This is a genomic window from Macrococcus bovicus, assembly GCF_030376725.1.
Taxonomy (GTDB): Bacteria; Bacillota; Bacilli; order Staphylococcales; family Staphylococcaceae; genus Macrococcus; species Macrococcus bovicus.
Map to the genome: position 1 here is coordinate 633,186 of NZ_CP128470.1, position 57,671 is coordinate 690,856.

Sequence of the window (57,671 nt, forward strand, 5' to 3'; positions counted from 1 at the left end):
TTTCAGCCTGACGTTAAATATGACGACTTTGCGAAAAATTCTTGAAAAATGAAAATTAATTCATTTTTCTCATTTAATTCTCATTTTCTTTCATTATAATAAAGTCATAAGGTTAGCAGATGGAATTTCTGGTATCAGGTTTAATGACTTGACACGAGGGAATAGAGAATTAAATGATTCATCACTAATCTCAATTAAAACTATTAGGAGTGTGAGATGTATGGTAACATTATTTACTTCACCTAGTTGCACATCTTGCCGTAAAGCGAAAGCATGGTTACAAGAACATGATATTCCGTATACGGAGCGCAATATTTTCTCAGAAAATTTATCAATTGACGAAATAAAAGCAATTTTACGCATGACAGAAGACGGAACAGACGAGATTATCTCAACACGTTCTAAAACGTTCCAGAAATTAAATGTCGATATCGATGCGATGCCGCTGCAGGAACTTTATCAGATTATCCAGGACAACCCGGGACTCCTTCGTCGTCCGATCATCCTGGACGAAAAACGTCTGCAAGTCGGCTATAACGAAGATGAGATCCGTCGTTTCCTACCACGTAAAGTCCGTACATTCCAGCTTCTTGAAGCTCAACGTATGGTTGACTAAGCTGCCTCCTTGGAGGTAGCTTTTTTTAATCAAATTGTTAGGTTTTTACCGGTGAGTATAATACAATAATGATACTACTCATCGGTAAGGAGGTATTGGGATGAGAATAGAACGCATTAATGAGTCAACGATTAAATTTTATCTGACTTATCGTGATATTGAAGAACGAGGTTTCAGGCAGGATGACCTGTGGATGAACCGTCGTAAAGGGGAAGAATTCTTCTGGTCCATGATGGAAGAAATCAATGAAGAAGAGGAGTTTACGGTCGAAGGTCCTCTATGGATTCAGGTACATGCTTTCGACAAAGGGATCGAATTCGTTGTGACGAAGTCAAAGCATGATGATTTCCTGCACCTTCCTGAAGAAGAGACAGCTGATCAGCTTGAATATCAGGTCAATGAATATTTAAATAAAGCGCTGGAACATAACCACGGCGTAGCGGAATTACTGGATAGAGCATCAGAGACAAATACACGTAAGGAAAGCCGTGAATTAGTCGCAGAGTTCCGCAGCCTGGAAGAAGTCATTCAGTTCAGTCATGCGGACAGCATGGAAGTGGATATGGAAGACTTGCTCTATATGTATGACAACAAATATTATTATTATGTTCATTTTGACAACCGGGCTACAGAAGACGCGATGGACAACTATGTGGCGCATCTGTTTGAGTACGCGAATCCTTCTAAGATGAATCATCCGATGCTTGAGGAATACGGTAAAGTCATTATGAGTCATAATGTGCGTCGTCAAGTGAGACATTATTTCTCAGTATAATTTACACAAACTACAGAAACTTTAAAAATAAAAATGTCCACTCTCTACGATTATTAAGTAGGGGGTGTTTTTATGTTGATCGCTGTCACAGAAGCGGGCATCTATACGCATGCACATCAGGCTGATCTAAAGGTTCGCTATCGCTGTCCGGTATGTCTGAAACCCGTGACCTTGAAGCAGGGTCGCTATAAGATTGCACATTTCTCGCATCAGCGTGTGATTGACTGTCATAAATCAAGCTATAAGACAGAATCACCCGCACACCTGCAGGGGAAGCATCATCTCTATGATATGGCGAGAGAGCATCAGGTCAGTATGGAATATTTTCTGAGTGAGATCGAACAGATACCGGATATCCTGGTAGATAGGATGCTTGCCGTCGAGCTGCAGCTGTCTGTCATCCCGGTCGATGCCATATTACGCAGGAGCGCGGGGTACAGACAATTGAATATGGCTGTCATCTGGATAACAGATGATGAGGCTTTATCGCGGACAGGCGGGGCACTGAAGCTGACGGCATTTCAGCGCTCGCTCGTCACGACTGAGCGTATGCAGCTCTTCAGCTACCATAAGAGTGAGGATCAGTTCTATTGCTATCAGCTGCGTGATGTCACGCCGACACTTGCTGTGACATATGAGAGATATAAGGTGACAGGTTTTGAGTCGTTCACGCGTGAAAGAGCCGTTGTCAGACAATCTTATCGTATAACAAGAGCGCTGCAGAACAGTTTCATCAGACGCTGTCTACAGATGAAGGATGTAAGGGAACCGACACTGAGCGCCCTCTATCAGCTGGGCATCAATCACCGGACTTTGCCGTTATCTATCGGTATTGTGGTGCCGCTTCAGTTCTATATAAGGACGCATCCCATCACCTGGCAGAGTGCCCTGCTTCTGATGCTGAAGAAGAAGACTTATTCAGTGGAGCGATTTGCGGAGCAGCTGGATTATTACGGTGTGCATACGCATTTTACTGAGCATGAGCTGGCAGCTGACCTCGTCGCACAGTATTTAGCCGCTTATAAGAATTTATGCGTGCATTAATGACTGAAAAGTGAGAAAATTAAAATAATCTATTTTTTGGAGGAAAGTATATGGCTGAACTAATCACTAGAGCAGAACAGAAATTAGAAAACACATGGGATTTAACCACTATCTTTAAAGACGATGCCGCTTTTGAAGCCGCATTGAAAGAGACGGAAAGTTACATCGGGCGCGAGGAAGAAGTCAAGGGCCACCTCGGAGACAGTGCGGAGACTTTATATCAGGCGCTCCTACTGGATAGTGAGATTGATGAGCAATTAGGCAAGGTCTATACATATGCACACTTAAAGCATGATCAGGATACATCTGATGCCCATTATGCAGGGATGGAACAGCGTGCGGCCTCACTTGCTGCCAAGTTATCCAGCGCCTGGAGTTTTATGCTGCCGGAGCTGATGACGATCGACGAAAAGACAATCGCCAGCTTTATAGAGGAGAAGCCGGAGCTTGAGCGCTACAAGTTTGATCTGGAGCGTATCATGAAAAAGAAAGCGCACGTCCTGTCTGATAAGGAAGAAAAGATTTTAGCTGAGGCGAGTGAGGCGCTGTCTACTCCGAGTAATGTATTCGGTATGTTCAACAATGCTGACCTGAAATTTGAAGATGTCGCGGATAAAGACGGTCAGATGCATCCTTTATCACAAGGGACGTACAGCAAATATTTGGAGTCAGAAGACCGCGTTCTCCGCGAAAATGCATATAATGAAGTGTACCGTGCCTATGGTCAGTTCAATAATACCTTGTCGCAGACATTGAGCGGTAAAGTGAAAGCCGCGGTATTCTCTAGTAAAGTGAGACACTATGATTCGCCGCGGCAGCAGGCGCTGAGCAACAATGATATTCCTGAGGCGGTCTACGATAATCTGATCAAGACGATTCATGAACATCTGCCGCTCTTACATCGCTATACGAAGCTGCGTAAGGAACTGCTCGGCTTGGAAGAGATGAAGATGTACGATATGTACACACCGCTCGTACAGGATGAGAAATTTGAAGTGACTTATGAAGAAGCGAAGAAATGGGTACTTGAATCACTTGAACCGATGGGTGAGGAGTATACAGCTGTTATCGAGGAGGGCCTGAACAATCGCTGGGTCGATGTCTATGAGAATAAAGGAAAACGAAGCGGTGCGTATTCATCTGGTTCATATGGCACGAATCCATTCATTCTGATGAACTGGACAGATACGGTGAACAATACCTTTACACTAACCCATGAGTTCGGTCATTCAGCTCACAGTTATTTCTCAAGAAAAAATCAGCCGTCCAATATGTCGGGCTACTCGATCTTTGTCGCTGAAGTGGCCTCAACTTGTAATGAAGCGCTGCTCGCCCATCATATGTATCAGAAGCTGACAGATGAGAAGAAAAAATTATATTTACTTAACTATCAGCTGGAAGGCTTTAAAGGGACCGTCTTCAGACAGACCATGTTCGCTGAATTCGAGCACTTGATCCATACACTTGCCCAGAATAATGAGCCGTTGACCGGAGAACGTCTGAATGCGGAATATGGCAAGCTGAATCAGAAGTATTACGGCGATGCGGTGGAAACAGACGACAATATCTCTAAAGAGTGGAGTCGTATCCCGCACTTCTACTACAACTACTATGTGTATCAGTATGCGACAGGCTACAGTGCGGCATTAGCCTTAAGCAATCAGATTCTCTCTGAAGGGAAGCCGGCAGTCGAGCGTTATATAAATGAGTTCCTGAAAGCCGGCAGCTCAGATTATCCGATCGAGGTATTGAAGAAGGCGGGTGTTGATATGACAACAAGCGAACCTATAGAACAGGCCTGCAAAGTCTTTGAAACACGCTTAGATGAGTTTGAAAAATTAATCAAAAAAATGTATAACAGGTAATAAAACGCTTTCATTATGACAATAATGTGAAGTTGGATATATATTATTGCGATGATATGAAAATCATGATATATTACCAATATGAAATTTATCACATACCAAACATACCCCTTTGTTTGAGTGAAAATTTCTCCCATCCCCTTTGTTTAAAATACCGTGTATACAGACACGGTATTTTTTTTTGTCTTTTTTTAAGGAAGAGAAGGATAGAGAGAGCGATAGCCTGAGCAACGTCCCGCAAACAGGATTTGCGGGACGATACACAAGGAACCCGCAGCGCATCCTGTAAGCAACGTCCCGCAAACGGGATCTGCGGGACGATACCCGGTGAATCCGCAGCGCATCCTATAAAGCAACGTCCCGCAAACGGGATCTGCGGGACGATACCCGGTGAATCCGCAGCGCATCCTATAAAGCAACGTCCCGCAAACGGGATCTGCGGGACGATACATCATATAAAGCACCACTCATATTCAAACAATTCCATAAAGAAGAAAAGAGTGACCATCACACGGGATGATCACTCTTTTTTACGCCAGTATTTATTGTCATTATAATTGACTTCTTCGATCAAATTCATTAACTTCAGCTTCTTCAGTTCACGGTCCAGTATCTTCTTCGGCCATTCATAAATGATATCAAGCTCTGTCTCACTGACGAGTTCATTTTGCGCGATATAATCATAGATGGCAGGTGGCAGCTCTTTCTCGATGTCCATTTCAATGAGTTCATTGATGATATACGTATAGATGGCATACGGCTGGACGCCTTCTACTTTCAGTCCGTCGTCCTCATAATTCTCATTGAAGAAAACAAGCGTCGGAGACATCGTCACTTCCATCTCACGGGCGATATGCTGGTCGACTTTCAGCGAGTTCGTGACATGAATACTTCTGATGTCCTCAGCAAAAGTATCAAGATCCAGCTGTGCCTTCGCTGCTGACTGCATCAAAAGCTCGCGCGTGATAATATCATTTTTCGTCATGGTCTCATTCTGCAGGTAGCGCAGAAACATAGCAGCTTTCTTACGTCCCTGGAGTTCAGCGGCCTTATAGGCGAGTGCGATATTATCATCTTCCGTCGTGCTCTGTGCCTGGCATTTTGTCAGGATGCGCAATGTCGGCAGTAAGATATGCTTGATCTCTATATACGGGTTATATTCAATTTGCAGTTTACGAAGGATAGACTTCAGTTCCCAGCTGTCCTTGCAGAAGGGATCGAAAAAAGAATAGATCTCAATCTTCTTTAACGGCTGCAGTGGAATATTCGTCTGGCATTCAATAAGCTGTAAAGGTTTCATGCAATCACCTGCGTTTATTCTTCAGAATTCACCATATGTGTGGCAGTCATTTTGAGACGCTCCAATATAAATGTTCTGAGTTCACTGTCCATATCGAAATCATGCAGTGCACGGGTCATATCGTCGATCCAGGCATCACGTTCGAATGTTGTGATTTTAAAAGGAAGATGGCGCATTCTGAGCATAGGATGACCGTGCTCTGCTGTATAAAGAGAAGGTCCTCCTAAAAACTGTGTTAAAAACTGCTTCTGTTTGCGGGCGGTCTCGGCAAAGTCACCTGAGAAAAGATGATTGATTCTTGCATCGGCTTCTACATAAGAGTAGAAGCGATCGATGATGGCTTCAAGAGTATCCTGCCCGATTGCTTCATAAGGTGTAACCATATTTTTCGTCCTTTACTCTAATATATCACTTATATGGAATTATGAAAGTGATTTGCTTGTAAGCGCTTTATGTCTGGCGTAGAAGCGCTGAATTTTGTTGAGGGGTTTCTTGGACTGGATGCCTTGCTGAGAGAGAAAAGTCTCAAACTTCTCTAAGCCGCTCTCGTAGTCAGACACCTCATATTCCAGCTCGAAATCCTCTGTATCCAGGTAATGGCTGGCATCGAGCACAAGCAGACCGCCGTCATAAGGAATCTCGCGTCGTTCTGTCGACAATGCACCGACGATAGAGAGAGAGTCCAGCGCAATACCATGTGATTCCAGCTGCTGTCTGATATTCTCAGGCAGCTGATTTTCATCGATATGCTCTTCATCGAGAATCGCAGGATGAATCTCGCCGTGATATTCCATGATACCGATTTCCTGCGGGATTTTCAGTGTCATCATCAGACTGTCACCTGTATCGCGAATACGAAGTGCAATGCGTGCTGCCGCAATCTCTTCATGGGCGTTATCTATATAAAAGTTCGTCTGAGTGATCACTGCCGCTTCTTTAAAATAAGTATTGCGTAGCCGGTCGTATACAGGGTAGTCGATTAAATTCTTGAATTCAATTTCTAATTCTTCCACGTTATCCCCTCCAACACTTATTATGGCGGACAATCTATTTGAAGTAAAGTCAGAGGGATTCTCTATATTGAAGCGCTTTTTTGTGATAAAATATGTTTGTCAAAGGAGAGATTATAATGAATTTACATGTTAATGAAATCAAGTTAGTGGATGATCAGGTCCATGTCTTTACTGCAGAGGAGCCACTTGAGCTGACAGCGACCGGTCAGATGATTACAGACAGCGATCATTTTCAGTTCGTCTATCAGCTGGATGATGGCGCACGTTACCAGCATCTCCGTTTCGTAGAAGAGACGTGGGAGATGATGAGCCAGTATAAGGACAAAGACTGGTATTTATACGGAACGATTGAACTGATCCGTTTCGCTGAGGAATTTGAATTATTACTCGACAATATTAAAGATAACCATAACTACGGCAAAGCATTTACCGAGAAAGTAGAAGAGGTATTCGCGTTATAAAGGGGTGAGTCCGTATGAATCAATGGGACATATTTTTAGCGCCTTATAAACAGGCGATAGATGAACTTAAAATGAAGTTAAAAGGGATCCGCAAGCAGTATCAGTCAGCGGGGCTTTCTTCACCGATAGAATTTGTGACAGGTCGGGTGAAGCCGATTCCGAGTATCATCGAAAAGGCCAACCAAAGGGGAATTCCATTCGATAAACTGTCTGAGGAAATGTATGATATCGCGGGTCTCAGAATGATGTGTCAGTTCGTTGATGACATTGACACAGTCGTTCAGCTGCTGCGTGACCGCAAAGATTTTGAAGTGGTTGAGGAGCGGGATTACATCAAGGAGACAAAGGAAAGCGGCTATCGTTCCTATCATGTCATCATCCGTTATCCGATCGAGACGCTTGAAGGCCAGAAATTTATTCTGGCGGAGATACAGATACGCACACTTGCCATGAATTTCTGGGCGACGATTGAACACACGCTCCGTTACAAATACGACGGTGATTATCCGCCGCAGATTCAGACGCGTCTTGAAAACGCGGCAGAGGCGGCCTATCTGCTCGACCAGGAGATGTCTGAGATCCGGGAAGAGATTATTGAAGCGCAGAAGTTCTATACCGAACAACGAAGTGAACGATAAGGAGAACGCATATGAAATTTGCGATATTATCTAAAGGCGATTCAAAAAGTGATGCCCTTAAACAGAAGATGATGAGTTATATGAAGGACTTCGATATGATTCAGGATACTGAGGAGCCGGACATCGTCATTTCTGTCGGAGGCGACGGGACGCTTCTCCAGGCTTTCCATACATACAGTCATCGGCTGGATGACTGCAGCTTCGTCGGTATTCACACAGGTCATCTGGGTTTCTATGCAGACTGGCTGCCGCATGAAGTCGAAAAGCTGATCATCGCCATCAAGAATGAACCGATGCTGCGCATAGAGTATCCGCTGATTGAAACAATCGTGCGTTACGAACAGGGGCGCGAAACACGATTTCTCGCTCTGAATGAAGCGACTATCAAAACCCATAACGGTGCGACACTGGTCGTTGATGTGGATATTCGCGGCCAGCACTTTGAACGTTTCAGAGGAGACGGACTCTGTCTGTCTACGCCTAGCGGGTCTACAGCGTATAATAAAGCGCTGGGCGGTGCGCTGATGCATCCGTCACTGGAAGCGATGCAGATGACGGAGATCGCTTCCATCAACAACCGTGTGTTCCGGACAGTCGGCAGTCCGCTGATCCTGCCGAAGCATCATACACTTCAAGTCACCCCGGTGAATAAGGGGAAATTTATGCTGACGATTGATCACATCACAAGTGAACATCAAGGTATTAAGTCCATCCAGTACCGGGTAGCAGACGAGAAAATAAGATTTGCCCGTTTCCGTCCATTTCCTTTCTGGAAACGCGTGCATGATTCCTTTATTGCGAGTGAATAATAATTAAAATTCAAAGAATCCTTTAACGACAAGCGTTAGAGGATTCTTTTTGGTTATTTGAGGTATTAAAAAGGGCAGAAAAAGGGCAAACTTGTTTAATTACTGGATACGCTCAGAGATAGAAATATGATTTTTAAGAGGTGTGCAGTCCTAAATTTGGATAGCATCTACCTGGAAGCGGGCAGATCAGGGTAAACAATACTTACACATAACCTGGGCGATTGGTAGAGGAATGGAGCCAGCCCAAATTTGGGCTGGTTAATGGAAGTGGGAGTAAGCAGTTATTAGGCTCTTACCTTTGGGATAGGAATATTGTTCCACACCTTTAGGAGCATAACTTATAAATAAAATTACGAGCTTTTCAATTAAGATGGCAACTTAGCTCAACTTCTATGTAAATGCTGTAACTAATTATAAGTGTTCTGAAAAAAGGGGAGGGGGGTCATGCGTGTGAGCCTCGTAGTTTTTGTAGCCCCACCTGTCCGGTCTCCCAGGGTCGTCCGGCTTATTTTTACCCGGGGGGCGTATATCAATTTTTTTCATATTATTAAGATGGGATTATGAGAGATAGTATTTCTAATTGACTACAGTGATTAACAAGGTACATTAATCAAGTCATATAATGAAAACAATAAAAGAAGCGGTTCAACCTTATCAACTTATAGAGCATCATTATGCCCTGGTCAGTAGAGTGTTAACCGCTTCTTATTTCATAAATAAATCGATTCTAAACTAGATATCTACTAAAAATATAATAGAAAACCATTACTACAATGCCGTTTATAACAGCAAATTTTAAATCAAATGGGTGTTTTACCTTTGAGAAATGATTTAATGCCCGGTCTGTAATGGCAAACAATACAACAAACACAGTAAGCATGATGATACTAGTCAATATGAATGTAATTGGATCTGTCATGTCTTCATCTCCTTAACTATAGATACTTCCGATTATGGACGTAGGGTATTTTCTAATTGCTGACCGCTTCCAGCTTAGTCATCATATCCTTATCCATCTGCTCAGTCACATGGCTGTATATCTGTAATGTTGTCTTATGGTCAGTGTGGCCGACCCTATCCATTATGGCCCGTAGTGATATACCCAGCTGACTTAATAATGAAATGTGGCTATGTCGTAACGTGTGAGTGGTTACATGTTTGGTGATCAGTCGTTTGCCCTGGTCATCCTTAATATCTTCAATAGCCAGCTTGATGTTACGGTTTATAGAAGAAAGACCCATAGGATTGCCAAAGTGATTAGTAAAGATAAACCCTCTATCTGTATATTCATTCTCCCACTGTAAAGCTTTCTTGTTCTCTAGCATGACCTTACGCAATATGTCACAGCTTCTACTTGTCAGCGAGATAGTTCTGTAGGATGCCTCTGTCTTTGTCGTGTCCTTGATGCCGTGGCCGTCTTCATCTTGAATCCAGTGAATCGTTCCATCAATCTCCAGTGTCTGAGCTTCAAAGTCGATATTTTCCGGCTGTATAGCTAATAGTTCCCCTATACGCATGCCATTTAAAGCCATGAACTCCACTATATAAGCACTCATCATATTAGAGCGGATATAGCTCCCAGCTTTCTTCTTGCTGGCCATATCGTTCAGCTTATCAACTATCATCATGATCTCGTTCATTTCGAGATAGTTCTCTCTTTTAGCTTTTACTTCTTCTCGAGTCTTTGCCTGTTTAGGTATCTGTACATCATCAAGATAAGATATATCAGCCAGCTTATATTTTTTCTGTAGATACTTCATTATGTTTTTAATGATGCTCATAGAGTCCTTGACGCCTTTATAGCATATATTATCATTTATCAGGCTATCTATTAGATGCTGAAAGGTAGAAGCGTTCATGCTCTTAACTAATATGTCGCTGTCTATGCTTCGCTTGATATGATCTACTCGATGATATTTCGTTCTAATGGTGGACTGCTTAGACCCCGATATTATTTTGTAGCGTTCAAACCACTCATCACATGCCTGGTGAAACGTCAATGACTTCAATGAGATAGGTGTCTTGTCATCTAACTTATTCTTTATCTTCTCTTCTAACCGCTTCTTAGCCTCTCTCTGAGCTGGCTTAGTGTCCTTGTTCATTACAACACTGACACGCTTCCACTTATCCGTTAACGGGTCCTTGTACTTCTCATAGAAGCGGTACTGCTCTTGATCGTCCTTATTAGTAAACTTCTCATTCCACATGTATTCCACCACCTTATATAGTATGCCTGGCCACGATAGAAGCAGTCAGATCGTTAATAGTTCGACTGATTGAATAACAGTACTGATACAGCTGATTACATGATTATGATGCAATGTTTTTTATTAATGGTTACTCAATTTTGAGTAAGCAATGTATTTAATTAGAAAAGGATGAAAGGTAAACGCAAAATTGTGTTGGCTGTAATCAAATCTTTGAACGAGCTCAAAAATGAGCGGGTTGAGAATTATTCAATAGTCCTCAAAATGTGAGGGCATTATAACTATTGGTTATACAGCTGTTAGCCTAAAATGACTGACAGTATAGAAGATGATAAGACTTAAATTTGTTGACTGTATATAGGTGCAGAAAATAGCTATCGCTCAAAAAAGAGCAACAGGTAAACACAAAATTGCGTTAGCTGTAATTATATATTTGAAGCGGCTCACTTTTGAGCGGGTTGAGAATTATTCAACAGTCCTCAAATGTGAGAGCATTATAACTATTGGTTATAGAGCTATTAGACTAAAATGACTGACAGTATATAAGATGGCAAGTCTCAAATTTGAGCCTTGTAGATCGGTACAGTTTTGCACTCATTGTACCCGCTCAAAAATGAGCGGATAGTTAATAAATGATGAGGGCTGTGTAATAGGTCCAAATGTGGACGCTTGTTTTACTTTTATACCAAGGTCCTAATTGAAGGCATAATAATCACTTAGGACTACCCAAAATTGGGCTAACCTCTAACCAATGATTCTTAGAGTGATGGTTTAAGGTATTACTCAATTTTGAGTAATACATAAAGTTACAGCTTATTTTGCTATTAGTGAAAGGGGGTAAGTAGTCGTTACAACCTAGCCTGGAGAACATTGAGCAGATCTATCTGTAGAAGCAGTTAATTTTTCAGGGATGCGGTGAAATGCCGACCCCTTTCAACAAGTGTAGTTATAAATACGCTTGTAGTCGGTGTTTTATATGCACATCCTCAGAAGCGGTTAAAAAAGTCCATAACAAAAAGACTTAGCTTAACAGGAAATTCAGAACGGACGTTATTAAATTGTGATGATTGATTAAGTGTTTCAATGCCAGGGCGATTTAACTGCTGTAATGTCCGCTTCATGTTGAGCCTCCTTATCTTAGTGGTTTATTTACAGATCCTCATAATGAATATCGCTAACAAATTCATGTATATCGAAATTTATTTTTTTAACATTTTCTTCATTAGTGACTTCTTCAAAAAATCTTTCAGAATCGTTAATCTTACTATATTTATTTTCCAAGAATACTTGAATAATTTTGTAAATAGTTTCTAAATCCTCTGAATTTAACGTGTTATAAAAAAACATTTCTTCCGGAGAAAGATGGTCAGGGTCATAAATATTGGGTTCAAATATAAAATCTCGGCCAAAGAAGACTTTATATTCCTTTTGTGTTAAGAGCCAAGCTAAATCATAGTACGGTTTATTGAGAGTTTCTATTTTTGTCCCGTTAGAATTTACTTCAACTTTATTTTGAAAAATATCGTTTGAAATAGTTTTGTTATAACTCAATCTTTTATTTAATAGCTCTTCATAGAAACTATCAAATAGATCATAAGCAGATTCTTTTTGCTCTTCATCAAGGTTGCTATCATCTGCGTTCAAGAAAGTATCTAATAGATACGCAGTATCAGTCTCTACAAAATCGCTCCAATTCGAGAGATTATCATTTTTTTCTTTGTAATGTCTTTTGAAGCCGGCGACAATATTGAAAATATAAGGTAGAGATGGGAAATTTCTTTTTCCATTTTCTAATTTACTGATATATGCGTTTGAAACATTTGAATAATCAGCCAGCTTATTAACTGATAAATCCTCTTCTAACCTATTTTTACGAAGGATTTCTCCAAAATTCATAAGTTTTCACCTCGTCGTAATAATACAATAACTTAATCATTTTGTACACTGTTAACAACATATTAATTATTGACAAATAAATATGTCGAATAGTACAATCATAATGTACTTGTTAACAAATAATAGTTAACAATAACAAAAAGGGGGTGATTATTTGAAAAATAAACTGAGTCTTATATTAGGAGCAAAAAGAATTAATATGAGTGAACTGTGTAAAGCAACTGGGATTAGTAGAACTACTATTAACGGTTTATATCATGAAAAGACTTCTAACCCTGACATGAGAACTATTCAAGTTTTATGTGACTACTTGAACATCACACCTAATCAATTTCTTGGTATAGACCCGCTCGATTATTAAAAGGAGGTGAAACAATGAGTAACTTAGCAATAGTAGCGACTCCACAAAATACCGTGATGGATGAAAAAGAAGTCAAAGAGATAGAACCCCGCTTTGCTAAAGTCGTTACCCTGGCGAAAATTTATAATGTCTCTAAGCCTACTGTTTATAGGTGGCTGAAAGAAGCGGAACGATCTAACGAATGGCCCCAGCTCTTTATAGAAGTAACTTCTTCTCTCACTCTGGTAAATCTGAAAGAGTTTGAACGCTTCTTATACAGCAAACACCGCAAATATTTGTAATGTTACTGCTAGCAACTGAGTATATTTGGGCCGCTTCAAGTTTAAGTTAGTGAGTCTTAAATAACTAGTTGATTAGTGTAAATCAGCATCAACACAAATTAAATAAAGGAGATCATAACCATGAAAACACAAGTTGTTATTAAGAAGAGTGTCATCGGCTGGTTCAATCTATACAAGAAAGGCAAGCTAATCGCTAATCTTCCGCCTGAGACTATGAAAGAGCTTCTACCAGGCTTTACAGGTAGCTATCTTGCTTGTTGTGAAATGGATTTAAGCTTGATCAATAAGCTTACGGAGGTTGAATAGATGGAACAATCGCTATTTTTCAAACTTGATAATGAAGTCACTAAACTGAGCATCATTCAAGAGCGTTTAGCAGGGCTAGGACAGTTGAATCATTGGTTTATGGGTGAATATTACTCATTTACATCAATGGATGCTGAATATAGAGATATGCACGCCCACAGTTATTCAGAGCAACGTATAAAACTTGATCAGCAGTTTTATTTGATGGAGAAGTACCAGGAAGAGTTAAAAGCTGTGTGTGAAAATTTATATAAGTTGCTTACAGAGACACATGACAAAGGAGAGATTAAGCATGATTGAACTACCGGGTTTAATTGATGATATGGAGCTTAGAATTTCAGAGGTTAACGAGCATGTCATAGCACTACAGCAATATATAAGTGAAGAGCTGGATAAGCTAGAGCGATCTATAGAGAACTATGGAAAAGTTGACCCATGGAGACATGAAATGCTTAAAGAGTCACGAAGATCACGCTTAGTCACTTTGTCAATTCTACACACAGTTAAAAGCCATGTGAATGATCTCATCAAAGAAAATCAGCAAGTAAGCCAGGCAATAAAAAAAGACCCTACTCAGAGCGACCAAACTGCTGAATAGAGTCGAGTTATTCCGTAAATAACTACTATCATTTTAACAGATTTTCACTTGTATAAAAAGTTGTCTATAGCTGATACGTGTCTAAAACGTGTCAGCTCATTATTAAATGAATTTGAAAGTGAGGGAGTGATAGATGACTGGATGGATAAGCATTCACCGATCAATAGAACAACATTGGTTATATGAAGAAGCTAGAAAATTTTCTAGATTTGAAGCTTGGATTGACATGCTATTAATGGTCAATCATTCAGATAATAAAACCGTGCATGACGGCAAACTTGTTACTGTAAAACGTGGCCAAAGAATAACATCATTACGACAACTGAGCGAACGCTGGTCATGGTCTACTACTAAAGTAGATGCATTCTTAAAACTTCTAGAGTCAGATGGAATGATAGAGGTAAAAAAAGACACTAAAAAAACGCTTCTAACCATTGTCAATTATGACTTTTACCAATCTGATGAAGGAAGAAAAAAACACATAAATGACACTGAAAAGATACAGAACAAAAACAAAAATGATTCAAATCAAAATCAGAAAAAAACAAACAATAATGATAATAATGTCAATAATGAAAATAATGTAGTTGTAAGCGACAGCGACAACACATTTAAAACTATCTTGAATCTCTACCAGGAAAATATAGAGATGACCCCTTCACAGATCACATTACAGAAGATTGGTCAGGACTTTGATGATTACGGCCATGAACTGATGAAGCATGCTATAGAGAAGTCAGCCCTGGCAAACAATCATGATTACCGCTTCATCGCCTATCTGCTGAAAGACTGGAATAAGAACCAGTTAAGGACTGTAGAAGCGGTTAAGCAGTATGAAGCACAGCGAGAAGCTAAGAAAAACTATTCAAATAACAGAGGACAGACGGCCGCTGTATCACCATACGCAAATATGGAGTTCATAGAGCCGGATGAAAACAATCTGCCATTTTAATAAAGAATAAGAAGCGGAGGGATAAGGATGTTAGGAAAGGAAAAAGAAGAGTTCAAGCCGTTAAAAGAAGAGTTACCGCCATTAAGACTTGTATATGATGGCAAGACGTCACCGGTCATATCTGAGAGTGAGCCTTATACATGCCCTGGATGCTTTCAGAGAGTCCAGGATATAACGCACGAGAACGGTTATTCGTGGAAGTTCGGATGCAACTGTAAAGCAAACAAGGAAGCTAAGAAGTCTCAGGAACGCTATGAAGCTATCAAGCATGAACGCTATTACAGAAAGTCGCTACCATTTATACCGCCCAAGTTTCAAAATGTGAGCTTTGATGACTATGTACCTACTAACCAGGAAAACAGCAAGGTAAAGCGGATATGTGAGCGTTATGCTTCAAATTACGACCCCTACAATCCACAATCACTTTTTCTATACGGAGATACCGGACTGGGTAAATCGATGCTGTCAGCGTGTATTATGAATGCTCTCAAAGCTAAATATAAAATCATGTATATCGATGTTAACCAGGTACTGAATAACATTTCAATGAGCTGGAACAGTAATAGTGATCTCTCTAAGCAGAATTATGAAGAAGTAATAACTCAATATATTCGTACTGCTGACCTAGTTATATTTGACGATGTGGGGGCCTCAGCGAGACATAGCACCATGATGGCCCGATTACTTGTATTTATTCAGTCCAGGATGGGTAAGCATAGCATTTTCACGACTAACCTCACACATCAGGAGCTGACCAGTGATAAGGACTGGAAACGGATATTTTCCCGGATGATGGAGAACGGCACCGCCTTAATGCTCCAGGGTGAAGATAATCGCACAAAAGGTAAGTTTAGGGAAGCTGGGACAGTTAAGACACAAAAAGCCCAGGAAGTGAAGAAAGATATTGGACAACCTTATGACCTGGATGATCCACCGTTTTAATTACCTGGTCTAAGTAATTATGAGACCAGATGGATGAACACAAAGTAACAACAAATAAAGGGAGTCAATTTCTGTTACTCCCTTTCATCATTAACAGCATTGATTGCTTATAAGCTGACGCAAGCAATTCTTGCACCAGGTATATGAACGGTGTCCTATATTAGGACTTCATAAAATGATGACATCGTGAATCATGAGGTCATAACGCAAATTTTCGTTATGACTGCTATCAAAATAAATGCCAGGAGGACAAAGACATGAAGAGCAAGAAGAGACGGCTACCGCTTCATAAGTTACTTAAGCTTAGGGAACTACTCAATTTAAACCCTAAGACCATATCTGCACATTTAAAGCTATCTGAGAAGACATACAAGCGTAAAGAAGAGGGAGTCTTGTTTATTTACTGATGTAGAGATTATGGCCGTCATGGACCTGTTAAGAATGACAGGAAGACGCCATTACAGCATTGATGATATTTTCTTTTCATAAATGACCAGTGAATCAATTCAATTTCTAACTTGTATAAGGGATCGGAACAATGTTCCGACTCTTAAGAAGAGCGAACCGTCATCATGGCTGGCCAAAATTAACCAATGCAAATTTGTGTTCGTTGAAAAACAGAATTAATGAAGCGGTAAATAGCTGACTCATAGATTATGTAAGTCAGATGCTTCTATCATTATCATCAGGCTATCAGAGCTTAAACACACGGCTACAAGATGATAAAGCTGGTAACAAACATCATCAGAACTAAAACGCCTCTTAAAATGGCTCTGAGAGGCTTGTAAATAGATTAAGTCCACTGGGAGGTGGTTTAAAGTGTCTGTGACAGATTTAAAGAAGCCCAAGCAGAAATTTAACCGGACAGAATACAACAGGAAGTATAGAGAGGCTAATAAAGAAAGATTGCGTAAACAACAGCGGGAGCGATATCAAAGGAAAAAAGAAAAAATGAAAAATCAAAGTGGGCCGGATATTGAACTTCTGAATGCACTCCAGCAACGCAAGAAGCGGAGAATAGAAACAATGTCTCCATTAAGAATACAAAGAAGAAAAGCACTTCAACAAAAAATATACAGTGAGCTAGAAGAAGGGGATGATCTTAAAGCCATGTAATTGATTGTAGAAGTGCTCATGATTGGAAGTGATAAAACAATCATAACATATCCAGTATGTTGCTTGAAAAGCTATCCTCTTTAGAGTCCAGGGGGTGTAAAACATTGAAGGAACGTAGGCCGATTTATCATAAATCAGATAAAACAACTCATAAGATAGCAAAGCAATTACTGAATAAAGTTAAGACTAGTGGAGGTAACATTAAAGTGAAAAAGAAGTAGATCCAGTGCAGTAAGCTTTAAAAGTCATATTGGAATAAAGGGAGTAGTTATGACTGATAATAAAACAGATCACATGGAAGCGGAAGCTAGAGAATCGACTAGATTTATTAAAGAAAATAAAGAGTGGATCAATCGTATATTGAATGATACTCAGATTAATGCAAGGGTCAGGAAAGTCAGACAAGTATCACAAGAAACAGTTCATTTAGAACAACAAAAAACATCTATTGAAGGAGATATTGTAATGAATAAATATTATGAAGATTATCAGTTAAAAGAACAAGAGAGAGAAATAGAAAGAAGTAATCAGCGTATTCTGTTTGCTGATACAAACGGAGTGGGAAGACTGGCCAAGTCTATGGTAGATGATATCAGAAGACTGGGAGGTAACGAAAAGCTTCTTACAGCAAAAAATAATGAATATCTATTCCCATCGTTTGATAGACCGCTTCTAACAATAAAGGATGCACCTCAGACACTGAGACCAGCTATGACAGTTACAGCCCTACAAGGTCTTAGAAGTGCTCCTATTCTTGACTATACGACAGAAGAAGTTGCAGAGTATGAGGGCCTATCCTATGCTAACTTAACAGCTGGCGAGTTAGACTTCAGCCACATCAGTGACAGGAATATAGCCGAGGTATCAGATACGATTGTATACTGTAATGATGTAGGGTACCTGGATGAGACCATCAAGAACATCTTAAGTAACCAGGTACTTGATCGAGAGATGAGATACCTTACGGGAGAGTATCAACCATCAACACCTGGAGAGTCAGATAGAACTCATATGAATCTGTATAGAACAGATAATCCGATAAAGAAAGTGACAGGGGCTACGCTGTTAGAGAGTATCATGACAGCAGTAAATGATCTTCATATATCACTAAGACCATATGCCACCATAGCTATGAATAATAAAGACTATGTAGAATTAGTAACTGAGCTAGCTAAGATAGGATTAGGCTCTATTGATTTAAGGGCATACTTCGGGGTAGCAAACATCCTGATTAATCCATATATGAAAGCTCCGGTAGTGGGACACTTCAAAGGACTACACGCCAACTACTATACAGAACAATTCGAGTTCTATCCTGAGCATAAGAGAGGAGTAGGATTGTTTGTCTTGGCTTACTCATTCGATATCAGGTTTGTACCTCAACTGTTTAGAATTGCTGAGGTAGTATAGACTGTAAGGGTCTAGGTAATCTACTAAAGTAAGGTGAGAGATAACTGAATATATGAAGCGGTTATACTGCTTGTGTTGTCCTGGGTCATTGATGATCTAGGACTTTATTATTGTGACTGTTAGACTCTCTATGATTGCTACACTAGGACTTATAATGAAGTAGTGGAGTCTTATTAACTGTAGTAGAATAGCAGTAATAGACTAAGCTAGGAGGTTTAGAGATGATTAGAAATTTGTACGATCCTGATTACTTTAACTCTCTGACAAAGAAAGTGAATGAAATACAGCTAAGAAATATTGAAAAAATAAATAAAGAAAAACAAGAAGCTAGAGCAATTAGTTTAGAGAATAATGCTTTATTAAGGCAAATTGTTGAAAATACTGACTTAATAGTTAAACAAATGGCTGATACTCAAAAACTTTTAATAGCAATCAATAGTATTACTAAATCAAACAAAGATATTTTAAATGAAACACTTGACCATCTAATTGAGAATAAAAATATTAATGCTGAATTATATAGTGTACTTTATAAGAATAGCATTAATAGTGAAGAGGAAAGAATAGACGTATCAAGTCATTTAACGTACCTTCTAAAAGATGGAGTGGATATTACTAGCGGTTTAGTTACTATACTGACAGCATTAAGTGGAGTTAACTAACTTAAAAAATAATCAGCATAAAAAATAAATTGCTGATTTAAATTTATTAATTATCCCCCCCTGGGGTAACGGGAAAACTTTACCTCTCCGGGGTCGGCGACGGGCCCATCCTGTAGAAAAAAGCTGAAAATTTTATAAAAGGGGGGTAAAAAATGAAAAAAATAATGTTTGAAGGGGGATTTGTGGCCAAACTCATCTCTATAATATAATTAATTTTAGATAACGGGATCACGACCTTGTGAAAGGTAGTGATAAAACTTTAAGTAATTGCTGGATCTGCTTTAGTTCTAAATAAGGTTACTTAGATTTTCTCCTGGGTCCTTCTGCTAGTCAGGAGGACTTTTATTTTATTGCTAAAAATTGAGGTGTTTAAATGGTGAATGAAAGTACTGTTGAAATAGATATCTCTGCTACGAGAAAAGAAGTAATTAAATTATTAAAAAAATATAAGAGGATGCTACATCTTACAGCTGTAAGATGTATGCCCTCTATCACAAGTAATTTTGACTATCTTCCAGCTGATTCAAGTAAAACTCTCAATTCTTTGGAAAGTGCTGCTCATAGAAATATTCAAAAAGAAAAGTTATTAGAAGAAAGAGATAAGTTAACCGAAATGATTAATGAAGCAGTTAATCATTTACCACCCGATGAAAGATATATTGTGGTTAAGAAGTACCTAAGTGAAGAAAATGAAATTGACTATAATATATATACTGATCTAGGTGTAGGAAAAACAAAATATCACGAGATTAAAAACCAAGCTATGACAATGTTAGCTTTTTATTTAGGAATTGAAGTATATAAAACATAAGATTTTATCACCAAATTATCGAAAATATACTTTAATTTATATAAAAATGTGCGTTTTTCGATTATTTTTAGAAATAATCTTTAAATTTCAAAGAGTAAAAGACAAAAATGCCTTTTACTCTTTTTTGATGTTTGATATTAAATGTAAGTTATCTCAATTATATTAAAAAGTTGGTTAAGTTTAGATTGTGAAAAAGAAGTGGTAGTAAAATGTGATTGAATAAAAATATATAAATCATTGTGAATTTACTTGTTGTAACTTATATTTATAGAGATGGAAGGAGGAAAATAAATGAAAAAGATTTTTGTCGAATCATTCATTGCACCTTTAGGCACAGGCATTACAGTACCTTCTTTAATTTTAGGAGATGACAATCAACAATATATATTGAAAAAACAAAGAGAATCAGAAATGATATTTGATTCTATGTTTGTAAATGAAGTGGTGGCTCATAATATGGCAAAATATTTGGAGATTCCAATACCAGAGTGTGCTATTGCAGAAATTGAAAAAGAATTGGTAGACATGGATAGAGATATAATCTTTGTTCATCAGTTCCGAGAAGGACAATATTTCGCTTCTCAAAAAGTAGAGGATATAGAGAATAATATTTTAGATGATCACATGGATTTACTAAAAATGGGGAAACCATATCTTAGAAGAACTTGGAATGATTTTTTTAAAGGGATCACCAATAAGAAAGATATAGCCAAAATCATTGTTTTTGATATGCTAATTGCTAACTTTGATAGATTTGGAAATTCTGGAAACTTCTTAATATCAGACACAGGTACAGAACGAACTTTATATGTAATTGATCACGGGCACGCTTTCTTTGGAGCTAACTGGAACATGACTAAAATGAATTATTTAAGAGGTTATAATAGTGACGATTTTATTGTCGATTTTATAAAGATATATTTAAATCCTTCTCAGGCTACTTTAGGTCAGAAAGCTAATCTCGGGGAAGTATTTAAAGCGATGGAACAACACGTGGATTTAACAGATGTTGATAATCATGATTTTATGGAAATAGTCGAAAAAGTAGAAAATTTGGACAGACAACTCATTAGAGACTTTTTTAATGATATTCCAGATGAGTGGTTTCAAGATAAGAATACTCAGATTAATTACTTTGTAGATTTCCTCATGATACATAAAGAAAATATAAAAATTATATTGCAGTATTTCGCTGATCATGGGTATTTTACCAACTATAGAGGAGGGGCCTTGGTATGGAAACAAAACGTATTAAAGGATGCTACACAGTAGTCAGATATACGCCAGATATATATAACGGAGAGGTTATAAATGTTGGCCTAATAATCCATACTCAAGACGGAATGGTGATTGCTAACTTTATTTCTGACGAACATATGAAAATCAAAACTTTCGGAAGAAATTCACAGAGGAGATACAAATTTGCGAAAGATAAAATAGCTTATTATTTAAAAGAGACTAATGACTTAATTGGGAGTGTAGGCTCATTTGAAATTTCTTCTCCTTCAGATACAGCGTTTATAGAGCGGATATCTAAAGCCTTTACGGACAATCAAATTTCTTTTTCTAAACCTAGAGGTATTATATCAGCAGATATGAATAGAACTTTTAATAATCTATTCTTAAAATATATAGGTCATGAAAATGATAGGAAAAATGATATTAATACAAAAGTTTTAGTTACAAAATTATTTGAAGAACACAAATTACTTAATAATAAAATAAAAAAAGATTTTAAAATTAAACCTGTTGTCGATTTAAATAATATTACAATGAAAATTGATTTTGTTTATAAAAATGGTGTATGGAATTACATGCAAGTCATACCAAAAATCAAAGATAATAAGAGTAAATTAGACTTTATTGGTGAAATAAAAATGCTTTTTGATTCAGTTGATGAGGATACTTCAATTAAGCTAATTTACAATCATCAAGATGAAGAAATAGGAAGCATATTAAATTACCTAAAAAAAGTACGGCAAAATGTAGAAGATATAAATTTAAATGATGCTGCAGAAGTAGAAGGATTACTTAAAGATATAGAATTACATGCAAAAGATAATATAAATGAACTTTTGAAAAAAGCTATATAAATATCCATAGAGATGAGACTATTAATTAGTAATCTCATTTTAAAATTCGTTAACTCATTGATAATCTGTTTCTGCTTTCTAGGTGTTAACATGGTTGTTATTATAATTTTAGATAAATTAGTAGCTGATTATAATTCAACTTTTAAAAGGGCAAAAAAAGGGCAGAAATATTTTAAAAAGGGCAACACTCAGAAATAATAAATTATCAGGATTATCTATAAACCTTGATATGACAACCTTTTTTAACTGTCAGATTACAGCTGATATTTTACCCATGATTGCGAGTGAATAAGATGAAGATTGAACTGCAAGTGACTGACCATATGCTTCTGCGCACCTTCTTAGCAGAACAGGCCATATCTAAAAAAAGTCTGAGCGCCATTAAACGTAATGGTGCTCTTTTAGTCAATGGCATCCGGCAGACGGTGCGGGCGAATGTGGTGCCTGGTGATGTCGTCACTGTTGTCCTGCCGGATGAAACACCGAGTGCCAGTCTTGTGCCGAGTGAGGGGCCGCTTGAAATTCTCTACGAGGACGATGCGCTGTGCATTGTCAATAAGCCGGCAGGTGTCTCGACCATGCCGTCACAGCTCCATCCGCACGACAGTCTGGTGGAACGCGTGCTCGCTCATTTTCGCGAGCAGCAAACAGCCGGCATCCCTCATATTGTGACGAGACTCGACCGGCAGACCAGCGGGGTCGTCATTTTTGCGAAGCATCAGCTGATCCATCACTGGATGACCGGCATCATTGATAAGGTGTATCTCTGTGCAGTAACCGGCCAGCTGCCTGCAAGAGGCAGGATTGACCTGCCTATCAGACGGAAATCTGAGTCGATCATCGAGCGGATCACAGCACCAGACGGCAAACCGGCCTTGACGAGTTATCTGACGCTCCTTCGCAGTGAACATTCTGTCGCCCTCGTCAGACTGCACACGGGGAGGACCCATCAGATTCGTGTCCATTTCAAGGCGATCGGTCATCCGCTGTTAGGTGATACTTTGTATGGCACAGACCAGTCAACCGGACGTCAGGCGCTGCATGCCTTTCAAGTCACCTTCAGCCATCCGGTCACAGCGCGGCTGATCACTATTCAGGCTCCTGTCCCGCATGACTTAAGATTTGTCATACCAATATGATATAATGAAGTGATTTTTATAAATAGGAGGTATGTATGGAACATCATCATATGTTATCGCTCGTTATTATCGTGATGACGGCGCTTATTACACCTTTGCTGGTCAACCGTCTGCATCTGAACTTCCTGCCGGTTGTCGTAGCGGAGATTCTGATGGGGATTCTGATCGGTAAATCGGTCCTGAATCTCGTTGAACCGAATGAAGTGCTGAATATCCTGTCCACGCTCGGTGTCATCTTCCTGATGTTCCTCAGCGGGCTTGAAATTGATTTTTCAGCATTTAAAACGAACAAGGAGAGTAAATCCAGGGAACCGAACCGACTCGTTCTGACATCAACTATATTTGCCGGCATCTTTCTGTTGTCGATTCTTGCCGCCTATATCCTGAAATGGATCGGCCTGGTCGATGATGTGCTGCTGATGGTCATCATCATCTCCACTATATCGCTCGGCGTCGTCGTGCCGACACTGAAAGAGATGAATCTGCTGAGAACTTCCATCGGTCAGATTATTCTGCTGGTGGCAGTGATCGCAGACCTCGCTACCATGCTGCTGCTCACTGTCTACGGGACGCTGCATGCCAAAGGGGATTCGCCTATCTGGCTGATAGGGATATTAGTGGTCTTCACCGCCATCTTCTATTTCATGGGAGGCTACTTCAAGAAATCTGAACTGATCCATAAGCTGCTGGAAGGGACCACGCAGATTGGGATTCGTGCTATCTTCGCCATGATCATTTTACTGGTGACATTGGCAGAGGGGGTCGGTGCAGAGAATATTCTGGGCGCCTTTCTGGCGGGTGTCGTCGTCAGCTTGCTCGGTCCTGACAAGGATATGGTGCATAAGCTGGATTCATTTGGCTATGGCTTCTTCATCCCGATTTTCTTTATCATGGTCGGGGTCGACCTGAACATTCGTGAGCTGCTGAAAGACCCGTCCATCTTGCTCATGATTCCTATTCTTTTTGTCATCTTTTTCCTGACGAAAGTCATTCCGTTGAGCCTGCTTATCAAGTGGTACGACAAAAAGACGGTGCTGGCGTCCTCCTTCCTGCTGACATCGACTTTATCACTCGTCATCGTCAGCGCGAAACTGGCAGAGCAGCTCGGTACGATATCCAACACCTTATCCGGCACCCTGATATTGAGTGCCATCATCACCTGTGTCATTGTGCCGATCTTCTTCAAGAAGCTGTTCCCGGTTGAAATCAGCGAGGAAAGAATCATCAATATTGCCTTTATCGGGAAGAACCAGTTATCGGTGCCGGTTGCACAGACCTTTAAGACCGCTCTCTATAATCCTACCTTGTACTATCTGGAAAATAACAACTATAAGCAGGAAATCACAGACTTAAGGGTCATTGAAATAGAAGCTTATACACCTGAAGTACTGGAAGCGGCTGGCCTGTTTGACAATGATATCGTGGTCTGCTCCGCGAATGACACGCCGATCAATGTGAAGGTCGCTTTAATGGCGAAAGCGCATGGTGTCGAACGCGTCATCTGTCGTCAGCCGAACGCCGGCGACGATGCGGAACTGCAGGCGGCAGGCGTTGAGATATTCAATGAGTTTGACAGCACGAAGACATTGCTGAAGAGTATGATTGAATCACCTAATATGCTCAGCCTGTTATCGAATGTAGAATCTTCACTTTATGAGATTGAAATGCTGAATACACGTTATCATGAGATGACGCTGCGGGAATTCCCGTTTGGCGGCAATATCATCTTTGTCCGTATTCTCCGCAACAACAATTCCATCGTGCCGCATGGAGATACGGAGCTGCACTTCAAAGACCGTCTGATCGTGACGGGCAGCAGACAGTATGTCGACCAGCTGAAACGAGAACTGGAACTCTTTTAATAGAAACAAGAAAGTGCCGCGAAGAGATAAAAAATTCGCGGCACTTTCACTATTTCTTGCAATATGGTCGCATTATCGCTAAATTAGTAGTAGGTACTAATTTATGAATGAGAGGGATAGTATGTTAAATTTAGAAAATCAGCGCTTTGTCATTATGGGTGTGGCCAATAAGCGCAGTATCGGCTACGGCGTGGCACAAGTGCTGGACGCAGCAGGCGCAGAAGTCATCTTCACTTACCGTAAGGAGCGTTCGAAAGAGGCCATCCTTAAATTGCTTCCTGAATTAAAGAATAATAGTGACGCACTGGTCGTTCAGTGTGACGCGGAAGACGATGCATCGATTATCCGCGCATTCGAGGAGATCGGTCAGACAGGTCAGATCAACGGTGTATATCATTCGATTGCCTTTGCGGATCCGGAGGACTTACGTGGTCGCTTTTCAGAGACCTCTCGGGAAGGCTTCCTGAAAGCACACAGCATCAGCTCCTATTCACTGACGATTGCAGCACGTGAAGCCAGCAAGATTATGGCGGAGAACGGCAGCATTGTGACGACGACTTATCTCGGCGGCGAGATCGCCATCGAAAACTACAACGTCATGGGTGTGGCGAAAGCCTCCCTTGAATCCAATGTCAGATATCTTGCGCTTGACCTCGGGGCACAAGGCATCCGTGTCAATGCCATCTCAGCAGGTCCGATTCGTACCGTCAGCGCAAAAGGTGTCGGCGGACTCAGCACTATTCTCCATCAAGTCGAAGAACGTGCACCATTGAAACGTAACGTCGACATTATCGATGTCGGCCGTACAGCAGCTTACTTACTGAGTGACCTGTCGAGCGGTGTGACGGGCGAGAATATTCACGTGGATGCCGGCTATCATATCGTCCGCTAAAAAAAGACCTTGGACCTTCTATCAGAAGATCCAAGGTTATTTTTATGAGTTTAACTTGAACGTTTCATAGACATTCCAGTGACCGTTCTCCAGCTGGTAGCACAGGCTGATCTTATCGATGGTCTCACTGTAGTTGACGCTGGTCATCTGCAGCTGGCCGTAGACATCTTCAAATTCCTGGCTTGTCAGGTCCTGTGCAATCGTCAGGTGAGGCACATAGGGATGCGGGTCCTCGCCGAATAGTTCAGCAAACTGACGATGTAGATGCGTGAGTGTCTCATTCATTTCTACTTTGAAATAGATGACATATTTCACGGGTGCAAAGTTGGATACTTTATTGATCTGAATATCAAACGTTGACGTATGTTCCGCGACAGCCGCGACTTGCTGGGCAACTTCATCGATATCAGCAGCCTCAAAATGACTCTTCAGTGTCATATGCGGTGCGATGACCGAGTAATGTGAATCATAGCGCTTACGGTACGAATTGACTTTCTCCTGTAATTCGAGAGAGGGGAAGATGGCGATACCTAGTTTCATATGATAGCCTCCTTAATGTTAATACTACAAGTATAACAAATTACTCTCCTAAAAAATATAAAAGAATGGAAGCGATTTCTGGTTTCCATGTCCGCCATGTATGTCCGCCGGCCAGTTCACGGTATTCATGTTCAATGCCCCGGGCAGTGAGTGCAGCGTGAAAGGCGCGGTTAGGCGTCAGGAAGTCAGCGGTCGCACCGGACATAAGCTTGAATGCCTTTTCCTCTTTGCCGACCAGCTGGACGTACTTGACAGGGTGTTTCAAGGCGGCGAGTTCCTGAGTAATGGCTGCTGTGATCATCGGACTGAATAATGCAGCTTCATTAAAACGCTCGTCTTTTAACGTTATGGATAAGGCGATACTGGCAGCGAGGCTGTCACCCATTAATAGCCGTTTATCCGATACTCTGAAATGGGTCGCCACAAAATCCTCCAGTTCTGACGTCACAAACGCGATCATTTTCGTCTTATGCGGGCTATCCGGATGATACTCCTGTGAACGGGTCTCAATATCTGGATAGTGAACGAAGATGATGATGCTGGCAGTCAGCCGGTCCTTTAGTTGTTCGTATTGTCTGTGCAGCTGCCCCAGCTGGCTGAAATCCTGACCGTCAAAGGCGATGATGACGGCATGCTCTTTGAGTGCCGAATAGCTGTCCGGCAAATAGATGCCGAGCTTGACCGTGCGCGCCAGCGCTGTACTCTCTATTTCAAATGGGGTCACGAGTCCTCGTTTAAACATATCATCACTCATTTCTTTTTCTTAATTTTAGCATAAATGAATTTAAGGCAATAAATTAGGGGTAATAGAGTATAATGAAAATATCAATCATAAGGAGGACTCTATGTTCAATAAAGTCTGGTTCAGAGTAGCTGTCGGGCTGCTGCTTGCGTTTTTAATTGTTAAATATTTCCTTGAAATCAATCATATCTTCTATCCGTTGATCGTGATTGTCCAGTCCATTGCACTCCCGCTCATTCTAGGAGGATTCCTGTATTATATTACAGTACCGTTTCAGAATTACCTTGAGCAGAGACGCAATATGTCACGAGGCAAGAGTCTGCTTATCATCATCCTGCTGATGCTGATTTTAGTGGCTATCTTTGTCTTGATGATCGCACCGATACTCACTAGACAAGTGTCGTCATTTATCAATAATTTCCCGACGATTCAGAAAGAGTTCCAGTCTTATATCAGCTATGCACTTGACCAGCGTGACAAACTGCCGGCTGATATGAAACAGCGTATCAATGATGCCATCCAGAAGCTGAATAATATGACAGGCGCACTGCTGACGAACAGTGTGCAGTATGTCACGACGGTTGTCTCGACATTATTCCTGTTGATTCTTGTGCCGTTCTTCCTTATTTACATGCTGAAGGATCATGACCGCTTTATTCCGTTTGTCGCGATGCCTTTTACCGGGAAACGTAAAGAGTTTGTCGTCAATCTGCTGAAGGATATCGACAAGACGCTGCGTAGTTATATCCAGGGTCAGGTGACAGTCAGTATCATCCTGGGTACGTTGCTGTTGATCGGCTATCTCATCATCGGTCTTGATTACGCACTCGTGCTTGCCCTGTGGGGGATGGTCACCAACTTAATTCCTTTCCTCGGACCGTACTTAGCGATTATTCCGGCGCTCATCATCGCGCTGATTCAAAAACCTGTCATGGTGGTCTACGTCATTATCATCATGACAGTCGCACAGCAGCTGGAAGGGAATGTCATCACGCCTAACATCATGGGCAAGTCGCTGAACATTCATCCGCTGACCATTATCACTGTCATCCTGGCGGCGGGTAATCTGGGCGGCTTTGTCGCTATCCTGATAGCGGTGCCGACTTATGCTGTACTGAAGACCATCGTCACGAATATATACAGACAGCGTCAGAACATTACGATACAGGCCAGCAAGGTCGTCGAAGATAAGCAAGAAAAAAAGAATCCATTATAAGGATTCTTTTTTTTGCGTTCTATGCTGGTTAAGGAAGAAGGCGCTGTAAAATAAAGCGAGCAAGGCGAAGATACAGGCAGATACGTAGAGCGTTGTATTGACGTTTCTGGCTATTTCAGCGACGAAACCGCCGATGACCGGTCCGATCATCGTTCCGATGCCCTGCAGACTGTTGAAGACACCCCAGGACTCTTCTTTCTGCTCCTCATGGACATGCTCGGCGACGAACGTGTTCCAGCCGGGTAAAAGCATCCCGTAGAAAAGGCCGATGACCAGCCCGATCATGAGCGCCAGTATGAAGAGGTGCAGCTGACTCAGCACGAAAATACTGATGCCGAAGACCAGAAAGCCTGCGATGATAATGATATGGCTGACGACTCTCGGCATATGGTCCATGATTTTAGAGATGAAGAGCATGGCAATCGTACAGCCGGCACCGCCCGCGATAAGCAGATAGGTATATTCAAGTGTCGTCACATGCAGATGTCTGACGGCATAAGAAGGCAGTATAGGCACCAGCATGCCGATCGCTATCCCTTGAAAGACGATACCCGGAAAGAGGACGAGATGCCGTGTCATGACCTGCTTGATCAACTTAAGCTGAGCCTTCAAGGTTTTCTTCTCGATATAAGAGACTTCCGTCTCCACAAAGAAATAGAGTATCCATGAAATGAACGCCACAAGCGCCATCAGAAACGTATAACGTGTCGGATGAACCTTGAAGATAAGATTCATGCTGACCATGCCGGCCAGCATACCGACGAGCCAGGCGAAATAGACGTAGCCCATCTGCTTGGCGCGTGCGCACTCATTCACAGAGCTCAGCATCACAACCCATATCGGACAGACCGCTACACCTAGCAGAATCGCTGCCAGGAAATAGACGATGACCTGGTGGCTGACCACAATCAGGCTGAGAGAAGCGACAGCGAGCATGAAGCACAGATTCAATACTTTCTTCGTGCCGAAGCGTCGCAAAAGAAACCCTGTAGAAAAATTCATCAGTGCATCACTGATGAAATGAAGTGAGATACAGATCGATGTCACACCGACTGAAATGCCTAGAGCTGTAGTCGGCAGAATAGGCAGATAACTCAAGATGAACATCCCTCTGGCGAATTCCATCAGAAATAGAATGACCAGCATCTTCGAGAAATCTGACCCACGCATGTTACCGCGCAAAGATTCTCGCATACAGGGAGGCTTTAGACTGCAGCTGCTGGGTAAGAAGGGATGTATTCAGCATATCAATGAGATCCTGACAGATGGTTTCAGATGACCGCGCGTGATAACCCGCGCGCATCGCACGCTGCATCTGTGCCAGTTCCCGGGAATCGGTCAGCAGAGTCGTCAGCACGTGCAATGTTTCATCCACAGTGTGCGTGATACGTGCATAGCCCATCCGGCTGAAATAGACGGCATTTTCACCTTCCTGACCGGGAGCAGGATTAAAGAAGACCAGGGGAATCGCTTGACTCAGGCTTTCCGAGATGGTGATGCCGCCCGGTTTCGTCAGCATCAGATCACAGGCGTTCATCCATTCAGCCATGTCGTTCGTGAAGCCGAGGATCTTCATATTAGGTTCAGCATCAAATTGACTGAGTTCACGCCGCAGTTTCTTACTGCTGCCACAGACCACGACAAACTGGAGGTCTGCCCGCTTGTTCAGTTCGCTGAGCATAGCGCTGAATCCTTCAACAACCCCGAATGCACCGGCCACCATGAGCAATGTCTTTCTGTCCGGATCCAGGCCGTGCGACTTTAACCAGGCGGCGCGGTCACGTCTGACCTCAAATTCAGGATGGATCGGAATACCTGTCACCTGAACATCGTCCGCGTCGATGCCGATGGACAGCAGCTGTTCTTTCGTATGTTCAGCCGCGACATAATATTTCTTTGAGCCGGGTGTGATCCAGTTCTTATGCATATTATAGTCAGTGATAATAGTGGCGATCGGAATCTTCAGTTTTAACTGCTGTGTCAGCAGTGAGACGACCGGAGTCGGAAAGGTCAGCAGGATCAGATCGGGTGTTTCATTCGACAGAATATTGATCAGCCGGTTCAGGCCGTAGTATTTATAGAAACATGAGTTGATGTCGTCTGGATTTGAGTAGTAGAACATTTTGTATGTTGAGCGGAAATATTTGTAGCTGTTGATATACCATTTCTTCAGGGCGGACGTCACAACAGGATGCGCTTCAAGAAAGAGGTCATGCTGAATAAGCGTCAGGTTACTGAGGTTCATCTGATTGAACTGATTAACGATGCTGTTCGTAACCGACAGATGTCCATTACCGAAAGAACCAGTGATAATAAGGATTTTTTTATTCTTTATCAACATTAACACGCTCCAGGAGTATAATTGTTCTTAGCTAGTTTATCTCATTATAGAGACTTTGAGCAAAAAATTCGAGTACATTACAGAAAAATTACAAATACTGGACGAAAATTAATAATCAGCCCCTAAAGGGAATGCTATATTTTTCAGACTCATTCTTTAAAAAAGTGTATAATAAAGAATTGAATTAAAGGAGGTATGCCTGTGAAAACTGAAGCACTGCTTAACCTGATAAAAGTAAAAAAAATAAAAGGTGAACTGCCTGAAGAAGTCACTGATATTACGACAGATTCACGTACGGCCGGCCCGACGAGTATTTTTGTGGCCTCAAAAGGCTATACAGTCGACAGCCACCGCTTTATCCCGAATGTCATCGAACAGGGCTGTCAGCTGGTGGTGACAGCGCATGAAGTCGATGCCCCTGTCGCCCAGATCATTGTGCCGGATACGTTACGGGTGGCAAGTATATTTGCGCAGGCCATTTTTGACTATCCGGCTGCAAAACTGAAGACATTCGGTGTGACCGGTACCAATGGAAAGACCAGTGTCGCAACGATGATCCATCATCTGCACCGTGCTCTTGACATCCATAGCGCCTATCTCGGCACCAATGGGCTGCAGATCGATGAAACGGTGACGAAAGGTGCCAATTCCACCCCGGAAACCGTCACACTGACGAAAAGCATTGTGCAGGCACTGGAACACCAGGCAGAAGCCATGAGTTTTGAAGTGTCGAGTCACGGGCTCGTGCTCGGCCGGCTGAACGGCGTGGACTTTGACGTTGCCATATTTACGAACTTGACACAGGACCACCTGGACTTTCACGGCACGATGAAGGACTACGGCTATGCGAAATCGCTGCTTTTCAGCCAGCTCGGCAATCATCCTTCTTATGCCGTACTGAACAGTGACGATGCCTTCTCCGAGACGCTGCGTACGGTGACGAGCCGCGAAATCATCACGTATGGCATCGACCAGCAGGCGGATTTCAGGGCCACTGCTGTCGAAGAGACGCTTTACGGTACCACATTTACCCTTGAGTCACCAGAAGGGGAATTTAAAGTCGAAAGTCCCTATCTCGGCAGATTCAATGTCTCTAATATCATGGCCGCTATAGCAGCGCTCTTTGCTGCTGGACATGACGTCGAGAGAATCGTCCAAGCGGTACCGGCGCTGCCTCCCGTTGAAGGGCGGCTGGAAGTGCTGGACCGCAGTCTGCCGATTGATCTGATCATTGACTATGCACATACACCGGATGGCATGAACAAATTGATAGATGCCGTGCAGCCGTTCGTTAAAGGCAGGCTCATCTTCCTGGTCGGCATGGCGGGAGAACGCGATCTGACGAAGACCGCTGACATGGGCGCTATCGCCTGCCGTGCGGATTATGTGATCTTCACACCGGATAACCCGGCGAATGATGACCCTAAGAAGCTGACGGATGCTCTAGAAGAAGGGGCGACCCATCAGAACTTCAGGTCGTTCACGGACCGTAAAGAAGGCATTCTGCACGCCATCGATATGGCTGAAGCGGGCGATATGGTCGTCCTGGCCTCAAAAGGACGTGAACCTTATCAGATTATGCCGGGTTACGTCAAAGTCCCGCATCGTGATGATCTGATCGCACTGGAAGCGGCCTATCAAAAATTTGGAGGACATCATGAAAATCAGACAAAGTAACAGTGAGAACCTGAGCTGCAAAGTCTATATCCATGAGAATAAGAAAGAAGAAAACTTCATCGTCAGTATCCCGGATATCTTCTTCTCGATTCAATATGATTATGACTTATACGGTGAATCACTGATTGAACATCTTTACTTGCATCTATTCAATATTCTAGACGACAAAGAAGCACAAGAACTCGCGCTGCGTATCGCGCAGTGGACGAGCGAAGTTTAAGGAGAACATTATGACATTAAAACAGGAAGTAGAAATCAGAAAGACCTTTGCCATCATCTCTCACCCCGATGCCGGTAAGACGACATTGACCGAAAAACTCCTGCTCTTCGGGGGCGCCATCCGCGAGGCGGGAACAGTTAAAGGGAAGAAGACAGGTAAATTTGCGACCAGTGACTGGATGGACGTCGAAAAAGAACGGGGTATCTCGGTAACCAGTTCTGTCATGCAGTTTGATTATGACCATTATAAGATCAATATCCTGGATACACCGGGGCACGAAGATTTCTCCGAGGATACATATCGCACGCTGATGGCTGTCGACAGCGCCGTTATGGTCATCGATGCTGCCAAAGGGATAGAGCCGCAGACGCTGAAGCTCTTTAAAGTCTGTAAAATGCGCGGCATCCCGATCTTCACCTTTATCAACAAATTGGACCGTGTAGGTAAAGAGCCGTATGAACTGCTGGAAGAAATTGAAAAGACGCTTGATATCGAGACTTATCCGATGAACTGGCCGATCGGTATGGGTCAGTCCTTCTTCGGTATCATCGACCGTGAGCATAAGACGATTGAACCGTTCCGCGATGAGGAGAATATTCTGCATCTGAATGAGGACTTTGAACTGATTGAGGACCATCCGATTAAAAATGACGTCGCATTTGAGACAGCAGTGGAAGAACTGATGCTTGTGGACGGTGCCGGCGAAGCATTCGATGAAGAGAAATTACGTGCAGGAGACTTGACCCCTGTCTTCTTCGGTTCAGCGCTTGCTAACTTCGGTGTTCAGAACTTCCTGAATGCCTACGTTGATTTTGCACCGATGCCGTCAGGCCGCACCACAGCGGAAGGTGATGTGGTCAGCCCGTTTGAAGAAGCGTTCTCTGGCTTTATCTTTAAGATCCAGGCCAATATGAATCCCGCTCACCGTGACAGAATCGCCTTTATGCGTATCGTCTCCGGGGCATTTGAACGCGGAATGGATGTGACGCTGACGCGTACAGGCAAGAAAATGAAGATCTCCCGCTCCACCACTTTTATGGCGGACGACACACAGACCGTCAACCATGCAGTCAGCGGTGACATCATCGGTCTGTATGATTCCGGTAACTATCAGATCGGTGATACATTGGTCGGTGCCAATCAGAAGTTCCATTTTGAGAAGCTGCCGCAGTTCACCCCTGAGATCTTTATGAAGGTCAGCGCGAAGAACGTCATGAAGCAGAAACATTTCCATAAAGGGATAGAGCAGCTCGTTCAGGAAGGCGCGATTCAGCTCTATAAGACACTCTATACGAACCAGATCATCCTGGGTGCGGTCGGTCAGCTGCAGTTTGAAGTATTTGAACACCGTATGAAGAACGAATACAATGTCGACGTGATAATGGAACCGGTTGGCCGGAAGATTGCGCGCTGGATAGAGAACGAGGAAGCCATCACGGATGCGATGAACTCAAGCCGTTCGATTCTCGTGGATGACCGCTTCGGCAATAAAGTCTTTCTGTTTGAGAATGAATTTGCGACGCGCTGGTTCCAGGATAAGTTCCCTGAAATTAAGCTCTACAGTCTGCTGTAATTGAAGGGGGAGCAAGATGGGGAAAATTAAAATACTGAAAAAGGAATACTTGCGGCCGAAACGCCGGTTCAGTCACCATGAAGAGAGGGAAGCAACGACTCATCAAGAAGTTGTACCGGATGAAGTTACGCCTGATGAAGTTACGCCTGATGAAGTTCCGTCAGATGAAATGATGTCTGACGGAACTGCCGGACAAGCTGAAATAATCGATAAAGTCACGATCACAACAGCGTCAGAGCATGCTGAGGCAGAAGCATCTGATGACTCAGCGCCTGATGAGGAAGCGGCCAGCCAGATAGAAGAAGCGGCCGCACCTGTCACGCCACAGCCGGCCGCGCGCAACTCTCATTTCCGCTGGCTCTACTTGATTCCTGCTGTCCTCTTCGGTATGGCACTCATGATGCTCTGGCATCTATTCGCTGATCAGCCGGCGCCTGAGAAACCGAAGACGGTGCAGGAGACGCTGACGAAGACGGAAAAAGCGATCAAGATAACGAAAGACCATGTCGTCAGTGTCGTCAATCTGCAGAAAGCGAATAATCTGTTGAATGAAAGTGAAGTGCCTGAAGAAGTGGGTATCGGCAGCGGAGTCATCTACAAGGTCACTGACAAAGCGGCCTTTATCGTCACGAACTATCATGTCATCAAGGATGCCGAGACCGTTCAGGTGACGCTGAGCAACAACAGAAAAGTCAAAGCCAGCGTCATCGGCAGCGATGAATGGACCGATCTCGCGGTTATCAAGATTCCTAAAGGCCAGCTGAGCGGCCAGATGAAGTTCGCAGACAGCGATAAAATCATCGTCGGCCAGACAGCCATCGCAATCGGCAGTCCGCTAAGTCAGACTTTCGCCGGGAGTGTCTCACAAGGCATCATCTCAGGATTAAACCGGGCGGTGCCGGTTGATATGGACGGCGACGGACTCTATGACTGGGAATCTAATGTCATTCAGACAGATGCCGCAGTCAATCCCGGTAATTCGGGCGGCGCGCTCGTCAACGATCGTGGAGAACTCGTGGGTATCAATGCGATGAAAATCTCGCTTGATAATGTTGAGGGGATCAGTTTTGCGATTCCGAGTAATGATGTGAAGAAAATAACCGCCATATTAGAAACGAAACATAAGATTGTCAGACCTGAACTGGGCGTCCAGGTCCAGGATATCAATAATCTGCAGCTGGATGCGGTCAGACAGCAGCTGGGTATCCCAGCTGATAGAACTGAAGGTGTGATTGTCATGGGTGTAGAAGGTGGTTCTGCCGCACAAGCAGCAGGTCTTCAGGCACAGGACATTATCACTAAAATGGACGGCAAGCAGCTGAAGAGTCTGGTTCAGTTCAGAAAGATTCTGTATTATGATCATCAGAAAGGTGATACATTGACGATGACCGTGCTGAGACAGGGTAAAACTGAACAGCTGACAGCGATATTAAAGTAAGGGTGGGGATCCAGTGAAGAAAAGAATATGGCGGCTGACACCTCAGCAGTGGATTGTCGTTTACTATCTCATCGCTATGCTGGTCTCCTTCTTGCTGCTGCGTCTGCCATATGTGCATAAACCAGGCGTCCATGTCTCCTATATTGATTCGATGTTCCTCGCTGTCTCAGGAATCAGTGTCACTGGACTTGCACCGATGTCAATCGTCGATACCTACTCGCTGTTCGGTCAGATCATTATCTTGATCATCCTGAATATCGGCGGCCTGGGGGTAATGGCCATGGGCACACTCGTCTGGGTCATCCTCGGCAAGCGCATCGGTATTCAGGAGCGGCGTCTGATCATGGTGGATAATAATCAGGAGCAGATGACAGGTATGGTGCAGCTACTGATAGAAATTGTCAAGGTACTGCTGACGATTGAAGCAGTAGGGGCGCTGCTGTTAGCCTTCTATTTCTATAAGGATATGCATTCCGTCAAAGACGCGCTTTACCAGGGACTGTTCGCCAGTGTAGCAGCGACAACGAATGGAGGACTGGATATCACAGGTGCATCCCTCAACCCTTATGCCGATGACTACTTTGTCCAGTCCATCGTCATGATACTCATTGTGCTCGGTGCCATAGGGTTTCCGGTTATCATTGAGATCAAGACTTATATTATGAACAGAGTGCCTAACTTCAGATTCAGTCTGTTTGCGAAGCTGACGTTATCCACCTATGCCCTCCTGCTGATTGTCGGGACAGTGGTCATCTATTTACTGGAAATGGGCAATGCGTTCAAAGGATTGTCATGGCATAAAAGTCTGTTCTATGCTATGTTCCAGTCCTCTACGACGCGTAGTGCAGGTCTCACGACGATTGATCTGACAACATTGACCGAAGCGACACAGTTCTTTATGGGGGGACTGATGTTCATCGGTTCTTCGCCGAGTTCTGTCGGCGGGGGGATCAGAACGACCACCTTTGCCATTCTGGTCTTGTTCATCATTAACTTCAGTAACGGCCGGACGACGATTCAAGTCTTCAACAAAGAAATACACCCGCTCGATATGCAGCGGGCGTTTGCGGTCATGATTCTGGCTATTATCATCTGTTTCACTGCTTTAGCCGTCATTCTTGGTTTTGAGAACGGCAAGCATCAGTTCCTCGAAATTTTCTTTGAAGTGATGAGCGCATTCGGCACGTGCGGCCTGTCTCTCGGCATTACTTCTGAGCTGACCATGCCGTCGAAAATCGTCATCATGATTGTGATGTTCATCGGTCGTGTCGGCCTGATCACATTTGTGGTCATGCTCGGCGGTAAAGCAGAGCCCGTGAAATATCATTATCCAAAGGAACGGGTCATGATTGGCTGATCGGCAGCCGGACAATGAAGGTGGTGCCGACATCGACCGTGCTCTGTGCTTCAATCGTTCCGCCTGCCAGTTCAATCATATTACGGGTAACAGGTAATCCAAGTCCTGTTCCCGTTATTTTTGTGGTGAAAAACGGTTCATAAAGCTGTTTCAGTGTACTCTCTGACATACCGATCCCATTATCACTGATCGTGATGATGATCATATCCTGCAGCTGCACTTTAATTTCAATCACACCGCTGCGACCTTCTGGTATCGCCTCCTTGGCATTCTGCAGAAGATTGATCAGCACCTGCTTGAGCTGATCTGTCGCCATCATGGTATAGAGCTCAGGTTCCTGATAACTGGATATCAGGCGCATCTGATGGACATCAAAGTCATATTTCATGAAATTCAATGTATCTTTGACGACTTTAACGACTTCCGTCGGCTCGTTATTTTCTTCCGTCGGCCGTCCGAGGAGCAGAAACTGACCGACGATATCCGTGATGCGGTCGATTTCCGTTTTGATGATAGCGAAATGAGGGTTGTCACCTTGACGGTCATACTTCAGTTCCAGGAGTTCGACAAATCCTCTGACAGATGTCAGGGGGTTTTTGATTTCATGTGCAGTGTTGGCAGCAAGCATGCCGATCAGCTCTTTTTTCTGTGCATTGATTTCTTCGATCAGGCGGAGCTTTTCTTTCTGACGCTCATATATGTTATTGAACAGCTGGATGGTGGCAACGATCAGGGTCAAGAGCAAGAAGAGGATAGCGGTCGTTTTTAAAGCCTCCAGCTCTATGTGCCGGTTGGAGGTGATCTTAAGACGCCAGTCCACATTCTGGAGTGTTTTGCTGCTGGAGACACCTTCTTCATTCAGCTTTCTGGATGTGAAAATCACATTGTTATTAAGATCGGTCAGTTCAACAGATCTGAGGCGCTGGACAGCATCGATAGAAGTCATCAGCGTATTGATGTTCATTTCTGCCACTATGACGACCGGCTGTTTTTGATAGGTCATAAACTTTGAAATATAAATATCATCGACGCCGTTAAATTCTTCTGTACTGAAATTGATGGAAATCTGGTGCGGATCTTTATGCTGCTTATAGAAATCATATGAATGTTCACGTTGTCCGACCAGGTTGCTGTTGGATGAAATGATGACTCTGCCGTTCTTATCGATGATACTGATACTTTTGTAGCTGCCGTCTTTGCTTCTTGAGCTGTTGATGGCGCTTTGGATGGCCTCGGTTTTAGGGGCTACTTCCATGACAGTGGCAATGGTCTGCACGGTGCTCGTCGCATCATCAATAAAATTGGTGATCTGCTGCTCATGGATACTTAAACTGCGGTCTATCGAACTCTGTTCGAAATCTTTGTCATGCTGAAGAATGACAAAGTAACTGAAGATGCTCAGTGTTAAAGTGATGATCAGATTCACTAAAATATAGCGCTGTAGATATTTCATAAAGACTCCTGACATGAATTTGATATAATGAGAAAGGGTGATTGCATGCATCAATTTGATATACATATTATAACAACAAATAACATACGTGGCATGCTCTTCTCGGACATGAATCTGCTCAAGGCCGCTCATTACATCCAGAAAGTCAGACGGAATGCCTCACACCTGCTGATCCTGAATAACGGCAACACGCTCTGCGGGTCTCCCGACAGTGACTTCATAGCAGCGCAGAAGAACAGAAGGAATCCTGTGATTGATGTCATGAATCATATCGGCTACGATGCAAGCGGCATCAGCTACGAGGATTTTGCCCATGGACCGCGATTATTCAATCAGGCTGAGGCGATGGCGCAGTTCCCTTTCCTGTGTGCGAATATCCTCCATAGCAGAACGAAGGAAGCCTTTTTTAATACCCCTTACATCATCAAACAGGTGGGCGGTATGAAGGTCGGCATCCTGGGAATGACCGCCACTCAGGCGTTCCGGGAGCACTATAGTGATGACTTCTATATGGAGAAGACGGTGGATGCCGCACGACGCTGGATAAGATATATGCGTGAAAAAGAGAACCCGGACTTTGTCATTGTCATGTATTACGGCGATATTGCCTCTATCTCCGCCCGTGAAAAAATGCGCCGTGCGACAGAAGGGGTTGATCTGATGCTGTCTAATTCAGGATTAAATGAAGTGGTAGACGGAACATGGCATGTCGATCTGCCGCACGACATCTCTGAGCTGAGCCATATTCAAGTGCAGTTCAGACAACGGACCACCACTTATGAGCTGGTTGATTATCACGCTGAAGCCATTCAGCTGAAAGGCTTCATGGAAGACCACTGGCTGCAGGATGAACTCTATTATATTGAACAGGAATTCAAAAAGACCAGCACCGATTAAGGGGCTGGTCTTATGCGTAGAACAGAATCAGGATGATGATGGCACATATGGTAGCTGCAATAGGTGTAATCAAGCGTTTTGAGTACTGGAAGGCAGCTGCCGTTATCAGCTGTATACCTACCAACGTGATCAGCTGCTGGACGCTCAGCACCCATATAAAAAGACTGACCGAGGCAAGGCTGGTCAGTATCACGGCCAGCACAGGATTAGTCATCTGTTCCTGGAGCATCGTCCGGAAGTAAAGTTCATGTAGGGGAACAGTCACTGCCAGTGAAATCATCAGCTGCCAGCGGTAATGAACACCGATTGATATCAGTGTCGTCATAATGGCTTCATAGCTGATAGCAGGCAGGAACTGGACGAGTACAGTGTACAAGACAACAATTGCCGCACTGGCGATGAGGCTTGCCAGCAGCGACTGGCCGATCCTTCTGGAAGTCAGATGCCGCTTATAGAGCAGGTAACTGAATGTGGTCAGTAGAAATATCCCTGTCATCATGTGCCAGAAGACCTGATCCTCCTGTCTCATGAGGAACAGCAGGATATGAAACAGCACAAACGTTATCAGAAAAAGAGAAGGTTTACTCGTCAACTTAGTCATTGATGATTTTATAGCGTTTATGATTGATAACCGTTTTTTCAGGCTGTTCAAGCTGTTCGAAGTTATCCATAATTGTCAGATCGACAATCACAGAGTTTTCGTTCACTTTTTCGACTCTGCCGCGCAGTCCCTCGTGGAATTCTACGACATTTCCAACTTTAGCGATATCCATATTCATGACCTCCTCCAAATATACTAAGCGTCATTATACTAAATTACGCCTGGTTTTGAAATGGCAAATCATTATTTTCCTGTAATTTGATTCGAGCTTTCTTCCGGATGTATTTCACCTGGGCCACCGTGCGGTCCATTTTAGCCGCAATTTCAGCCAGAGTATAGCCCTCACACCGGTAAATGAACCACGTGCGTTCCTCCTCTGTTAAAATCTCGATGGCTAACGGTTCACTCTCCAGGTCCTCTCGTTCAGGTAAGCTCTCATCAGCCATCAGCTGGAAGCGTTGCTGATAGGTCATCCGTCTCCTGATTTCATCAAGGAGACAGAATTTCAGCTGCAGGTAGACATACTGTGACTCATTGGGTGTCTTCTCGGGATCGTACGTTTGAGTAAGGCGCCAAAGTCTGATCAGTGCGAGCTGATAATAATCATCGCGGTCATAAGTAATATGATACTGATGGAGCAGGTGATGAATCATGCGGTCATACTTCACATACCATTCTTCAAACATCTCAATGTCCTGACGCGATCGATCGGCTGAATATTTCCGGATGATTCTATCTTAAAGGCTCTGAACAGATCAGCAAAACCGAGAAATAAGACAAATTTGTAGATTATATTAATTTATAGGCCTATTTTGTTATTTTTTAGCATTTTATCTCTCTTTTTGTCAATAAAACCTTATAATGTTCAAGAAAGCCATTAGAAGGAGGAACTGTTATGCAACACTTTTTAGGTCATGAAGTGGTTTATATTCGTCGTACTAATCAGACACAAGGACAGACTGAAATTGCTTATTATGATGGTAAGATAGAATGGGTGGACGCCTCACCGGACTTTCTGCTCAATCACACACTTAAAATGCTGAACAGCAGTCTGACTGCCAGCCGGAAATCAGTAAAAGAAAGCCTGAAGTTTGCGCAGTTTACGCCTGTCATCATCGACGCCTCTCAGAACCTCGTGTTCTTTCCGCTGCATCCGAAAGATAGCTATGAAATGTGTTATATCAACAATCAGCACTTCTTACAGGCGATTGATTATGAAGAGACGATCATCTATTTCACAAACGGCAGGTCACTCAGTGTCAAAGAGAAATCTGCTCATATCCTGAAGCAGTATAACAAGGCGCTTCAGGCTACAGATTTTTACAGTAAAATGAAAAAAAGGTTCCTGCAATAAGTCATACTTAAATAGATAGTGGACTATTAATTGTAATTTTATCTCTAAATGTATTGCACATGTGTTATACATCGATTATAATTTGTTTAACTGTTATATATTAAGGAGAAACACTATGGGAGACCAACGTTTAAAAAGATTTGGACAACTAATCTATTTCGTTAACACTAAAATCGATGAAATCACTGGCATTGAACTCGCAGATTACAACGTATCACGCGAGCAGATCTACATGCTCGAACTGATCAAGAATGAAGACAATATGACACAGAAGAAACTGATCTTTAAAATGAGTAAAGAGCAGACCGCTGTATCCCGCTCGATTAAAAAACTGGCAGAATACGGTTATATCACGAAAGAGCAAAGTATGTATGATCTACGGTCTACTGTGCTGAAGCTGACACCGCAGGGACAGGAAATCGTCGATATGGCGGATGGCATCAAAGCGAAAGTCGTCCGCAGCTTTATGAAAGAACTGAACAAGAAGGAATCTGAAGAACTGATCAACATCTTGGAGAAAATCTATCATTCATTCAGTATCAGAGATCCATTTAAATTTTAAGGAGACACGACAGCTGTCGTGTTTTTTTGTACAAAAAAGCAGGCATTGCGCCTGCTTTTATTTGTATTGATCGATCAAGTATTTCAGTCCTGTCAGTTCAATGCGGCGATAGAACTCTGCAATACGCAGCGCATTCTTAGAGGCCCATTTTATATCGGTCGCGTACTGATGTGTCGCAGGATTAGCTGGGTTCCAGCGCATCTCATAGAGCGTAAACTGCTTATTGCCGAAATAGTTCTGTGCGACGTACTGAGCACCGCCGATAATCGCCTTGGCAGGGGTGTTCCAGCCTTGCTGATATGCATACTGAATGCCGCTATTTAAAGCATTGTTGTCGACTGCACGTGTCCCGTACATATTGTAATACTTCGTGCCGGAAGTCGTGGCCTGGCCGGTCGATACATTATAGCCCATGCCGTTACTCAACTGGCTGGTGCCATTGCCGGTCTCCCATAACGCATGACTGATCAGATAGATCTCATTGATATTATACAGCTTAGAAGCTTCAGCGAAAGCAGCGCCTTGATTGGCAAGAATGCCTTTATTCTCGAGCAATGTATTCAGTTTGGCAGCTGAGATGCCTTGAGAACTATTCAGACTCAGGAACTGGTATTTCTGTGTGGCATCGTTCTTGAAAAGGGCCGGATCAATGCTGGCACGGACTTCAGATTCCGTTGCATTACGTGTCAGCGTACGGCCGTACTGATCCGCGTAGACAACTTGCGGGCTGACTGTCATCTGTCTCGCAACAGCTTCATCAAGCGTTGTGGCAGCAGTCACCACTTTTGTAGTGACGGGTGTCAAATATTTATCTGCGATCCAACCGACAAGACCAGTAGATGACAATGTCCCTTTATGCCATAAGGACATGCCGATTTTCTCCGTGCGCACGATATTGAAACGTGCACCGATATCGTTTCTAAGTGGACGGATCAGCTGGCTAGGACCGCCCGCAGCAATCGTATAAAGTGCGCCGTCAGGTGAGGTGACAGAGTAGACAGCTTTTTTGTAGCTGACTATCTTCCGGCTGTTCAGATATAAGTTGTTGCTGTTGACCCAGCCGACTGGCTTAGACTGATCATCCACAACAAAGTAATAGGTGTCATCTCCTTTACGCGCCTGTGTGGTCACGTAATGCTGGACCTGTCTACTTGCATCCGGCAGATAAGACTTCAGGTTATTATCTGTGTAGATGACAGCACCAGCAGGGAGCGTCTTACCCATTTTTGTTACTTTTTCCATTTCACTGAAGACATCAGACTGTTTCGTTACATGGCCTGCATACATCCAGCCTGTTGTATTGGTCGCCGGCAGTAGCCCTTTCAGCCAGATGCTGGCACCGACTTTCTCACTGCGGATGACATTGAAATACTGGTTCTGCAGGTTCTGGTTAACAAGGAGCTGCTGACTGCTGCCCCCTGATGGCATGGAGTAAATCTTCGCCGTCGAAGAAGATACCTTATACGGTGCAGGCGTTGTGCTTAAAACACGAGCGGTCTTCTGACTGATCTGATTGTCTTTGATCCAGCCTAATACTTTATTGTTTTCATCCAGCACCTGATAATAGTTCACTGAATCTTTAGTCCCTTGTTTATTGATGAAATACTGAATATAAGGCTTGCTGGTTGTGACCTTCGTCAGATTGATATCTGTATAGATTTTGGCACCTGTCGAAGGGGTTTTACCGTACATATTGACGGCCTTGATGCCCGTCAGGGATGTGCTGGCAGCTGTGAGATGTTTACTGCTGATCCAGCCGCTGAAGCCGTTGATAGTGCCGAAATAATAATCAGTCGCATTGACGGTGACTTTCTTTGTCGGATTGAATGCCTGGTTGATCTGACTTGTAAGGTCGTCGTACTTCTGACCTTCCATCGCCCAAGGCATGCTATAGATACCGGTAGCAAGCGCATTGATTTTGAATTTAGAGGTGACAGCTTGTTCGCTGCTGCGTGTCGCTTGTGTGAGCTGATCAGATTCAACCCAGCCACGAGGCACCCCTGTTTCATCGGAAATAAGATAGTATGACTTGCCATTATAATCCGCTTTTTTGTTCACGTAGTAGGTGAAATTGGCTTTCTCTGCAGCCGGCGTGGCAGTGGTACTCGTCACAGTAGAATACACTGGTGCAGTCGTAGTTTTAATCCGCGCCATCTTGGACTGGGCAGTGACGACCGGCGGTGCTGCAGGCGGTTGTGTAGCCGGTGGGGGAGTCGGTTCGACGACCACTGGCGGTGTTGTTGTACCTGCAAGTGCCTGCACTTTCTGGTTATATTTCAGCGTGACCAGCTCGGCGAGTTCATCCATGGTGTAACCATTCTCCTGGAACCAGCCGTATGGGTCACCGTGATCAGAGCCCCCAAGGAAGTTAGAGACTGCTCTATGGGACCATAATGTCCCTGAACCGTCATATTCTGCTGAATCAACAGGCAGGTCATAGTAAAGCAGGTTCGTCGCAATATAATCGGCATAGTTATTGATCGCTTTCGCGAAGCGTTCCTTACCGTAGACGCGGACGAGTTCCACGTGGATGAAGCGGGCATTACCGGCTGGACCGGCTCCCCATGCGAGGTAGTCGGTATCTGCCGTCTCAATAATTTCATTGTCATCTACAAATGCATGAACAAATGCATTATTCCAGTTATTCTTCATATAAGCGACTTCACCGTAGATGGTTGAAGTCGGATTGGCTGTTTCATGCGCAATGACCCCTTCAGGCTTTCCAACCCCATTGCGATAAGCGATCTTAGGCAGATCAGCTGCAAAATCTTGTTTATAAGTGGGCACGGTATAGTTCTGTGACAAGATGAAATTATTGGTCTCAGATGTTGAAGCTGCGAGTGTCCGCGCCCGTGTAGTAGGTGCCATTGATAGTGATAATGTCTTCGGTGCACTTTGCTGTAAGGTCACGTCGCGTTTTTGAGTCAATGTGCTGGAAGATTGCTGAGTGATAGTTTGAGCGACTGCGGGTTTCGTGGCAGTAACACTCATGGTTGAAGCTTCAGCGGTTTTAACAGGTGCTGCAGTGACAGGTTCTGGTGTAACTGTAGCAGCTGATTCATTTGTCGTTTTCTTTTGAGCGGTAGCCGGCGTTTCAGTGGAGACCGGTTCTTTCACAGACGTCGCGGCCGGTGTCTCAGTCGTGACGTCAGCTGTTTGGGCAGCCGGCGTTTCAGTGGAGACCGGTTCTTTCACAGATATTTCGGCCGGTGCCTCCGTCTTAACATCAGCTGTTTGAGCAGCCGGCGTTTCAGTGGAGACCGGTTCTTCAACAGACGCCGCGGCCGGTGCCTCCGTCTTAACATCAGCTGTTTGAGCAGCCGGCGTTTCAGTGGAGACCGGTTCTTCAACAGACGCCGCGGCCGGTGCCTCCGTCTTAACATCAGCTGTTTGGGCAGCCGGCGTTTCAGTGGAGACCGGTTCTTCAACAGACGCCGCGGCGGGTGTCTCAGTCGTAACGTCAGCTGTTTGAGCAGCCGGTGTCTCAGTGGAGACTTGTTCTTCAACAGACGCATCGGCCGGTGCCTCAGTCGTGACGTCAGCTGATTGAGCAGCCGGCGTTTCAGTAGAGGCGGGTGTTATTTCTTGAGTAGGATTTTCAGTTGTTGCAGTAGTAAAGTTATAAGGTGTTGCAGTAGCATCTATCGTTTGTTTGATATCATAAACCTGTCTCTGCTCTGTCGTTGATGCATTTTGATCATCGGTTTCATCATTTTTTTCAGTTTCAGCTGAAACTTGATTTTCTGCTGCCTGTGCTGTTGAGTGTGCAGCTAACATCATGAACAGTAGAGAAGATGATTTGTAGAAGAATTTCGAATTCATAGAGCATCCTTTCATTTGCAATAATCTGAATCTTTTTCAGTATAAAATGATTAAACGTTGAAGTATAGGGCGATTGAGACTTTGTAATATGACTTTAACATTTGAATATATTATTTACTTTTCACTTGTTCATCTACCTATTCTATATATCGTTACAGAAAAAGGATTGAGATAAATGCAAAAAACCACCTATCCAAGCGGATAGGTGGTTACTGTGCTTCCCGTCTGATGATAGCGGTGTACTGCCAGAATATTTTCATCTGACTGATGTTCCAGTGGTTCATCCCCAGCGAGTAGCCGGATGGGTTGAATATCTTGACGTCTGACACTTCGAGCGCTGCTGCCAGCATATACTGGTAATAGACATCCAGCTGCTGAAAAGAGGGACTTAACTGACCATTCTCAAAGATAAAATCAAACGGGACTTCATAACCAAAGATATCAATCACGTTAAAGATTTCAGGAATCGCAATCAGATAGCAGGCGCCGTCGATAAGCGGACTGTCATCTGCCTGATGATAGTAGACTCTGAGTGACTCATAGTTCTGGCGATGAAATTCATCGATAAAATAGAACTGCTCGCGCATGTAGGACAGATCACCGGCATGAACGATCTGCTCCTCGAGTTTATCGAACATCTTATTGATATGTTCATATTTCTCATATGTTTTACGTCGTGACATCTAACCATCCTTTCTTAGTATGATTGAGCTGATGAATAGTCCGGGCTGAAATGAGTGTCTTCAGTTGTCGGTGGATACTGCGGCACCGCTTCAGTCGTTGCGACTTCGGTGGTCGGCGTATACGGTTGCACCGGTTCAGTCGTTATGACTTCAGTGGTCGGCATCTCTGTTGCCGGTGCTTCGGTCTGAGGCACAGGTGCCTCAGTAGTCACTTTGTCATGTTTCGTTTTTTCAGGGCTGGTTCTAGTATTTCTGCTGACCTTCGCTTGATAGGCTTCATCAATCTTGCTGATTTTCATCGGTTCCAGTGGAATGAGGTCACCATACAGCTGGATGACTTTATAGCTCAGCAGGTCTTTGCGTGACTTGGCGGGCAGTCCCAGGTCCTGGCGCAGAAGGCTGGCTGTCTTCGCGACATTGGAGAAATCTGGGTTGAAATAATAAACGCCGTTGTACATATAGTCTGTCCCTTTTAGCTGCGCACGTTTGAACTTGACACTGTCTTTAGAATAGGTCGTGGCGAGGGATGTGATATCATTAAAAGATAAATTATGTTTGGCGTTATTGCCGACGATGTTGACCAGTTCATCTATCTTGTCGAGCGAATCTGTCTGCTTGGCCTTTTTAATGATCGCTTCAATCATCTCGGCCTGACGTTTACCGCGTCCGAGGTCCGTATCGACGTGGCGGCTGCGCACGAGTGCAAGCGCCTGGTCACCATTGATTTTCTGATAGCCTTTTTTGACTTTAATACGACCGATGTCATTCTTAGTCGGTTCATCTATATCAAATGGGACATTGAAGTTGATACCGCCGAGCTGATCGATGATATCGACAAAGGCCTGCATGTTGATACGCGCATAATAATCGACCGGCACATCGAAAAGGGTCTCAACTGCCTGCATGGAGGACTCAGGGCCGCCGTCTGCATGCGCGTGCGTGATTTTATCATAATAGCCGACCGATGGAATATAGCTTAATGTATCGCGCGGAATACTGACGAGACGGATCTGCTGTTTGTCCCGGTTGAATGTCCCTAAAATCATCGCATCTGTTCTTGCTTTATCAACCGACTGACCATCCCGGCGACGCGTCAGACTGTCATCAATACCGAGGAAGAGAATAGAGACATGGTTCATGGCTGGATTGACAGCACCGTCTCTTAATGAAGATTGGCTTGTATTATGGGTGTAAGATTTATCGACTGCATTTTTAGTCTGAAAATAGAGAAAAGCTGCGTACGTAGAAGGCGCTATAATCAGACACAGGCTAAGGAGAATCAGAAGTATTTTCATGGGTTTTTTCATTATTTGTCACCTATCTTCTTCTATTTAAACTACACAATTATACTCGATACCTATGAAGACGACAACTTTTTTATCCTATTACACCTGATAACCTTATGATTTGAAAAGGCTGCTGAAATAGGTTACCTTATCTGTGATTCACTATATCTTGATTCTTTAATCAGGATTGATTATAATTATAATGTTTATAATGGATATCAAGCGGCTGACAAACGCTGATATCACTACTAACTCTATTGAAGGCGGGATTATTTTGAAATTAACAACAGTAGGACTTGGCTATATCGGTTTACCGACCTCTATTATGTTCGCAAAGCATGGTGTAGACGTTGTCGGTGTTGACATCAATCAGAAAGCTGTTGATTCACTGAACAGCGGGAAAATTCATATCGAAGAGCCGGGCCTTCAAGAAGCATTTGAAGAAGTCATCGCAAGCGGTAAATTCAAGGCGACGACTCAACCTGAACCTGCTGACTGCTTTATCATTGCCGTACCAACCCCTAACAACGCAGATCAGTTCAAGTCATGTGACATTTCAATGGTCATGACAGCAGTTGAATCTGTGCTGCCACTTATCGAAAAAGGCAATGTCATCATTGTTGAATCAACGATTGCACCACGTACAATGGATGACTTCGTTAAGCCACTTGTGGAATCTAAAGGCTTCACTATCGGCGAAGATGTCTTCCTCGTGCACTGTCCTGAGCGTGTGTTACCTGGACAGATCATGCATGAACTGATTCACAACAACCGTATCATCGGTGGTGTGACTCAGAACTGTATCGAAGCAGGTAAGAAAGTCTACGGCACGTTCGTTCAAGGTGAAATGATTGAAACAGATGCGAAGACAGCTGAGATGAGTAAATTGATGGAAAACACCTACCGTGACGTCAACATCGCGCTTGCCAATGAACTGGCAAAAGTTTGTAACCAGCTGGATATCAATGCGCTTGATGTCATCGAGATGGCGAACAAACACCCACGTGTCAACTTACATCAGCCAGGCCCAGGTGTCGGCGGTCACTGTCTCGCGGTCGATCCTTACTTCATCATCGCTAAAGACCCGATCAACACAGATATCATCCAAGTCGGCCGTAAGATCAACAACCAGATGCCGCACTATGTGGTGAACAAAGCGAAAGAAATCTTAAAAGCAGTAGACGGCAAGAAACTGACTGTCTTCGGCCTGACGTACAAAGGGGACGTTGACGATATCCGTGAATCTCCGGCATTCGATATTTACGAGATGCTGAAAGATCTGGACTATGAGGTTGTGGCATACGACCCACACGTTGACCTGGATTTCGTTGAAAAAGATATTAAAGCAGCTGTAAAAGACAGCTCGCTCGTGCTGGTCTTAAGCGATCATTCAGAATTCAAACAGTTAACAGACGCTGACTTCGAAGGTATGAAAGATCAACTGATTTTCGATACGAAGAACGTCGTGAAATCAGACTTCGAAACGACGAAGTACTATAACTTCGGTAACCTTTACACTTTCAATCAATAATCAACAATATAAATTAGAGGTGAAACATTAGCGCCAAATGGATAATGCTTAAATAATCCTGGAGTTAATGTTTCACTTTTTTATAGGAGTGCCTATGAAAGACTTAATTCAATTATTCAAGGAACAGTTCTCACATCTTGAACTGATCTATAAACTTGCGATCTTTAATGTTAAAAGTGAATATTCAAACCATTATCTAGGAATCTTCTGGAACATTCTGCAGCCTGCCCTGCAGGTCGGTCTGTACTATCTTGTATTTGGACTCGGCCTGCGGAGTACACGTGCTGATATAGACGGCATTCCCTTTATCATTCATCTGATCAGCGGCTTATTTCCCTGGCTGTTCATCTCACAGTCCATCAATCGCGGCTCCAATGCGATTTTCTCGAAACTGAGCATCGTGACGAAGATGAAGTTCCCGTCAAGTACGCTCCTGTCCATCACGTTTGTCAACTCATTGATCAATCTGCTGATTACGACAGCGTTCCTATTTGTGGTCTCGCTGTATCATCATTATGTACCCGGCTGGCATTACTTGATTTTCATCTACTTCATTATCGCAAGCTATGCCTTTATTTTCGGACTGTCACTCATCATGAGTACACTCACTGTATTAGTGCGGGATACCCGTAATCTTCTGCAGAACTTTATCCGGATGTGCTTCTTCCTGACACCTGTTTTCTGGTCTATCGAGAACTCAACCCCTGTCATGAAGCATATAACAGGTCTTAATCCTTTCACTTATCTGGTCGGTGTCTATCGCAGTGCCTTCACGCATGCGGGCGGAGGCTTATACGGCGCATGGCATGACCATCTTTATTTCTGGGCGCTCAGTCTGCTGCTGCTTTTCATCGGGGCGAAGATCCACTTTAAGTTCAGAAACAGATTGGTCGATTATTTATAAATTATTATGAGGTGAACTATGAACACGGAATTTATTAATGATAATTTTCAGTTCGTTGAATATATTCTCGTCAATGAGCCAGCTGAAAATGAGATTTTTGTAGACAAGGAAATGACCGAGGCAATCGGCAGTGTGAAAGACTACAACAACAAAATCGTCAAAGTCGTTTCTCATGATTTCAATGAGGATCAGAAGATGGTGCTTGTGGAATATAAGAATGTGCTCGTCGGCTGGTTTGAACTTGTCTCTTCTATTCCGCTCTTTAATAAGAAGAACGAGAAAATTGAAGTGAAATATGAGGATTTCTATTCGCCGGAGCTCAACAGCCTGATCAACAAGAATGGCGACTACAACTTATATTTCCAGCGGTATCAGGTATTCAGCCGCTTCTTTGCCTATCATAACGGCCAGCTGCTGGAAGCAATCTTCAGAAAGAATACGTTTGTGGCCTTCGCGCCGTCAGAAGTCATCGACCGGATGGAAAATGTGGAGGTATATACACAGCTGAAGCATGATCAGACAGAACTCTATGCGACGTCTAAGATGGACGAGAAAATCCTCATGAACCAGCTGGACCGCGAAGAGGAAGTCTTTGTCCAGGCGGTCTTTCCGCGTCTGAAGCGGGCACGGATCAAGCAGGGTGCTGTCGCAGGCTGGGTGTCAACGGATGACCTGGTCGGCTTTGAGACAGTGACGCCGGCAGAACAGGACTTCAGTGAGCAGGCCATCATCGCTCAGCACAAAGACATGATCTATAGCAATGAACAAGCTACAGTCAAGAACATCATGATGAAACTGCTGAATGAAAATATTGCACTCGAGAAGAAACTGCTCAAGCAGAAAGAACTGACTAAAAATGTGACGAAACGTTACGCTAATCTGCGCAGTTCTAAACTGGGTAAGCTGCAGCTTGTGATCTGGGAACGACGTTCAAAGCGAGGTAGAAAATAATGGTGTTTAGTAGAGAACATAATTTTCAGGACAAAATTGTCAGACGAATCCTGAATCCTGATGAAGTGTCAGAAACGACAGAAGAACAAAGTGCGAAGAATGTAAGTGAGGCGACGCCCGTCAGCTTCGATGTGCTGGAAACAGAACGTAAGATAGAGCGTTACCAGCAGTATCAGGATGTGCTGTCCCGTGATTATCACCTGGCGTTATCCCTGCTCGGTAATATGAAGGAGAATGAATCCTTTGTTGATTTCCTGGAGAAATGGCAGCGGGAAGGGAAGACCGATTTCTTCAGCAAGCTGGAACCTTATCTGGCGACATTACCGGAATCTAACGGCAGCCGTGTCTTCAACAAGATCAACAAACGCGTCGGTATCATCTGTGATGAGTTCCTTTATAACAGTTATAAAGATGTGGTGGACCTTGTCTATATCCCGCATGACTATGAAGAGATCGATCTTAACTTTGATTTTGTGATTATCGCGACCGCCTGGACAGGTATCGACAAAAGCTGGTCCGGCCTTGCCTCATTGAACGGTGCGGTCAGACGTCACGCGATTGAGCTGATTGCGCTCCTCAGAGCGAAACAGATTCCTGTCATCTTCTATTCCAAAGAAGACCCGGTAAACTATGATGTCTTTAAAGATTTAGCGACACATTGTGATTATATCTATACGTCAGCCATCGAAATAGAAGATGCCTACCGTGAGTATACAGGCAATGACAAAGTCAGCACCCTGTCATTCGGTATCAACCCGCATTATCATAATCCGGTCGGTACACGGACGGACTTAAGCCGTCGCTACAAGGATGAAGTCATCTTTGCCGGCAGCTGGATGGTCCGCTACCCGCAGCGTAATAAAGAAGCGGCGCGTATCTTTGATGCCATCATCAAGAACGATACGGAACTGACCATCATTGACCGTAACCTGGAACTGCAGCGTTCCCGCTATTACTTCCCGCTGCGTTATATCCCGAATGTGACCGGACCGCTCAGTCACGAGAATCTGCAGAAGATCCACAAGATCTTCCGCTGGGCGATCAATGTCAACTCAGTGAAATATTCTGATACGATGTTCGCGAACCGTATCTATGAACTGCAGGCCTTCGGTAACCTGCTCCTGTCCAACTACTCAGTCGGCGTCAATAACAAGTTCCCGAATGTCTTTATCCTGAACCATCAGTCAGACTTCAGAACAATCTTCAACAATTTATCAGAGGATGACCTGAAGTCCATCCAGGCCAAAGGCATCCGGAGTGTCATGAGAAGTGAAACAACGTATCATCGTATGCTGCAGATCATGCACGACATCGGTATCGACTATACAGATACCTTTGAACATGCAATCTATGTCGTTGTCCCTGAGATCACAGCAAGCATCCAGCAGCAGTTTGACGCGCAAAGTTACGGCAATAAACACCTGATGACCGAACGTGACTTTAACGCAGCCGGTCTGACAGAAGGCTTCGTGACTTACTTCAAGGATCATTACTACTACGAAGAATATTATCTGGAAGATCTGTATAGTGCTTTCAAATATACAGACGTGGACTTTGTCACTAAGTCAGCGGATGAGTCAGAGCATCATAACTACACATCTAGCCAGTATGATGGCTTGACTTTATATGATATCAGCACGATGAAGCAGGCCGACCTGACAGGGTATGCACTGGACCGTGTTGAAGTGACGACACCACAGGCCCTCGCAGCTATCCCGGTCAATCGCAGCAAGAAGCTCAGCGTCATCATTCCGATTCATAATAACGGGACTTATCTTGAAGATAAGTGTATGGCGTCACTGAAACGTTCCAGCATGTATGATGAGATGGAGATCATCTTCGTCAATGACGGCAGTACAGACGAGCTGACGATTCAGATCATCAATCGTCTGCGCAGACAGAATCCATCCATCGTCTACTATGAATTTGACAGCGGCAGCGGCAGTGCGTCTCGCCCTCGGAATAAAGGGGCTGAACTGGCCTCAACAGATTTCATCACCTATCTGGATCCGGACAATGAAGCGATCGGGGACGGCTACAAGTATCTCTATGATAAGCTGCAGGACAACCCTGACCTTGATATGGTGGTCGGTAACATCCTGAAAGAAGATAACAAGAAACGCTCTGAGTTCAACTTCTATGTCACAGGGACGAAGTACAATAACGGTGAAGCACTGATCACGGATCCACATGACTTTATGGAACGCTGCGGCTTACGTGCACAGAGTATCCAGGCGCTGGTGGTCAAATCAGACATCATCAAGAAGAATAACCTGCGCATGGTTGAAGGTGCAGCCGGTCAGGATACGATGTTCTTCCAGGAACTCGTCCTGAACTCAAGACAGGTGCTGCTAGTGAAAGAGTATATCCATATGTACTACGCGGCAGTCTCCGGTTCTGTGACCAATACCATCTCCAAGAAGTTCTTTGACAAATACTATAAGCTCGAAACAGAACGTATTCCGTTCCTGCTGAAGAACAAGCTGATGGATACGTATATGGAAAAACGCTTCAACTTCTATGTCAAAGGCTGGTACATCGTCAGACTCGACCGTATCAACCCTGAGGAACGTGCTGAAGCCATTACCCGTTTCCTGGATATCTACAGTCTGTATGACGAGTTTGACCGCCCTGAAGATAAAGATTTAAATGATGTCATCAAGAGTCTGAAAGAAGAAGTCAATTATCATAAGTAGGTGAAAATATGCAGGTTGATCAACATTATTTTAGAGGATTTGTCTTAACTGAACAGCCCATCACTGGACAGGAGATCAAGACTTTAAAGATCGGTTCGTATGTTCTGTTACATTCCCCGGATTTGCCCGTGACGGAATATAAGGGCGAGCGTCATCTCATCCTTCTCGGCTACGCCGTGATGGAAGATATCTCACTTTCTACCCGCGATATCCTGAAGATGCTCGATACGAACCCGACTGATCAGCAGGCATTACTGAACCGCATGAACGGCCGCTATATTTTACTGGTAGAGGAGGACGACCTGAAAGTCTATCCGGATGCCACAACGCTGCGGCCGGTCTTCTATCATGAATCCCTGCCCATTGCGGCATCTCATAGCGGACTCGCTGCCTATGTCGCGAAGCACCACTACGAGGCAGCGGTCGCACAGTACGACGGCATGATCAATGGGTATCTCGATTTTTCACGTTACCACCATATTTATAAACTGAATCCGAACACGTACCTGTCACTGCACAACCAGCAGACCACACGTTTCTTTCCGTCAGAGGATTACGAGGTGATGGAGACGACAACGATTCTGCAGGACACCATCCGCCATTTTACGGCGATGCGGGACTGGCTGCGTACCCAGGACACTTATCTGACGATTACAGCGGGTATTGATTCAAGAGTATCACTTGCTGTGATGCATGATAAGACACTGCCGCTGCTGACTTACAACAGTACGGCGAAGTTATCGGCTTTTGCAGAACAGGCTTATGCGAACGATATCAGGATTGTCAGTGATATCATTTCAGATCTCGGTCTGAACCATACGTTATTGCAGATTGATGCCAATCAGTACATCAGTGACGAGACAATGGACTATGCGCGGCAGTTTGAGTCCTTTCACTCCTACAGCTTAAGTGAGAAGCTGGCAGCAAGCGACTTCAGAGGAAAAGTGCATATCAAATCCACTATCTTTGAGCTGGCCAAGCTGCCGGTCGTGCCCCGATATTATGTACCTGATGACTTTTCATTCAAGGAGGTCATCAAGCGGAAGAAGCCGGAAGCACTGACGATAGATGCTGATGAGATGATAGAATCCTATTTCCGGCGTGCTGATCTGACTGTCGCCAAAGCGCGCGGCCACTATCTGCCGGACCTCTACTATCAGGAGCAGCGGATGGGCAACTGGCACAGCAATATCACCCAGGAGACGGATAACAGTGTCGAAGTCTTTATTCTGCTGAATACACGGGAGATGCTGCGCCGGGTCACCAGCGCGAGTCTGTCTGACCGTAGACGGAAAGTGCTGCACCGCGAATGGATCAACCATTTCTGGCCGGTGCTGAACTTCTATCCCGTCAATGAACAGGAGAACCTCTATACCCTCTACAAAGAACAGCAGGGTTCAGTAGAGATTGAAGGGGACGACGTCATTATTGCCGGCGATCAGGTCGTGCCGAAGTTTCCGCTCAAGAAGACAGAGGTCACCTTCAACCTGCGCAATAAAGGCACAGAACCGTGTGCAGTCAATATCATGAGCCATTATAAGAATGCCGCTGCTGTCGGCACGCTCAGCCTGCAGATAGCTGATCAATGCTACCCTTATCAGGCGCTGACGACAGGTAAGTCACTGGTCGTTGAGCCGGATGGTGTGGTCAGCGTGACGATCAAGTACAATAAGCTTTACGACCGTGAGTCCTGGCAGAAAGCTGCCAGACTGACGATAAACTAAGAAGGTGAAATAAATGAAGAAAGTAACCATGTTTGTCTGGAATCATTTCACTAACGATGCGCGTGTCAACCGTGAGTGCACAGCGCTGTCAGAGAAATATGACGTCAACCTCATCGCCATCGATGACCCGAAGGACGCTTCCGTCAAACCCTATGAAGAAATCAATCCACATTTCCATGTGACACGTGTCAGACGCTATCCGCTTGTCATCACCTGTTACCAGCAGGACAAGAACCGCTTCCTGATCACAGTCGGTGCTGTATCGACCGTGATCAGTGCGGCATTTCTCTACATCAACTGGATGCTCCTGATCTACTTTGCGTCCGCCATGCTGATGGCCGCTATGATGATCAAGATCCGCAAGTTCCGGAAGAGCTTTGTCAACGGTGCGGTCATTCTGCGCATGATCAAGGAAGGCTACAGGCAGAACGCGGATATTTACCATTCGAACGATCTGAATACCCTGCCGCAGGGGATTGTCTGTTCGAAGCTGAGACTCAAACCGCGTAAACTGATCTACGATTCACATGAAGTGCAGTCATCACGTACAGGCTATGATCCGAAGAAAATCAAACGGATTGAACGCTTCCTGCTGAACTTCGTTGATGAGATGATGGTTGAAAATCATACACGCGCCCAGCATAACGAGGATATCTACGGTTTCTATCCGCGGACGCTCTATAATTACTCGGAGCTCTACAACATTGACGATAAACCGAAAGTCGATCTTCACGCCCGGCTCGGTCTGCCGCAGGATGAGAAGATCCTGCTGTATCAAGGTGGCCTGCAGCAGGGCCGGGGACTGGAACTGCTCATTGAAGCGATGCCGCAGATCACAGAGGGGACGCTCGTCTTCCTCGGTGCCGGTAAGCTGGAGAAGAAACTGAAGGAACTGGCCGCAGCAAGTCCGGCGAAGGACCGCATCAAGTTCATCCCGAAAGTGCACTTCAAAGAGCTGCCTTCCTATACAAGAGAAGCCTACCTCGGCTTCCAGGTGCTGCAGAATATCTGTTTCAACCATTATTCGGCATCGTCCAATAAGCTGTTCGAATATATCATGGCGCACGTACCTGTTGTCAGCTGCTCATTCCCTGAAGTGAAGAAAGTCGTAGAAGGCGAACAGGTCGGCCTGGCTGTCGATAGTCATTCCGCATCAGAAATTGCGGGCGCCGTCAATACGCTGCTCAAGGATCCGGCGCTCCGCAACAGGCTGTCAGAGAACTGCAAGACAGCGAAACTGAAATATAACTGGGACGTTGAACAGCAGAAGCTCTATGACACTTACACCGCTGTGGAAAATAAAGAAGTGGGCTGGCTGTCGACTGACCGGACGCGCTTCACGAAGGATGGTGAGGTTATTGTCTAAAGTCAAAGTGAGCCATGTCTCGAAAGTCTATGACCTGAATAACAGTAAGAAAGATAAACTCATCTCCCTTTTTACGTTCGGTAACTTCTATAAGGAGAAACCGTACTACGCGCTCCGGGATGTGTCGTTTGAAGTGGAGGCCGGGGATTCAGTCGGCATCATCGGGCTGAACGGCTCAGGTAAGTCAACCTTGTCGAATATCCTCGGGGAAGTGACGCAGGCCACATCGGGCACGATTGAGATAGAAGGACGAAGCTCACTCATCGCCATTTCAGCGGGTCTTAATAACGAGCTGACAGGCGTCGAGAACATCAAGATGAAATGTCTGATGCACGGCATGAGCGAGAAGGAAGTCAATGAGAAGTTCGATGATATCGTGGCGTTCAGTGAGCTGGACGAATTTATCTACCAGCCGATCAAGTCATACTCAAGCGGTATGCGGTCACGTCTCGGCTTCGCCATAGCGATTCATACAGAACCGGATGTGCTGATTGTTGATGAGGCGCTGTCGGTCGGTGATGAGACGTTCTCCAACAAATGTATCGCCAAGATGCGTGAGTTCCAGGAGAAAGGCGTGACGATTTTCTTCGTCTCGCATTCAACCTCACAGATCAAGAAGATGTGTAACAAGGCGCTCTGGCTGCAGTTCGGTGAGGTCACGGAATACGGTGATGTCAAGACGGTGACG

The 57,671-nt window shown here is 43.8% G+C and carries 57 protein-coding genes (1 of these 57 only partly in view); 39 read left to right on the forward strand and 18 right to left on the reverse strand.

Translation table 11 applies throughout. The features are described 5' to 3' along the window. The first annotated feature begins 220 nt into the window (after positions 1 to 220). From spxA to pepF, 4 genes are all read left to right on the forward strand, one after another. A complete protein-coding gene (gene spxA, locus QSV55_RS03720; protein WP_289650744.1) occupies positions 221 to 616 on the forward strand; it encodes a transcriptional regulator SpxA in 396 nt (131 codons plus the stop codon). A 100-nt stretch (positions 617 to 716) separates the two neighbouring features. Continuing rightward, entirely contained in the window at positions 717 to 1,391 is a 675-nt protein-coding gene (gene mecA / locus QSV55_RS03725) for an adaptor protein MecA (RefSeq protein WP_289650745.1), read from the forward strand. A 72-nt stretch (positions 1,392 to 1,463) separates the two neighbouring features. Further along, the gene (locus tag QSV55_RS03730; protein ID WP_289650746.1) at positions 1,464 to 2,435 is read left to right on the forward strand and encodes a competence protein CoiA; all 972 of its coding nucleotides are present in this window, start codon (positions 1,464 to 1,466) and stop codon (positions 2,433 to 2,435) included. Between the two features lie 50 nt (positions 2,436 to 2,485). Next, positions 2,486 to 4,300, forward strand: a complete 1,815-nt coding sequence (pepF, locus tag QSV55_RS03735) for an oligoendopeptidase F (RefSeq protein WP_289650747.1) — start codon at positions 2,486 to 2,488, stop codon at positions 4,298 to 4,300. Positions 4,301 to 4,820: 520 nt separating this feature from the next. Here the strand turns inward: pepF and QSV55_RS03740 are convergent. The 3 genes from QSV55_RS03740 to QSV55_RS03750 are packed head-to-tail and all read right to left on the reverse strand — an operon-like array spanning position 4,821 to position 6,613. Continuing rightward, the gene (locus QSV55_RS03740; RefSeq protein ID WP_289650748.1) at positions 4,821 to 5,600 is read right to left on the reverse strand and encodes a DsbA family protein; all 780 of its coding nucleotides are present in this window, start codon (positions 5,598 to 5,600) and stop codon (positions 4,821 to 4,823) included. A gap of 14 nt (positions 5,601 to 5,614) precedes the next feature. Continuing rightward, a complete protein-coding gene (locus QSV55_RS03745) occupies positions 5,615 to 5,983 on the reverse strand; it encodes a globin domain-containing protein (RefSeq protein WP_289650749.1) in 369 nt (122 codons plus the stop codon). 39 nt (positions 5,984 to 6,022) lie between these two features. Further along, positions 6,023 to 6,613 carry a CYTH domain-containing protein gene (locus QSV55_RS03750; RefSeq protein ID WP_289650750.1) on the reverse strand — a complete coding sequence of 197 codons (591 nt, stop codon included), beginning with the start codon at positions 6,611 to 6,613 and terminating at the stop codon, positions 6,023 to 6,025. 116 nt (positions 6,614 to 6,729) lie between these two features. On the opposite strand from QSV55_RS03750, the gene QSV55_RS03755 reads away from it, so the two are divergent. Genes QSV55_RS03755 through QSV55_RS03765 form a run of 3 tightly spaced genes read left to right on the forward strand, consistent with a single transcriptional unit; the run spans position 6,730 to position 8,521 of the window. After that, positions 6,730 to 7,074, forward strand: coding sequence for a UPF0738 family protein (locus tag QSV55_RS03755; RefSeq protein ID WP_133452333.1), 345 nt, complete (start codon positions 6,730 to 6,732; stop codon positions 7,072 to 7,074). 14 nt (positions 7,075 to 7,088) lie between these two features. After that, the gene (gene yjbM / locus QSV55_RS03760) at positions 7,089 to 7,712 is read left to right on the forward strand and encodes a GTP diphosphokinase (RefSeq protein ID WP_133452332.1); all 624 of its coding nucleotides are present in this window, start codon (positions 7,089 to 7,091) and stop codon (positions 7,710 to 7,712) included. Between the two features lie 11 nt (positions 7,713 to 7,723). Continuing rightward, positions 7,724 to 8,521, forward strand: a complete 798-nt coding sequence (locus tag QSV55_RS03765; RefSeq protein WP_133452331.1) for an NAD kinase — start codon at positions 7,724 to 7,726, stop codon at positions 8,519 to 8,521. 727 nt (positions 8,522 to 9,248) lie between these two features. Here QSV55_RS03765 and QSV55_RS03770 read toward each other — a convergent pair. The 4 genes from QSV55_RS03770 to QSV55_RS03785 form a co-directional block, all read right to left on the reverse strand. Continuing rightward, positions 9,249 to 9,440: a hypothetical protein gene (locus tag QSV55_RS03770; protein WP_289650751.1), complete on the reverse strand. Its 192-nt coding sequence runs from the start codon at positions 9,438 to 9,440 to the stop codon at positions 9,249 to 9,251. Between the two features lie 52 nt (positions 9,441 to 9,492). Continuing rightward, positions 9,493 to 10,728, reverse strand: a complete 1,236-nt coding sequence (locus tag QSV55_RS03775) for a tyrosine-type recombinase/integrase (protein ID WP_289650752.1) — start codon at positions 10,726 to 10,728, stop codon at positions 9,493 to 9,495. Positions 10,729 to 11,714: 986 nt separating this feature from the next. After that, the gene (locus QSV55_RS03780) at positions 11,715 to 11,849 is read right to left on the reverse strand and encodes a hypothetical protein (protein WP_289650753.1); all 135 of its coding nucleotides are present in this window, start codon (positions 11,847 to 11,849) and stop codon (positions 11,715 to 11,717) included. A gap of 28 nt (positions 11,850 to 11,877) precedes the next feature. Beyond that, positions 11,878 to 12,624: a helix-turn-helix domain-containing protein gene (locus QSV55_RS03785; RefSeq protein ID WP_289650754.1), complete on the reverse strand. Its 747-nt coding sequence runs from the start codon at positions 12,622 to 12,624 to the stop codon at positions 11,878 to 11,880. A 154-nt stretch (positions 12,625 to 12,778) separates the two neighbouring features. On the opposite strand from QSV55_RS03785, the gene QSV55_RS03790 reads away from it, so the two are divergent. The 16 genes from QSV55_RS03790 (at position 12,779) to fabI (ending at position 26,049) form a co-directional block, all read left to right on the forward strand. Continuing rightward, positions 12,779 to 12,985 (forward strand): helix-turn-helix domain-containing protein, encoded by a 207-nt coding sequence (locus QSV55_RS03790; RefSeq protein ID WP_289650755.1) that lies wholly within the window; start codon positions 12,779 to 12,781, stop codon positions 12,983 to 12,985. A gap of 14 nt (positions 12,986 to 12,999) precedes the next feature. Further along, positions 13,000 to 13,266, forward strand: a complete 267-nt coding sequence (locus QSV55_RS03795; RefSeq protein WP_289650756.1) for a helix-turn-helix domain-containing protein — start codon at positions 13,000 to 13,002, stop codon at positions 13,264 to 13,266. Between the two features lie 120 nt (positions 13,267 to 13,386). Further along, complete coding sequence (locus QSV55_RS03800) at positions 13,387 to 13,572, forward strand: hypothetical protein (RefSeq protein ID WP_289650757.1); 186 nt, start codon at positions 13,387 to 13,389, stop codon at positions 13,570 to 13,572. After that, positions 13,573 to 13,872, forward strand: a complete 300-nt coding sequence (locus QSV55_RS03805) for a type II toxin-antitoxin system toxin TscT (protein ID WP_289650758.1) — start codon at positions 13,573 to 13,575, stop codon at positions 13,870 to 13,872. It abuts the gene before it with no gap. Further along, entirely contained in the window at positions 13,865 to 14,170 is a 306-nt protein-coding gene (locus tag QSV55_RS03810) for a hypothetical protein (protein ID WP_289650759.1), read from the forward strand. Before QSV55_RS03805 ends, QSV55_RS03810 begins: the two co-directional genes overlap by 8 nt. Positions 14,171 to 14,303: 133 nt before the next feature. Next, entirely contained in the window at positions 14,304 to 15,122 is an 819-nt protein-coding gene (locus QSV55_RS03815) for a DnaD domain-containing protein (protein ID WP_289650760.1), read from the forward strand. Between the two features lie 27 nt (positions 15,123 to 15,149). Then, a complete protein-coding gene (locus QSV55_RS03820) occupies positions 15,150 to 16,064 on the forward strand; it encodes an ATP-binding protein (protein WP_289650761.1) in 915 nt (304 codons plus the stop codon). Between the two features lie 819 nt (positions 16,065 to 16,883). Then, positions 16,884 to 17,180 (forward strand): hypothetical protein, encoded by a 297-nt coding sequence (locus QSV55_RS03825; protein WP_289650762.1) that lies wholly within the window; start codon positions 16,884 to 16,886, stop codon positions 17,178 to 17,180. Between the two features lie 270 nt (positions 17,181 to 17,450). Next, positions 17,451 to 18,590, forward strand: coding sequence for a hypothetical protein (locus tag QSV55_RS03830; RefSeq protein ID WP_289650763.1), 1,140 nt, complete (start codon positions 17,451 to 17,453; stop codon positions 18,588 to 18,590). Positions 18,591 to 18,811: 221 nt separating this feature from the next. Then, positions 18,812 to 19,252 carry a hypothetical protein gene (locus QSV55_RS03835; RefSeq protein ID WP_289650764.1) on the forward strand — a complete coding sequence of 147 codons (441 nt, stop codon included), beginning with the start codon at positions 18,812 to 18,814 and terminating at the stop codon, positions 19,250 to 19,252. A gap of 373 nt (positions 19,253 to 19,625) precedes the next feature. Continuing rightward, complete coding sequence (locus QSV55_RS03840; RefSeq protein WP_289650765.1) at positions 19,626 to 20,063, forward strand: ArpU family phage packaging/lysis transcriptional regulator; 438 nt, start codon at positions 19,626 to 19,628, stop codon at positions 20,061 to 20,063. 291 nt (positions 20,064 to 20,354) lie between these two features. Further along, a complete protein-coding gene (locus tag QSV55_RS03845; RefSeq protein ID WP_289650766.1) occupies positions 20,355 to 21,335 on the forward strand; it encodes a HipA family kinase in 981 nt (326 codons plus the stop codon). Next, positions 21,299 to 22,156: a DUF3037 domain-containing protein gene (locus QSV55_RS03850; protein ID WP_289650767.1), complete on the forward strand. Its 858-nt coding sequence runs from the start codon at positions 21,299 to 21,301 to the stop codon at positions 22,154 to 22,156. Before QSV55_RS03845 ends, QSV55_RS03850 begins: the two co-directional genes overlap by 37 nt. Positions 22,157 to 22,449: 293 nt before the next feature. Beyond that, positions 22,450 to 23,295, forward strand: a complete 846-nt coding sequence (locus tag QSV55_RS03855; protein ID WP_289650768.1) for an RluA family pseudouridine synthase — start codon at positions 22,450 to 22,452, stop codon at positions 23,293 to 23,295. 35 nt (positions 23,296 to 23,330) lie between these two features. Beyond that, on the forward strand, positions 23,331 to 25,157 hold the full coding sequence (locus QSV55_RS03860) for a monovalent cation:proton antiporter family protein (RefSeq protein ID WP_289650769.1): 1,827 nt from the start codon (positions 23,331 to 23,333) through the stop codon (positions 25,155 to 25,157). A gap of 121 nt (positions 25,158 to 25,278) precedes the next feature. Then, complete coding sequence (gene fabI / locus QSV55_RS03865; protein WP_133451072.1) at positions 25,279 to 26,049, forward strand: enoyl-ACP reductase FabI; 771 nt, start codon at positions 25,279 to 25,281, stop codon at positions 26,047 to 26,049. Between the two features lie 42 nt (positions 26,050 to 26,091). Here the strand turns inward: fabI and QSV55_RS03870 are convergent, their stop codons facing one another. Then, entirely contained in the window at positions 26,092 to 26,589 is a 498-nt protein-coding gene (locus QSV55_RS03870) for a 2'-5' RNA ligase family protein (protein ID WP_289650770.1), read from the reverse strand. Positions 26,590 to 26,629: 40 nt separating this feature from the next. After that, positions 26,630 to 27,331: an alpha/beta hydrolase gene (locus QSV55_RS03875; protein ID WP_289650771.1), complete on the reverse strand. Its 702-nt coding sequence runs from the start codon at positions 27,329 to 27,331 to the stop codon at positions 26,630 to 26,632. A 103-nt stretch (positions 27,332 to 27,434) separates the two neighbouring features. Between QSV55_RS03875 and QSV55_RS03880 the strand changes: the two genes are divergently transcribed. Beyond that, positions 27,435 to 28,547 carry an AI-2E family transporter gene (locus tag QSV55_RS03880; RefSeq protein ID WP_289650772.1) on the forward strand — a complete coding sequence of 371 codons (1,113 nt, stop codon included), beginning with the start codon at positions 27,435 to 27,437 and terminating at the stop codon, positions 28,545 to 28,547. Here the strand turns inward: QSV55_RS03880 and ltaA are convergent. Together ltaA and QSV55_RS03890 are read right to left on the reverse strand one after the other, a co-directional pair. Then, a complete protein-coding gene (ltaA, locus tag QSV55_RS03885; RefSeq protein WP_289650773.1) occupies positions 28,542 to 29,741 on the reverse strand; it encodes a lipoteichoic acid biosynthesis MFS flippase LtaA in 1,200 nt (399 codons plus the stop codon). The two genes, QSV55_RS03880 and ltaA, sit on opposite strands and share 6 nt — an antisense overlap. After that, a complete protein-coding gene (locus QSV55_RS03890) occupies positions 29,719 to 30,888 on the reverse strand; it encodes a diglucosyl diacylglycerol synthase (protein WP_289650774.1) in 1,170 nt (389 codons plus the stop codon). The genes ltaA and QSV55_RS03890 overlap by 23 nt, the downstream gene beginning before the upstream one ends. Before the next feature lie 201 nt (positions 30,889 to 31,089). Here QSV55_RS03890 and QSV55_RS03895 point away from each other — a divergent pair, with 201 nt between their 5' ends. The 5 genes from QSV55_RS03895 to QSV55_RS03915 are packed head-to-tail and all read left to right on the forward strand — an operon-like array spanning position 31,090 to position 37,153. Further along, positions 31,090 to 32,565 (forward strand): UDP-N-acetylmuramoyl-L-alanyl-D-glutamate--L-lysine ligase, encoded by a 1,476-nt coding sequence (locus tag QSV55_RS03895; protein ID WP_289650775.1) that lies wholly within the window; start codon positions 31,090 to 31,092, stop codon positions 32,563 to 32,565. Then, positions 32,546 to 32,785 (forward strand): YueH family protein, encoded by a 240-nt coding sequence (locus tag QSV55_RS03900; protein WP_289650776.1) that lies wholly within the window; start codon positions 32,546 to 32,548, stop codon positions 32,783 to 32,785. The genes QSV55_RS03895 and QSV55_RS03900 overlap by 20 nt, the downstream gene beginning before the upstream one ends. A gap of 10 nt (positions 32,786 to 32,795) precedes the next feature. Beyond that, a complete protein-coding gene (locus QSV55_RS03905) occupies positions 32,796 to 34,358 on the forward strand; it encodes a peptide chain release factor 3 (protein ID WP_289650777.1) in 1,563 nt (520 codons plus the stop codon). A 16-nt stretch (positions 34,359 to 34,374) separates the two neighbouring features. Further along, on the forward strand, positions 34,375 to 35,796 hold the full coding sequence (locus tag QSV55_RS03910) for a S1C family serine protease (RefSeq protein WP_289650778.1): 1,422 nt from the start codon (positions 34,375 to 34,377) through the stop codon (positions 35,794 to 35,796). Positions 35,797 to 35,809: 13 nt separating this feature from the next. Continuing rightward, positions 35,810 to 37,153, forward strand: a complete 1,344-nt coding sequence (locus tag QSV55_RS03915) for a TrkH family potassium uptake protein (protein WP_289650779.1) — start codon at positions 35,810 to 35,812, stop codon at positions 37,151 to 37,153. Here QSV55_RS03915 and QSV55_RS03920 read toward each other — a convergent pair. After that, complete coding sequence (locus QSV55_RS03920; RefSeq protein WP_289650780.1) at positions 37,140 to 38,606, reverse strand: ATP-binding protein; 1,467 nt, start codon at positions 38,604 to 38,606, stop codon at positions 37,140 to 37,142. The two genes, QSV55_RS03915 and QSV55_RS03920, sit on opposite strands and share 14 nt — an antisense overlap. 45 nt (positions 38,607 to 38,651) lie before the next feature. Between QSV55_RS03920 and QSV55_RS03925 the strand changes: the two genes are divergently transcribed. After that, positions 38,652 to 39,503: a bifunctional UDP-sugar hydrolase/5'-nucleotidase gene (locus tag QSV55_RS03925; protein WP_289650781.1), complete on the forward strand. Its 852-nt coding sequence runs from the start codon at positions 38,652 to 38,654 to the stop codon at positions 39,501 to 39,503. A gap of 10 nt (positions 39,504 to 39,513) precedes the next feature. Here the strand turns inward: QSV55_RS03925 and QSV55_RS03930 are convergent, their stop codons facing one another. The 3 genes from QSV55_RS03930 to QSV55_RS03940 are packed head-to-tail and all read right to left on the reverse strand — an operon-like array spanning position 39,514 to position 40,790. Continuing rightward, complete coding sequence (locus QSV55_RS03930) at positions 39,514 to 40,104, reverse strand: CPBP family glutamic-type intramembrane protease (RefSeq protein ID WP_289650782.1); 591 nt, start codon at positions 40,102 to 40,104, stop codon at positions 39,514 to 39,516. Beyond that, complete coding sequence (locus tag QSV55_RS03935; RefSeq protein ID WP_133451084.1) at positions 40,097 to 40,276, reverse strand: YkvS family protein; 180 nt, start codon at positions 40,274 to 40,276, stop codon at positions 40,097 to 40,099. Before QSV55_RS03935 ends, QSV55_RS03930 begins: the two co-directional genes overlap by 8 nt. A 43-nt stretch (positions 40,277 to 40,319) precedes the next feature. Further along, positions 40,320 to 40,790, reverse strand: coding sequence for a sigma-70 family RNA polymerase sigma factor (locus QSV55_RS03940; RefSeq protein ID WP_289650783.1), 471 nt, complete (start codon positions 40,788 to 40,790; stop codon positions 40,320 to 40,322). 209 nt (positions 40,791 to 40,999) lie between these two features. On the opposite strand from QSV55_RS03940, the gene QSV55_RS03945 reads away from it, so the two are divergent. Together QSV55_RS03945 and QSV55_RS03950 are read left to right on the forward strand one after the other, a co-directional pair. Beyond that, entirely contained in the window at positions 41,000 to 41,458 is a 459-nt protein-coding gene (locus tag QSV55_RS03945) for a competence protein ComK (protein ID WP_289650784.1), read from the forward strand. Positions 41,459 to 41,573: 115 nt separating this feature from the next. Next, positions 41,574 to 42,020: a MarR family winged helix-turn-helix transcriptional regulator gene (locus QSV55_RS03950; RefSeq protein WP_133451087.1), complete on the forward strand. Its 447-nt coding sequence runs from the start codon at positions 41,574 to 41,576 to the stop codon at positions 42,018 to 42,020. 57 nt (positions 42,021 to 42,077) lie between these two features. Here the strand turns inward: QSV55_RS03950 and QSV55_RS03955 are convergent, their stop codons facing one another. The 3 genes from QSV55_RS03955 to QSV55_RS03965 form a co-directional block, all read right to left on the reverse strand. Then, a complete protein-coding gene (locus tag QSV55_RS03955) occupies positions 42,078 to 45,842 on the reverse strand; it encodes an N-acetylmuramoyl-L-alanine amidase (protein ID WP_289650785.1) in 3,765 nt (1,254 codons plus the stop codon). Positions 45,843 to 46,051: 209 nt separating this feature from the next. Further along, positions 46,052 to 46,525 carry a DUF2538 family protein gene (locus tag QSV55_RS03960; RefSeq protein ID WP_289650786.1) on the reverse strand — a complete coding sequence of 158 codons (474 nt, stop codon included), beginning with the start codon at positions 46,523 to 46,525 and terminating at the stop codon, positions 46,052 to 46,054. 14 nt (positions 46,526 to 46,539) lie between these two features. Next, positions 46,540 to 47,832 (reverse strand): LCP family protein, encoded by a 1,293-nt coding sequence (locus QSV55_RS03965; RefSeq protein WP_289650787.1) that lies wholly within the window; start codon positions 47,830 to 47,832, stop codon positions 46,540 to 46,542. 253 nt (positions 47,833 to 48,085) lie between these two features. Between QSV55_RS03965 and QSV55_RS03970 the strand changes: the two genes are divergently transcribed. From QSV55_RS03970 to QSV55_RS04000, 7 genes are all read left to right on the forward strand, one after another. Beyond that, positions 48,086 to 49,342: a nucleotide sugar dehydrogenase gene (locus QSV55_RS03970; protein WP_133451266.1), complete on the forward strand. Its 1,257-nt coding sequence runs from the start codon at positions 48,086 to 48,088 to the stop codon at positions 49,340 to 49,342. A gap of 94 nt (positions 49,343 to 49,436) precedes the next feature. Beyond that, positions 49,437 to 50,246: an ABC transporter permease gene (locus tag QSV55_RS03975; protein ID WP_289650788.1), complete on the forward strand. Its 810-nt coding sequence runs from the start codon at positions 49,437 to 49,439 to the stop codon at positions 50,244 to 50,246. 18 nt (positions 50,247 to 50,264) lie between these two features. Beyond that, complete coding sequence (locus tag QSV55_RS03980) at positions 50,265 to 51,197, forward strand: hypothetical protein (protein ID WP_289650789.1); 933 nt, start codon at positions 50,265 to 50,267, stop codon at positions 51,195 to 51,197. Beyond that, positions 51,197 to 53,893: a glycosyltransferase gene (locus QSV55_RS03985; protein WP_289650790.1), complete on the forward strand. Its 2,697-nt coding sequence runs from the start codon at positions 51,197 to 51,199 to the stop codon at positions 53,891 to 53,893. Before QSV55_RS03980 ends, QSV55_RS03985 begins: the two co-directional genes overlap by 1 nt. Positions 53,894 to 53,901: 8 nt before the next feature. Then, a complete protein-coding gene (locus tag QSV55_RS03990; protein ID WP_289650791.1) occupies positions 53,902 to 55,617 on the forward strand; it encodes a hypothetical protein in 1,716 nt (571 codons plus the stop codon). Between the two features lie 13 nt (positions 55,618 to 55,630). Then, on the forward strand, positions 55,631 to 56,983 hold the full coding sequence (locus QSV55_RS03995) for a glycosyltransferase family 4 protein (protein ID WP_289650792.1): 1,353 nt from the start codon (positions 55,631 to 55,633) through the stop codon (positions 56,981 to 56,983). Beyond that, positions 56,976 to 57,671 carry the 5' portion of an ABC transporter ATP-binding protein gene (locus QSV55_RS04000; RefSeq protein WP_424960675.1) on the forward strand. It continues 207 nt past the right edge of the window, so only the first 696 of its 903 coding nucleotides appear in the window; its start codon is at positions 56,976 to 56,978; its stop codon lies beyond the right edge, outside the window. The genes QSV55_RS03995 and QSV55_RS04000 overlap by 8 nt, the downstream gene beginning before the upstream one ends.

Excerpts from the sequence above, each read along its gene's own strand:
- QSV55_RS03840 (WP_289650765.1), top strand. The coding sequence starts at position 19,626 with ATGGTGAATGAAAGTACTGTTGAAATAGATATCTCTGCTACGAGAAAA.
- QSV55_RS03875 (WP_289650771.1), bottom strand. The coding sequence starts at position 27,331 with ATGTTTAAACGAGGACTCGTGACCCCATTTGAAATAGAGAGTACAGCG.
- QSV55_RS03800 (WP_289650757.1), top strand. The coding sequence starts at position 13,387 with ATGAAAACACAAGTTGTTATTAAGAAGAGTGTCATCGGCTGGTTCAAT.
- QSV55_RS03830 (WP_289650763.1), top strand. The coding sequence starts at position 17,451 with ATGACTGATAATAAAACAGATCACATGGAAGCGGAAGCTAGAGAATCG.
- QSV55_RS03925 (WP_289650781.1), top strand. The coding sequence starts at position 38,652 with ATGCATCAATTTGATATACATATTATAACAACAAATAACATACGTGGC.
- QSV55_RS03975 (WP_289650788.1), top strand. The coding sequence starts at position 49,437 with ATGAAAGACTTAATTCAATTATTCAAGGAACAGTTCTCACATCTTGAA.
- QSV55_RS03780 (WP_289650753.1), bottom strand. The coding sequence starts at position 11,849 with ATGAAGCGGACATTACAGCAGTTAAATCGCCCTGGCATTGAAACACTT.
- QSV55_RS03730 (WP_289650746.1), top strand. The coding sequence starts at position 1,464 with ATGTTGATCGCTGTCACAGAAGCGGGCATCTATACGCATGCACATCAG.
- QSV55_RS03910 (WP_289650778.1), top strand. The coding sequence starts at position 34,375 with ATGGGGAAAATTAAAATACTGAAAAAGGAATACTTGCGGCCGAAACGC.
- QSV55_RS03945 (WP_289650784.1), top strand. The coding sequence starts at position 41,000 with ATGCAACACTTTTTAGGTCATGAAGTGGTTTATATTCGTCGTACTAAT.
- QSV55_RS03855 (WP_289650768.1), top strand. The coding sequence starts at position 22,450 with ATGAAGATTGAACTGCAAGTGACTGACCATATGCTTCTGCGCACCTTC.
- QSV55_RS03860 (WP_289650769.1), top strand. The coding sequence starts at position 23,331 with ATGGAACATCATCATATGTTATCGCTCGTTATTATCGTGATGACGGCG.
- QSV55_RS03905 (WP_289650777.1), top strand. The coding sequence starts at position 32,796 with ATGACATTAAAACAGGAAGTAGAAATCAGAAAGACCTTTGCCATCATC.
- QSV55_RS03745 (WP_289650749.1), bottom strand. The coding sequence starts at position 5,983 with ATGGTTACACCTTATGAAGCAATCGGGCAGGATACTCTTGAAGCCATC.
- QSV55_RS03765 (WP_133452331.1), top strand. The coding sequence starts at position 7,724 with ATGAAATTTGCGATATTATCTAAAGGCGATTCAAAAAGTGATGCCCTT.
- QSV55_RS03890 (WP_289650774.1), bottom strand. The coding sequence starts at position 30,888 with ATGTTGATAAAGAATAAAAAAATCCTTATTATCACTGGTTCTTTCGGT.
- QSV55_RS03960 (WP_289650786.1), bottom strand. The coding sequence starts at position 46,525 with ATGTCACGACGTAAAACATATGAGAAATATGAACATATCAATAAGATG.
- QSV55_RS03940 (WP_289650783.1), bottom strand. The coding sequence starts at position 40,790 with ATGTTTGAAGAATGGTATGTGAAGTATGACCGCATGATTCATCACCTG.
- pepF (WP_289650747.1), top strand. The coding sequence starts at position 2,486 with ATGGCTGAACTAATCACTAGAGCAGAACAGAAATTAGAAAACACATGG.
- yjbM (WP_133452332.1), top strand. The coding sequence starts at position 7,089 with ATGAATCAATGGGACATATTTTTAGCGCCTTATAAACAGGCGATAGAT.
- mecA (WP_289650745.1), top strand. The coding sequence starts at position 717 with ATGAGAATAGAACGCATTAATGAGTCAACGATTAAATTTTATCTGACT.
- QSV55_RS03955 (WP_289650785.1), bottom strand. The coding sequence starts at position 45,842 with ATGAATTCGAAATTCTTCTACAAATCATCTTCTCTACTGTTCATGATG.
- QSV55_RS03985 (WP_289650790.1), top strand. The coding sequence starts at position 51,197 with ATGGTGTTTAGTAGAGAACATAATTTTCAGGACAAAATTGTCAGACGA.
- QSV55_RS03755 (WP_133452333.1), top strand. The coding sequence starts at position 6,730 with ATGAATTTACATGTTAATGAAATCAAGTTAGTGGATGATCAGGTCCAT.
- QSV55_RS03870 (WP_289650770.1), bottom strand. The coding sequence starts at position 26,589 with ATGAAACTAGGTATCGCCATCTTCCCCTCTCTCGAATTACAGGAGAAA.
- QSV55_RS03770 (WP_289650751.1), bottom strand. The coding sequence starts at position 9,440 with ATGACAGATCCAATTACATTCATATTGACTAGTATCATCATGCTTACT.
- QSV55_RS03990 (WP_289650791.1), top strand. The coding sequence starts at position 53,902 with ATGCAGGTTGATCAACATTATTTTAGAGGATTTGTCTTAACTGAACAG.
- QSV55_RS03785 (WP_289650754.1), bottom strand. The coding sequence starts at position 12,624 with ATGAATTTTGGAGAAATCCTTCGTAAAAATAGGTTAGAAGAGGATTTA.
- fabI (WP_133451072.1), top strand. The coding sequence starts at position 25,279 with ATGTTAAATTTAGAAAATCAGCGCTTTGTCATTATGGGTGTGGCCAAT.
- QSV55_RS03935 (WP_133451084.1), bottom strand. The coding sequence starts at position 40,276 with ATGGATATCGCTAAAGTTGGAAATGTCGTAGAATTCCACGAGGGACTG.
- QSV55_RS03820 (WP_289650761.1), top strand. The coding sequence starts at position 15,150 with ATGTTAGGAAAGGAAAAAGAAGAGTTCAAGCCGTTAAAAGAAGAGTTA.
- QSV55_RS03965 (WP_289650787.1), bottom strand. The coding sequence starts at position 47,832 with ATGAAAAAACCCATGAAAATACTTCTGATTCTCCTTAGCCTGTGTCTG.
- QSV55_RS03850 (WP_289650767.1), top strand. The coding sequence starts at position 21,299 with ATGGAAACAAAACGTATTAAAGGATGCTACACAGTAGTCAGATATACG.
- QSV55_RS03835 (WP_289650764.1), top strand. The coding sequence starts at position 18,812 with ATGATTAGAAATTTGTACGATCCTGATTACTTTAACTCTCTGACAAAG.
- QSV55_RS03805 (WP_289650758.1), top strand. The coding sequence starts at position 13,573 with ATGGAACAATCGCTATTTTTCAAACTTGATAATGAAGTCACTAAACTG.
- QSV55_RS03920 (WP_289650780.1), bottom strand. The coding sequence starts at position 38,606 with ATGAAATATCTACAGCGCTATATTTTAGTGAATCTGATCATCACTTTA.
- QSV55_RS03740 (WP_289650748.1), bottom strand. The coding sequence starts at position 5,600 with ATGAAACCTTTACAGCTTATTGAATGCCAGACGAATATTCCACTGCAG.
- QSV55_RS03810 (WP_289650759.1), top strand. The coding sequence starts at position 13,865 with ATGATTGAACTACCGGGTTTAATTGATGATATGGAGCTTAGAATTTCA.
- QSV55_RS03995 (WP_289650792.1), top strand. The coding sequence starts at position 55,631 with ATGAAGAAAGTAACCATGTTTGTCTGGAATCATTTCACTAACGATGCG.
- ltaA (WP_289650773.1), bottom strand. The coding sequence starts at position 29,741 with ATGCGAGAATCTTTGCGCGGTAACATGCGTGGGTCAGATTTCTCGAAG.
- QSV55_RS03980 (WP_289650789.1), top strand. The coding sequence starts at position 50,265 with ATGAACACGGAATTTATTAATGATAATTTTCAGTTCGTTGAATATATT.
- QSV55_RS03845 (WP_289650766.1), top strand. The coding sequence starts at position 20,355 with ATGAAAAAGATTTTTGTCGAATCATTCATTGCACCTTTAGGCACAGGC.
- QSV55_RS03880 (WP_289650772.1), top strand. The coding sequence starts at position 27,435 with ATGTTCAATAAAGTCTGGTTCAGAGTAGCTGTCGGGCTGCTGCTTGCG.
- QSV55_RS03930 (WP_289650782.1), bottom strand. The coding sequence starts at position 40,104 with ATGACTAAGTTGACGAGTAAACCTTCTCTTTTTCTGATAACGTTTGTG.
- QSV55_RS03950 (WP_133451087.1), top strand. The coding sequence starts at position 41,574 with ATGGGAGACCAACGTTTAAAAAGATTTGGACAACTAATCTATTTCGTT.
- spxA (WP_289650744.1), top strand. The coding sequence starts at position 221 with ATGGTAACATTATTTACTTCACCTAGTTGCACATCTTGCCGTAAAGCG.
- QSV55_RS03775 (WP_289650752.1), bottom strand. The coding sequence starts at position 10,728 with ATGTGGAATGAGAAGTTTACTAATAAGGACGATCAAGAGCAGTACCGC.
- QSV55_RS03795 (WP_289650756.1), top strand. The coding sequence starts at position 13,000 with ATGAGTAACTTAGCAATAGTAGCGACTCCACAAAATACCGTGATGGAT.
- QSV55_RS03900 (WP_289650776.1), top strand. The coding sequence starts at position 32,546 with ATGAAAATCAGACAAAGTAACAGTGAGAACCTGAGCTGCAAAGTCTAT.
- QSV55_RS03815 (WP_289650760.1), top strand. The coding sequence starts at position 14,304 with ATGACTGGATGGATAAGCATTCACCGATCAATAGAACAACATTGGTTA.